At 56.4% G+C, this 57,671-nt stretch carries 48 protein-coding genes and 7 pseudogenes (1 of these 55 only partly in view); 34 read left to right on the forward strand and 21 right to left on the reverse strand.

All coding sequences use genetic code 11. The features are described from left to right. Positions 1–206: 206 nt before the first annotated feature. Positions 207–511 (reverse strand): annotated as a pseudogene (locus NVB75_RS02735) (conjugal transfer nickase/helicase domain-containing protein); the annotation flags it as partial. Between the two features lie 610 nt (positions 512–1,121). Here NVB75_RS02735 and NVB75_RS02740 point away from each other — a divergent pair. From NVB75_RS02740 to NVB75_RS02790, 11 genes and pseudogenes are all read left to right on the forward strand, one after another. Further along, entirely contained in the window at positions 1,122–1,967 is an 846-nt protein-coding gene (locus tag NVB75_RS02740; protein WP_258345848.1) for an ABC transporter substrate-binding protein, read from the forward strand. Positions 1,968–2,023: 56 nt separating this feature from the next. Beyond that, a complete protein-coding gene (locus tag NVB75_RS02745; protein ID WP_275707957.1) occupies positions 2,024–2,845 on the forward strand; it encodes an amino acid ABC transporter ATP-binding protein in 822 nt (273 codons plus the stop codon). 11 nt (positions 2,846–2,856) lie between these two features. Further along, positions 2,857–3,528 (forward strand): amino acid ABC transporter permease, encoded by a 672-nt coding sequence (locus tag NVB75_RS02750; RefSeq protein ID WP_258345849.1) that lies wholly within the window; start codon positions 2,857–2,859, stop codon positions 3,526–3,528. Between the two features lie 10 nt (positions 3,529–3,538). Then, on the forward strand, positions 3,539–4,204 hold the full coding sequence (locus tag NVB75_RS02755) for an amino acid ABC transporter permease (protein WP_258345850.1): 666 nt from the start codon (positions 3,539–3,541) through the stop codon (positions 4,202–4,204). A 22-nt stretch (positions 4,205–4,226) separates the two neighbouring features. Beyond that, entirely contained in the window at positions 4,227–5,108 is an 882-nt protein-coding gene (gene dapA / locus NVB75_RS02760) for a 4-hydroxy-tetrahydrodipicolinate synthase (protein ID WP_258345851.1), read from the forward strand. Positions 5,109–5,180: 72 nt separating this feature from the next. Continuing rightward, positions 5,181–6,455: an FAD-binding oxidoreductase gene (locus NVB75_RS02765; protein WP_258345852.1), complete on the forward strand. Its 1,275-nt coding sequence runs from the start codon at positions 5,181–5,183 to the stop codon at positions 6,453–6,455. 8 nt (positions 6,456–6,463) lie between these two features. Further along, positions 6,464–7,945 carry an aldehyde dehydrogenase family protein gene (locus NVB75_RS02770; RefSeq protein WP_258345853.1) on the forward strand — a complete coding sequence of 494 codons (1,482 nt, stop codon included), beginning with the start codon at positions 6,464–6,466 and terminating at the stop codon, positions 7,943–7,945. A gap of 11 nt (positions 7,946–7,956) precedes the next feature. Next, on the forward strand, positions 7,957–8,979 hold the full coding sequence (locus tag NVB75_RS02775) for a proline racemase family protein (RefSeq protein WP_258345854.1): 1,023 nt from the start codon (positions 7,957–7,959) through the stop codon (positions 8,977–8,979). A gap of 67 nt (positions 8,980–9,046) precedes the next feature. Beyond that, positions 9,047–9,751 carry a GntR family transcriptional regulator gene (locus tag NVB75_RS02780; RefSeq protein WP_258345855.1) on the forward strand — a complete coding sequence of 235 codons (705 nt, stop codon included), beginning with the start codon at positions 9,047–9,049 and terminating at the stop codon, positions 9,749–9,751. Between the two features lie 546 nt (positions 9,752–10,297). Further along, positions 10,298–10,486: pseudogene (locus NVB75_RS02785) on the forward strand (helix-turn-helix domain-containing protein); the annotation flags it as partial. A gap of 49 nt (positions 10,487–10,535) precedes the next feature. Beyond that, positions 10,536–10,763, forward strand: a pseudogene (locus tag NVB75_RS02790) (hypothetical protein); the annotation flags it as partial. Between the two features lie 444 nt (positions 10,764–11,207). Here the strand turns inward: NVB75_RS02790 and NVB75_RS02795 are convergent. Next, positions 11,208–11,807, reverse strand: coding sequence for a TetR/AcrR family transcriptional regulator (locus tag NVB75_RS02795; protein WP_258345856.1), 600 nt, complete (start codon positions 11,805–11,807; stop codon positions 11,208–11,210). A gap of 135 nt (positions 11,808–11,942) precedes the next feature. On the opposite strand from NVB75_RS02795, the gene NVB75_RS02800 reads away from it, so the two are divergent. Continuing rightward, complete coding sequence (locus NVB75_RS02800) at positions 11,943–12,782, forward strand: alpha/beta hydrolase (RefSeq protein WP_258348501.1); 840 nt, start codon at positions 11,943–11,945, stop codon at positions 12,780–12,782. A 596-nt stretch (positions 12,783–13,378) separates the two neighbouring features. Beyond that, positions 13,379–13,593: pseudogene (locus NVB75_RS02810) on the forward strand (transposase); the annotation flags it as partial. Between the two features lie 417 nt (positions 13,594–14,010). On the opposite strand, the pseudogene NVB75_RS02815 reads toward NVB75_RS02810, so the two are convergent. The 3 genes and pseudogenes from NVB75_RS02815 to NVB75_RS02825 form a co-directional block, all read right to left on the reverse strand. After that, positions 14,011–14,469 (reverse strand): annotated as a pseudogene (locus tag NVB75_RS02815) (conjugal transfer nickase/helicase domain-containing protein); the annotation flags it as partial. A gap of 277 nt (positions 14,470–14,746) precedes the next feature. Then, on the reverse strand, positions 14,747–15,052 hold the full coding sequence (locus tag NVB75_RS02820) for a Dabb family protein (protein ID WP_258345860.1): 306 nt from the start codon (positions 15,050–15,052) through the stop codon (positions 14,747–14,749). 68 nt (positions 15,053–15,120) lie between these two features. After that, positions 15,121–15,993: an intradiol ring-cleavage dioxygenase gene (locus NVB75_RS02825; RefSeq protein WP_258345862.1), complete on the reverse strand. Its 873-nt coding sequence runs from the start codon at positions 15,991–15,993 to the stop codon at positions 15,121–15,123. A gap of 177 nt (positions 15,994–16,170) precedes the next feature. On the opposite strand from NVB75_RS02825, the gene NVB75_RS02830 reads away from it, so the two are divergent. Next, positions 16,171–17,085, forward strand: a complete 915-nt coding sequence (locus NVB75_RS02830; protein ID WP_258345863.1) for a LysR family transcriptional regulator — start codon at positions 16,171–16,173, stop codon at positions 17,083–17,085. Between the two features lie 77 nt (positions 17,086–17,162). Here NVB75_RS02830 and NVB75_RS02835 read toward each other — a convergent pair whose 3' ends face one another. The 3 genes from NVB75_RS02835 to NVB75_RS02845 all read right to left on the reverse strand — a co-directional run bounded on the left by NVB75_RS02835 (position 17,163) and on the right by NVB75_RS02845 (position 19,728). Further along, positions 17,163–18,227, reverse strand: a complete 1,065-nt coding sequence (locus NVB75_RS02835; RefSeq protein ID WP_375378930.1) for a maleylacetate reductase — start codon at positions 18,225–18,227, stop codon at positions 17,163–17,165. Positions 18,228–18,303: 76 nt separating this feature from the next. Further along, entirely contained in the window at positions 18,304–18,684 is a 381-nt protein-coding gene (locus NVB75_RS02840; RefSeq protein ID WP_258345865.1) for a nuclear transport factor 2 family protein, read from the reverse strand. 123 nt (positions 18,685–18,807) lie between these two features. After that, positions 18,808–19,728, reverse strand: coding sequence for a LysR family transcriptional regulator (locus NVB75_RS02845; RefSeq protein WP_258345866.1), 921 nt, complete (start codon positions 19,726–19,728; stop codon positions 18,808–18,810). A gap of 335 nt (positions 19,729–20,063) precedes the next feature. On the opposite strand from NVB75_RS02845, the gene NVB75_RS02850 reads away from it, so the two are divergent. The 8 genes from NVB75_RS02850 to NVB75_RS02885 all read left to right on the forward strand — a co-directional run bounded on the left by NVB75_RS02850 (position 20,064) and on the right by NVB75_RS02885 (position 29,988). Further along, the gene (locus NVB75_RS02850) at positions 20,064–20,930 is read left to right on the forward strand and encodes a sugar phosphate isomerase/epimerase (protein WP_258345867.1); all 867 of its coding nucleotides are present in this window, start codon (positions 20,064–20,066) and stop codon (positions 20,928–20,930) included. Positions 20,931–20,979: 49 nt separating this feature from the next. Continuing rightward, positions 20,980–21,975: an inositol 2-dehydrogenase gene (gene iolG / locus NVB75_RS02855; RefSeq protein WP_258345868.1), complete on the forward strand. Its 996-nt coding sequence runs from the start codon at positions 20,980–20,982 to the stop codon at positions 21,973–21,975. Positions 21,976–22,017: 42 nt separating this feature from the next. After that, positions 22,018–23,106 (forward strand): Gfo/Idh/MocA family protein, encoded by a 1,089-nt coding sequence (locus tag NVB75_RS02860; RefSeq protein ID WP_258345869.1) that lies wholly within the window; start codon positions 22,018–22,020, stop codon positions 23,104–23,106. A gap of 99 nt (positions 23,107–23,205) precedes the next feature. Further along, on the forward strand, positions 23,206–24,273 hold the full coding sequence (gene chvE / locus NVB75_RS02865; RefSeq protein ID WP_258345870.1) for a multiple monosaccharide ABC transporter substrate-binding protein: 1,068 nt from the start codon (positions 23,206–23,208) through the stop codon (positions 24,271–24,273). A 61-nt stretch (positions 24,274–24,334) separates the two neighbouring features. Beyond that, a complete protein-coding gene (gene mmsA / locus NVB75_RS02870; protein ID WP_258345871.1) occupies positions 24,335–25,870 on the forward strand; it encodes a multiple monosaccharide ABC transporter ATP-binding protein in 1,536 nt (511 codons plus the stop codon). An 8-nt stretch (positions 25,871–25,878) separates the two neighbouring features. Then, the gene (gene mmsB / locus NVB75_RS02875) at positions 25,879–27,057 is read left to right on the forward strand and encodes a multiple monosaccharide ABC transporter permease (RefSeq protein ID WP_258348502.1); all 1,179 of its coding nucleotides are present in this window, start codon (positions 25,879–25,881) and stop codon (positions 27,055–27,057) included. Between the two features lie 239 nt (positions 27,058–27,296). After that, positions 27,297–28,547, forward strand: coding sequence for a sugar MFS transporter (locus NVB75_RS02880; RefSeq protein WP_258345872.1), 1,251 nt, complete (start codon positions 27,297–27,299; stop codon positions 28,545–28,547). Positions 28,548–28,761: 214 nt separating this feature from the next. After that, positions 28,762–29,988: a carbohydrate porin gene (locus NVB75_RS02885; RefSeq protein WP_258345873.1), complete on the forward strand. Its 1,227-nt coding sequence runs from the start codon at positions 28,762–28,764 to the stop codon at positions 29,986–29,988. 467 nt (positions 29,989–30,455) lie between these two features. Here the strand turns inward: NVB75_RS02885 and mobH are convergent, their stop codons facing one another. Beyond that, complete coding sequence (mobH, locus tag NVB75_RS02890; RefSeq protein ID WP_258345874.1) at positions 30,456–32,315, reverse strand: MobH family relaxase; 1,860 nt, start codon at positions 32,313–32,315, stop codon at positions 30,456–30,458. A gap of 308 nt (positions 32,316–32,623) precedes the next feature. On the opposite strand from mobH, the gene NVB75_RS02895 reads away from it, so the two are divergent. Then, positions 32,624–32,929 (forward strand): hypothetical protein, encoded by a 306-nt coding sequence (locus NVB75_RS02895; RefSeq protein WP_258345875.1) that lies wholly within the window; start codon positions 32,624–32,626, stop codon positions 32,927–32,929. Between the two features lie 304 nt (positions 32,930–33,233). Here the strand turns inward: NVB75_RS02895 and NVB75_RS02900 are convergent, their stop codons facing one another. The 6 genes from NVB75_RS02900 to hemA form a co-directional block, all read right to left on the reverse strand. Next, entirely contained in the window at positions 33,234–34,124 is an 891-nt protein-coding gene (locus tag NVB75_RS02900) for a LysR family transcriptional regulator (RefSeq protein ID WP_258348503.1), read from the reverse strand. A 766-nt stretch (positions 34,125–34,890) separates the two neighbouring features. After that, positions 34,891–36,081, reverse strand: coding sequence for an MFS transporter (locus NVB75_RS02905; RefSeq protein ID WP_258345876.1), 1,191 nt, complete (start codon positions 36,079–36,081; stop codon positions 34,891–34,893). Positions 36,082–36,130: 49 nt separating this feature from the next. Further along, positions 36,131–37,984 (reverse strand): asparagine synthase (glutamine-hydrolyzing), encoded by a 1,854-nt coding sequence (gene asnB / locus NVB75_RS02910; RefSeq protein ID WP_258345877.1) that lies wholly within the window; start codon positions 37,982–37,984, stop codon positions 36,131–36,133. A 28-nt stretch (positions 37,985–38,012) separates the two neighbouring features. Then, complete coding sequence (locus NVB75_RS02915; RefSeq protein ID WP_258345878.1) at positions 38,013–39,086, reverse strand: Gfo/Idh/MocA family oxidoreductase; 1,074 nt, start codon at positions 39,084–39,086, stop codon at positions 38,013–38,015. Further along, on the reverse strand, positions 39,083–39,583 hold the full coding sequence (locus tag NVB75_RS02920; RefSeq protein WP_258345879.1) for a GNAT family N-acetyltransferase: 501 nt from the start codon (positions 39,581–39,583) through the stop codon (positions 39,083–39,085). Before NVB75_RS02920 ends, NVB75_RS02915 begins: the two co-directional genes overlap by 4 nt. A 1-nt stretch (position 39,584) precedes the next feature. Next, positions 39,585–40,826: a 5-aminolevulinate synthase gene (gene hemA, locus NVB75_RS02925; RefSeq protein WP_258345880.1), complete on the reverse strand. Its 1,242-nt coding sequence runs from the start codon at positions 40,824–40,826 to the stop codon at positions 39,585–39,587. 150 nt (positions 40,827–40,976) lie between these two features. Here hemA and NVB75_RS02930 point away from each other — a divergent pair, with 150 nt between their 5' ends. Beyond that, positions 40,977–41,843, forward strand: coding sequence for a helix-turn-helix transcriptional regulator (locus tag NVB75_RS02930; RefSeq protein ID WP_258345881.1), 867 nt, complete (start codon positions 40,977–40,979; stop codon positions 41,841–41,843). A 637-nt stretch (positions 41,844–42,480) separates the two neighbouring features. After that, positions 42,481–42,849 (forward strand): DUF3742 family protein, encoded by a 369-nt coding sequence (locus tag NVB75_RS02935; RefSeq protein ID WP_258345882.1) that lies wholly within the window; start codon positions 42,481–42,483, stop codon positions 42,847–42,849. Between the two features lie 14 nt (positions 42,850–42,863). On the opposite strand, the gene NVB75_RS02940 is transcribed toward NVB75_RS02935, so the two are convergent. The 5 genes from NVB75_RS02940 to NVB75_RS02960 are packed head-to-tail and all read right to left on the reverse strand — an operon-like array spanning position 42,864 to position 47,536. After that, positions 42,864–44,381 carry a conjugal transfer protein TraG N-terminal domain-containing protein gene (locus tag NVB75_RS02940; RefSeq protein WP_258345883.1) on the reverse strand — a complete coding sequence of 506 codons (1,518 nt, stop codon included), beginning with the start codon at positions 44,379–44,381 and terminating at the stop codon, positions 42,864–42,866. Positions 44,382–44,396: 15 nt separating this feature from the next. Then, complete coding sequence (locus NVB75_RS02945) at positions 44,397–44,744, reverse strand: hypothetical protein (protein WP_258345884.1); 348 nt, start codon at positions 44,742–44,744, stop codon at positions 44,397–44,399. Next, positions 44,741–46,135: an integrating conjugative element protein gene (locus NVB75_RS02950; RefSeq protein WP_258345885.1), complete on the reverse strand. Its 1,395-nt coding sequence runs from the start codon at positions 46,133–46,135 to the stop codon at positions 44,741–44,743. Before NVB75_RS02950 ends, NVB75_RS02945 begins: the two co-directional genes overlap by 4 nt. A 10-nt stretch (positions 46,136–46,145) precedes the next feature. After that, entirely contained in the window at positions 46,146–47,090 is a 945-nt protein-coding gene (locus NVB75_RS02955; protein WP_258348505.1) for a TIGR03756 family integrating conjugative element protein, read from the reverse strand. Then, on the reverse strand, positions 47,090–47,536 hold the full coding sequence (locus NVB75_RS02960; RefSeq protein WP_258345887.1) for a TIGR03757 family integrating conjugative element protein: 447 nt from the start codon (positions 47,534–47,536) through the stop codon (positions 47,090–47,092). Before NVB75_RS02960 ends, NVB75_RS02955 begins: the two co-directional genes overlap by 1 nt. A 1,463-nt stretch (positions 47,537–48,999) precedes the next feature. On the opposite strand from NVB75_RS02960, the pseudogene NVB75_RS33255 reads away from it, so the two are divergent. The 3 genes and pseudogenes from NVB75_RS33255 to NVB75_RS02970 all read left to right on the forward strand — a co-directional run. Beyond that, positions 49,000–49,557 (forward strand): annotated as a pseudogene (locus tag NVB75_RS33255) (MCP four helix bundle domain-containing protein); the annotation flags it as partial. A gap of 477 nt (positions 49,558–50,034) precedes the next feature. After that, complete coding sequence (locus NVB75_RS33260) at positions 50,035–50,655, forward strand: methyl-accepting chemotaxis protein (RefSeq protein ID WP_375378931.1); 621 nt, start codon at positions 50,035–50,037, stop codon at positions 50,653–50,655. Positions 50,656–50,779: 124 nt separating this feature from the next. After that, on the forward strand, positions 50,780–50,932 hold the full coding sequence (locus NVB75_RS02970; protein WP_258345888.1) for a tyrosine-type recombinase/integrase: 153 nt from the start codon (positions 50,780–50,782) through the stop codon (positions 50,930–50,932). A gap of 470 nt (positions 50,933–51,402) precedes the next feature. Here NVB75_RS02970 and NVB75_RS02975 read toward each other — a convergent pair whose 3' ends face one another. Beyond that, entirely contained in the window at positions 51,403–51,726 is a 324-nt protein-coding gene (locus NVB75_RS02975; RefSeq protein WP_258345889.1) for an addiction module antidote protein, read from the reverse strand. Positions 51,727–52,640: 914 nt separating this feature from the next. Between NVB75_RS02975 and NVB75_RS33265 the strand changes: the two are divergent. The 6 genes and pseudogenes from NVB75_RS33265 to NVB75_RS03000 all read left to right on the forward strand — a co-directional run. After that, positions 52,641–53,060: pseudogene (locus NVB75_RS33265) on the forward strand (HAMP domain-containing protein); the annotation flags it as partial. Between the two features lie 54 nt (positions 53,061–53,114). After that, complete coding sequence (locus tag NVB75_RS33270; protein WP_375378932.1) at positions 53,115–53,918, forward strand: methyl-accepting chemotaxis protein; 804 nt, start codon at positions 53,115–53,117, stop codon at positions 53,916–53,918. Between the two features lie 17 nt (positions 53,919–53,935). Continuing rightward, positions 53,936–54,850, forward strand: a complete 915-nt coding sequence (locus NVB75_RS02985) for a substrate-binding domain-containing protein (RefSeq protein ID WP_258345891.1) — start codon at positions 53,936–53,938, stop codon at positions 54,848–54,850. A 954-nt stretch (positions 54,851–55,804) separates the two neighbouring features. Next, the gene (locus tag NVB75_RS02990) at positions 55,805–56,944 is read left to right on the forward strand and encodes a transporter substrate-binding protein (RefSeq protein WP_258345892.1); all 1,140 of its coding nucleotides are present in this window, start codon (positions 55,805–55,807) and stop codon (positions 56,942–56,944) included. Further along, on the forward strand, positions 56,941–57,534 hold the full coding sequence (locus NVB75_RS02995; protein ID WP_258345893.1) for an ANTAR domain-containing response regulator: 594 nt from the start codon (positions 56,941–56,943) through the stop codon (positions 57,532–57,534). Before NVB75_RS02990 ends, NVB75_RS02995 begins: the two co-directional genes overlap by 4 nt. Next, positions 57,531–57,671, forward strand: partial view of an ABC transporter permease gene (locus NVB75_RS03000; RefSeq protein WP_258345894.1) — the beginning only. It continues 708 nt past the right edge of the window; the window shows 141 of its 849 coding nt (coding positions 1–141); the start codon lies at positions 57,531–57,533; its stop codon lies off the right edge, out of view. Before NVB75_RS02995 ends, NVB75_RS03000 begins: the two co-directional genes overlap by 4 nt.

Here is a 57,671-nt window from a genome sequence, read left to right on the forward strand (position 1 = left end):
CGATTTGGTTTCGCTTGAGCACGTTGAATGTCGCAAGGGGAGCAAAGATCTCCCAATGGCTTCGATACGAAGGGCTGGCCTGTGGGCAGAGCCACTTTCGCGCGCTCAATGATCTCGTTCGGCTGCTCTAGCGATGCTTAGTCTCTTCAGTGGCCTACTGACGATCAATCTGAGCTCGCGTCGTGTTGACCTTGGAATATGCGCAACTACGAGTTGTTGGGCGGCACCTCGTTAAACAGATCACTGGGATCTCGCAACAGATAGCCACGCAAGCGCCTTGATTTGCGTGGCCCGCTGACCAAGCAGGTCCAGATGTTGAGCCCACTGTCATCAGCTTCTCGAAATGCTTCTGTACCCACTGCCATTCCTGCATTTTTTCCCGCTTGGCCGGAGCCGTTATCTGCGGGTGTTCCTGAGCGTATCGCTGGAAGACGCCGGGGCTGACCAGGTAAACAGTATCGGCGACCGTATGCACCAGTGCCCTCGCGTCGTTGATGATCAGCTTGCGTGATTCCCTGCTTCCGCGATGACATGAAGTGCTGGCCGCAAGACAGTGTCTATGCGGGCGGATCCCACTGGGTTGAGTGTTTGTCTCGGCGTGGCGGTGTGCGCTGTCTCGCTTGGTAGCAGGTCAGCAAGCGTATCCTCGAAGGGAGGCGCGTTCTGAATGGATGAGTCGCTGATCTACGGTAGCGAGTCGTCCACCGCATCGACTTCCAAATTACACATAGATCGACCACCGCTCGAAGTTTGAGCAGCAATTTTGCAAGCTTCAAGTCGCCAATTGCGCAGACGCACGCCGGTGGTGTGGAGACTCACCATTTCCGTTGGAGTTCCCACCGTGGTCGAGTGCCTGCAGCAGCATCTCGTCCCTGAGGTAATGGGCGGCTTGGTCCAACCCCCTGTGGCATTCAGCTTCCAACTCGGCTAATTCGAGGGCATTCGCTGCGACGATATGCCAATGCCCACCAATCACCAAATGACAAAAAAATTACGAGCCCTGTTGACACATCAACTCGTCCAAAACTAATCTGCATACAGCGCTGCATACATGACGGCGCGCATAGCTTGAACGTTTGTACCTTTCTGCCCAAGAAAAATTAAATATCGGTGAGGTCAACATGACACAGCTCCTTTCTTCTCCCCTGCGCAAACTGTTCGTAGGTGTCACGTTTCTTGGCGTGTTGTTAGCGCAGGCGACTGCGAACGCAGCAGATACAACGCTTTGGCAAGGCATTCAAAAGGCCGGTGTGCTGCGCTGTGGTGCGGCAGTGGCTGCACCCTACGTCATGCGTGATGCCCGCTCCGGGCAATACAGTGGGTACTTCGTGGACCTGTGCCGGGACTTCGGCGAGAAGGTGCTGAAGGTCAAGGTCGAGTTTGTCGACACCAACTGGGACAACCTGGTGGCTGGCCTGCAAGGTGGCAAGTGGGACTTGGCGATGGCCCTCAACCAGACACCCGAACGCGCCATGGCGGTGACGTTCTCGGTGCCGGCTACCGACTACCAGATCTCGTTGCTGACTAACAAAGACAATCCCAAATTTGCCAGCGCCGGCAACGCCATCGGCGACTACGACAAACCCGGCGTTTCAATCGCCGTGATGTCGGGCACCGCGGCAGACAAAGCCATTTCCGGTGTGGTCAAAAACGCCACGATCATGCGCCTGCCCGGTATGGATGAGACCCGCCTGGCGGTGATGTCCAAACGTGCGGATATTCTGGTCGATGCCAGTGACACCAATCACCTGTTCGCCATCGCCAACCCGGACTGGACTAAAGAAGTACTGCCCGTGCCGGCGCTGGCCAAACAAGGCGTCGCTTTTGGTCTGCCGCGCAACGCTGCGCCTTCGGACCTTCAGGTCCTGAACATCTACCTCACGCAACGTCGAGAGTCCGGGGAGATCACCGCGCTGGTGGACAAGGCCTCTGCGCTCGCCAACGCCGGCGACAAAACCCCTCAGTAATTTTCCGACGATCCCGAGAACGGCTTTCGATTCAGCGTTCTCCTGGAGACAGTGCTATGACCGCTCCTTATCTGGTGGCTACCCAGCCGCAGGATTCGCTCACCCTTGATTCGGCCAAGGGCGACTTTATCCAGTTGCGTGACGTGTACAAATCCTACGGCGAAGGCCTGGTGGTAATGGACCGTTTGAACCTCGACATGCGTTCGGATGATCGCCTGGTGATCATCGGTCCGAGCGGCAGCGGCAAAAGCTCGCTGCTGCGGGTGATGATGGGGCTGGAGAGCATCCAAGGCGGCACAATCGCCTTTCAGGGCAGGCCCTACATCGACGGTTCTGGCAGGGGCGCCGGCAAGCCTTTGGATGTGAAGTTGCAGGCCCAGGTGGGCATGGTGTTCCAGCACTACACCTTGTTCCCGCACTTGTCGGTACTGGGCAACCTGATTCTTGCGCCGATGAAAGTGCACGGACTGACCAAGGTTCAGGCCACGGAAAAGGGGCGCCTGTTCCTGGCGCGACTGGGGCTTGAAAGCAAGCTCAACGTGTATCCGAGCCAGCTTTCCGGTGGGCAAAAGCAACGTGTGGCCATCGCCCGCGCCTTGATGCTCGAACCCAAGTTGATGCTGTTCGATGAAGTCACGTCGGCGCTCGACCCGGAAATGGTCACCGAAGTGCAGGGCGTGATGATGCAACTGGCCGAAGAAAAAATGGCCATGATCATCGTCACCCACGACATGCATTTCGCCCGCAGCATCGCTTCGCGAGTGGTTTTCTGCGCCAACGGCAAGGTGGTCGAGCAAGGCCCGCCGGAGCAGATCTTCACCAAACCGAAAGAGCTGCGCACCCGCGAGTTCCTGGAAAAAGTCCTGCACCTGGATTGAGGCTCGCCGACATGAATTATGAGTTTGATTTTCACTTTCTGACCGGCAATTGGGGCGCGCTTTGGGATGGCCTGAAAGTCACCTTGCAGCTCGCTTTGATCTCCAATGTGGTCGGCCTCGTGTTGGGCTTCGGCCTGTGCCTGTTGACGCTCAGCCGCTGGTTTTTCATCCGCTGGCCGGCGCAGTTGTTCATCGAGTTCTTCCGTTGCACCCCGGCGCTGTTACAGATCGTGTGGTTTTTCTACTGCCTGCCGATGCTGTTCAACGTGTTTATCGACCCCATCACCATGGGCGTGCTTGCCCTGGGCCTGAACCTCACCGCGTTTAATGCCGAAGCCTATCGGGCGGGTGTGCAGGCGGTGCCCAGGGAACACCTGGATGCCTGCGTCGCACTGGGCCTGCGCCCGTGGCAACGCACGCTCTACGTGATTCTGCCCCAGGCGCTGCGCACGGCTTTGCCGGTGTTGATGACCAATGGCATCTCGATCCTGCAGCAGAGTGCACTGGTCGCCATCGTGGCCGTCGCCGACTTGATGTATGTGGGCAAGAGCATCGCCACAGAAGCCTATCGGCCGCTGGAAACCTACTCGCTGATTGCCTTGATCTACTTCGCATTGTCGTTGCCCATCGCGCAATGCGTGCAGTGGCTCGAACGCCGTCAGGACGCTGCGCTCGCGCGCTGAGGAGATCGTCATGCAACTGGATTTTATGGTGGTGTTTTCTTACTGGCAGGTCCTGGCCAAAGGGCTTGCGCTGACCCTAGCGTTCACCGTGAGTTGTGCGCTGCTGGGCAGTGTCTTCGGGTTTCTGTTGAGCCTGTTGCGCCTGTCGAAAAGCCGTTGGATCAGCATCCCCACCGGGCTCTACGTCGAGCTGTTTCGTGGCACGCCGTTGCTGATCCAACTGTTCTGGATTTTCTTCTGCCTGCCGGTGGTGTTTGGCCTGTCGGTGCCGCCTTACGTGTCGGTGCTGCTGGCGCTGACCCTGTACATGACCGCCATTACCAGCGAGACCTTTCGTGGCGCGCTCAAATCCATTCCCAGCGAGCAGCACGACGCGTGCACGGCCCTGGGTGTGGCCAAGTGGAACAAGGTGTTTTACGTGATCTTCCCGCAAGCGCTGCTGCGGGCCGTGCCGCCGCTGCTTTCCAACGTCGTCAGTTTGTTCAAGGAGAGCGCGCTGATTTCATCCGTGGGCATCGCTGACCTGATGTTCGTGGGGCAAAACATTTCCAACAGTACCGCTCGCCCGGTGGAGTTTTTATCGGCGGTGGCGGTGATCTATTTCCTGGTGGCGTTCCCCCTGACCCGACTGGTCGGAGTGGTCGAGACCCGGATGCTCAAACGCTACGCCTACTGATCCACACATTGGAGACACGCTCATGCAACAACTCAATGGCATCATGCCGGCCCTGGTTACTCCCTTCGATAAAAACGGTGCAGTCGATTACGACGTATTGGCCTCCCTGGTCGAGTACCAGATCAAGCAGGGCGTCGGCGGCCTCGTACCTCTTGGCTCAACCGGCGAATACTATGCGCTGACCAATGAAGAACGTCGTCAGGTCATGGCCACTGTGCGGGAAGTCGCCGATGGTCGCGTCATGTTGATCGCAGGCGCCAATGGTTCATGTACCCGCGAAGTCATCGAGCAGGTCAAGCAGGCTCGGGATACCGGCTACAGCAATCTACTGATCGCGCCGCCGTACTACGCCATCCCAACGCAGGACGAACTGATCGGTCACTACAACGCCATCCTCGATGCGGTGCCCGATGTGAATATTGTGCTGTACAACTACCCCATCCGCACTAACGTGGAGGTGGGCTATAGCGTCATGGATGCGTTGATGGACCACGAGCGCGTCATTGCCATCAAGGAAAGCGCGGGCAACTTGCTGCGGGCCATCGAGATTGATGAGCGCTACAAGGGCAAGATCCAGCTGTCGTGCGGTTCGGATGACCAGGCCCTGGACTTTTTCCTGTGGGGCGCCACCAGCTGGATCTGCGCGCCGGCCAATTTCCTGGCGCCGCAGATCGTGGCGTTCTATGAAAACTACGTCAGTGGTCAACTTGCGGGGGCCCAGCAGATCGTGCGCTCGCTGTTCCCGCTGATGAATAACCTGGAAAGCGGCAAGTTTATCCAGAAGGTCAAGTACGGGTGTGAGCTCGCCGGCTTCAATGTGGGTGTGGCGCGCATGCCGCTGCTGCCATTGACCCGTGAGGAAAAGTCCGAATTCCGCCGCGAATTCGAAAAGCTCCAGGGCTAATATCGACCCGCATCGGCGCTCACAGCTGATGCGGATTTAGACATGTGAGTTCTGCGCTAATTAAGGTGCCTTATGATCAACACGCAATCGTACGCCAGGGGCCAAGCGGCGGTCGTCATTGGCGGTGGCATTGTCGGGGTATGCTGCGCCTTGTACCTGCAACGCGATGGCTATCGGGTCACGCTGATTGACCCACAAGCGCCGGGTGACAGCACCGCCAAGTGGAGCTGCGGGCAAATGGCCGTGAGCGAGGTCATCCCGCTGTCCAAGCCGGGCATCCTGAAAAAGATACCTGGTTGGTTGCTGGACCAGAAGGGCCCACTGGCACTGCGGCCCAGCGCGTTGCCGGGGATCCTGCCGTGGTTTCTGCGCTTCGTGGCCTGCGCCCGGCATTCGCGTATCGTCGATATTGCCAATGAAATGGCTACCCTGACTCACCGCGTCTACGAAGACTACGCGCCACTGCTGGCGCGCTGCGCTGATAAATCCCTAATGGGCGAGCGGCCGATCATTGAGGTGTTTGATACACCTGAAGGCCTGGCCCAGGAAGGCCCGCATATAGACTTGCGGCGTTCCCTGGGCTTCAAGTCCGAAGTGCTGGACCGTGCGGCGATCGCGGACCTAGAACCGGCCCTGGCTGGAAAATTCAGCTACGGCCTGCTGTTCCCGGACTGGCGCGCGGTCAGTGACACCAAGGGGTTCATTGCCGCCCTGACCCAAAGCTTTATTGAACAAGGCGGTGTTCGTATACGCGGGCAGGTTCAACGTATCGATGAAATCGCTGATTGTGCCAGTGGCGTCACCTTGGCCAACGGAGAGCGCTACCCGGCTGACCATGTGGTGATCGCGGCAGGTATGGGCTCACGGCAGTTTTTCTCCCAGATTGGTGATTCGGTCCCCCTGGCTGGCATCGCCGGCTACCAGGTGCTGCTACCTCATTCGGGGGTCGAAGTGCGTCATTCGGTGATCTATGCCGATGGCGGGTTCTGTTTCGCGCCGATGACCCGTGGGCTGCAGATCGGCGGCACCATCGAGTTCTCCGGGCCGGATGCCGAGCCTAACTTCAAGCGCGCCGACATCATTCTGGAAAAGGCACGCATGATTCTTCCGCAATTGAAACTCGACGATGTCGAGTACGGCATCGGTTATCGGCCGTTCCTGCCGGATACCAAGCCGGTGATCGACCGCAGCGCTCGCTTGAAAAATGTCTTCCTGGCCTTCGGCCACGGCCAGCTTGGGCTGACACTGGGCGCCACCACCGGGCGCCTGATTGCCGATTTGGTCAGCGGCCGCCCACCGGCCCAAGACCTGACCCCCTTCAGCGCCCGGCGCTTTGCGTTCAACTGAGGTTTTCCATGAAGTCTTACGAGCATCTGTACATCGACGGCCAATGGGTCAAACCTGCTCTGGGTGGCACGTTCCCGACCCTCGACCCGAGCAATGAAGCCGTGTTGGCGCAGGTTGCCGCTGGTACCGCCGCCGATATCGACCTGGCGGTAAAGGCTGCGCGTAAGGCCTTCGACGAGGGGCCATGGCCGCAGACCAGCGGTGCACAACGCGCGGTTGTCCTGCGTCGCATCGCCAGCGGTATCCGTGAGCGCCTGGACACATTGGCGACGCTTGAAGTACACGATAACGGCAAACCGTTCCCCGAGGCCCAATGGGATATCGGCGACACGGCGGGCTGTTTCGATTTTTACGCCGAACTCGCCGAACAACTGGATACCCGGCAAGAGCAGAACGTGCAGTTGGCCGATGAGCGCTTTACCTGCGTCACCCGCAAAGAACCGATGGGTGTGGCCGGGGCGATCATCCCCTGGAATTTCCCGATGCTGATGGCTGCATGGAAGGTGGCTCCGGCGTTGGCCGCAGGTTGTTGCATGGTGCTCAAACCGTCGGAGCTGACGCCGTTGACCGCCCTGGAGCTGGCGCATATCGCCCATGAGGCCTGCCTGCCGGCCGGTGTGTTGAACGTGGTCACGGGGCTCGGGCCGGATGCAGGGGCGCCGTTGAGCGAGCACCCAGGCATCGATAAGCTGGCATTCACCGGCAGCGTGCCAACCGGCGCCAAAATCATGCAAGCGGCCGCCCGCGACATCAAGAACATCAGCCTGGAACTGGGCGGTAAATCCCCCTTCATTATTTTCGACGACAGCGACCTTGAAGCAGCCGTCGAGTGGATCATGTTCGGCATCTTCTGGAACCAAGGGGAAGTGTGCTCGGCCACCTCGCGCGTACTGGTGCAGCGCGGCTTGTATGAGCCGTTGTTGAAACGCCTGGTGGAGGAGGCCGGTAAGCTCAGCATCGGCCCCGGCATGCAGGACGGCGTGCTGCTCGGGCCCTTGGTCAACAGCACCCAGTACCAGAAGATCCTGCAAGCCGTCGCCCGTGGCCAGGAGGAGGGCGCCACGCTGCTGTACGGTGGCACCCGGCCGCTCGGCTGTGAAGCCGGCTACTTCCTGACCCCAGCGATCTTCGCGGATGTCCCGGTCGACAGCTGGATCTGGAATGAAGAGATCTTTGGCCCGGTGGTTTGCGTGCGCCCCTTCGACGATGAAGCCGAAGCCTTGCGCAGCGCCAACGACTCGCGCTTCGGCCTAGCGGCGGCCGTCATGTCCAGAGACCTGGAGCGGGCAGAGCGCGTGGCACGCCGTCTGCGCGCCGGGATTGTGTGGGTCAACTGCTCGCAACCGACCTTCACCGAAGCGCCCTGGGGCGGCTACAAGCAAAGCGGGATCGGCCGTGAGTTGGGCGAGTGGGGCTTGAACAATTACCTGGAAACCAAACAGATTACTCGCTACGACAGCGACCAGCCGTGGGGCTGGTACATCAAGTAAAGGAGGGCGCCATGCGCTGGAAAAAAACGCTGCAACTGGTCGATGTGCATTGCGAAGGCGAGATCGGCAAAGTCATCACCGGTGGCGTCCTCGACATCCCTGGCAAGACCATGCTCGACAAGATGAACCATATCAATGAAGTCGACGACAGCCTGCGTCGCCTGGTGATGCTGGAGCCTCGTGGGTGTCTGCAGATGTCGGTCAACCTTCTGCTGGCGCCCACGCGTCCGGAGGCCCAGGCGGGCTTTATTGTGCTGCAGGCCGACAAAGCGCATCCAATGTCGGGCAGCAACTGCATCTGCGTGGTCACGGCACTGCTTGAGTTGGGGATGCTGCCGATGGAGGAGCCGCTCACCACCGTGGTACTGGACACACCGGCGGGTCTGGTCACTGCCAGGGCGCAATGTGTAGATGGGCGCTGTGTGAGTGTGTCACTGGATATGGTGCCGGCGTTTGTCGAGCATCTGGATGCGCACATCCACACCGACGAGTTCGGCCCGATCAACGTGGACATTGCCTTTGGCGGTGTCTACTACGCCCTCGTCGATGTTGAACAGGTCGGCTTGAGCATCGCGCCTGGCCACGCTCGCGCCCTGGCGGAGGCGGGTGTGCGCTTGCGAACGATCATCAACGGCCAGGTCGCGGTGCAGCACCCGTTGATAGAGAGTTTGAACGAGGTGGCTTACGTGATGTTTCGTAACCGCATCGACGGTTCAACCTGGCAGACCTGCACCACACTGCCCCCCGGGCGCGTCGATCGCTCGCCCTGCGGCACTGGTAGTTCGGCCAACCTGGCGACCTTGAGTGCTCGTGGCCAGGTGGCGCCGGGCGACCAACTGGTTTCGCGCTCAACCATTGGTGGCGAATTCAAGGTCGAGCTGCTGGGGTTGACTGAAGTGGGCGGCCGCGCGGCGGTGTTGCCGCGCATCACGGGGCGGGCCTGGGTGTACGGTATGCACCAGATTGGCGTCGATCCGGATGACCCACTGGCCGCGGGCTTTATGCTGAGTGACACCTGGGGCGAAGGTTTTTAACTGAACGAGCGCCAGTGTTAATCTGGCGTCCGGTCAAACGACCCGTCAGTACCCTGAGAGTGAGCCAATGAGCAACGACACCCCCGAGACCAGCACCAAACGCCATGGTGGCCGATACATCTACGAGGAACTTCGCAAACAAATCCTCACGCTTAAGCTCAAGCCAGGGTCACCACTGGACGAAGTGTCGCTCGCGGCGCAGTTCGGTCTTTCCCGTTCACCGGTCAGGGACGCCCTGGCGCGGCTAATCAGTGAAGGCCTGGTCACCATCCTGCCCAACCGCACCACGCTGGTCACACCGTTTGAGATCGAGGATTTCCCCAACTACGTTTCTGCCCTTGATCTGATCCAGCGCGCAGTGACTCGTCTGGCCGCGACCCAGCACGATGAGGAGGACCTGAAACGCATACGCGCAGCGGACGCCGCCTATCTCGACGCTGTGACGTCGGGTGACTTTCAGGCCATGTCGGAAACGAACAAGGCGTTTCACATCGCGATTGCCGAGGCGGGTAAAAACCCCTATTTCATCAATTACTACGAGAAACTCTTGGGTGAGGGCCAGCGACTTCTGCACCTGCATTTTGATTACATCATCAGTACCGCCAGCACCAGCACGCGCCTGGGGCGTGACCATGATGTTATGGTCGAGGCTATCGCGGCGCGTAACGCCGACGAGGCTGAGCAGGCAGCCCATGAACACACAATGCTTTTCCAAAGGCGATTCCTAGCCTATATGCAGCAAAATCTGACCAAAGCTGTTTCGGTGAAGTAGAGAGGTTTTTCATGTATTCCAAACCAAGACTAAGGGCATGTATCCATGGTGTCTAAGGTGCGCGCTTGTAAGCGTTCGGGTAATGCACATTACCCGTGAAGACTCTCACTAAGCGCACATCAAGCTCTGGCGAGATCGGCAACAAAGTGCCGTTCGGCAATAGGATTCTCTTTTTATAATCGTCCTTCCTCAAAAGCCAAGCTTTCCATTGGGGCTCAGTGATGGGCTCGGTGGCGAGCTAGACGGGATCGATGCGGATGATCGCAAGAGTTCTCTAATGCTGAGGACGTTCGAGATATTGGATGCCCTGACGCCGTAATCCCATTTCTGGCGTTGGTGTGCTCTTAATGTGCCTGGGGGCCGGCATTTACTCGATTATGCCAGCAGCAACAAGTCAAGGTTGATCGGCTCGTTCAAGATGGCGAGTCGTGGAGCCGACTGCTATTGTGTTCTTTATCGGAGCCCGAGGTGGCTCGCAGCGATCCCGGTCAGTTCATTCTTGCTCGCGCGCTGACCTACATCGAGCAGCACCTGGGCACTGCCCTGATGGTGCATGATATTGTGCGTTATGCAGGCACCAGTGAGCGTCGCTTGTATCTGCTGTTTGGGCAGCACCGGAGCACAACACCGTTCTCGCATATCGCGAACTTGCGCCTGAATCTGGCCATTGACCTGCTGCGCCAAACGTCTTTGTCGATCATTGATATTGCGCATCGCGCCGGGTACGCCGGTCAGAGTGCGTTAACCCATGCCCTGAAGGAAGCCCGCCATCTGACGCCGGCCGCTCTGCGGCGCCTTGTCTTACCTGGCACCGCTGTTCTCCACGCTGCTGCTGATTGCCGTGGGGCAAAGCGATGTCAAGCCGATCCTGATGAGTCCCGCAGTGTTGATCATTGAGTGGGCGGTCATCGCCACCTCACGCACGACCTCACGGGGATCTTGTCGGGAAAGGGGACTGGGAAATGAACTTGATACCCTCAGGGCAGGGCCCATCTCAGCGGATGGAGCATGAAACATGATTCCAAGAGCCGCTTTTACAACTACATACCCACCGCCGCAGCGATGTTCCGTCATTCCACCTCAGCGTTAGCGTATTTTCCCTGATGTCTGCCACAGTATGTATTACGTGGTTGCAATGGATTTCGGGGATTATCGGTCTAGTCGTGCTAATTCCTTACAGCGCGCTTCCTTCCGCATCCAAAAACGTGGATCACCCCTCAAGGTATTGGCGGCTTTTCTTCCGCGTCATGGCGGTCTTGGCGTGTAACTCAAGGAAGGGTTAGCCGCAGGCCGCTGAACTAATCCGCACGATGTGCGCATGCTGATGAGCAACCCATGATCACTAAGGGATGCTGCGGATTACTTGGGTTCGCCTGCAAGAGTTGGAAGACGACCGGGATCGCGAAGTCGCCTCGATGAGACAGGACACCGGCTTGTAGTGCTGAGAACGTAAAAGTCACGGTATAAGCAGAAACCTTGCCAGCGGCTTAAACACTGCTTCGGGTGGGGTCGCATCCATCTCATTCGGTCTTCTGTCTATTGCCAGCAAGGCGTAACCATGGGCCGCGCTCCAGCCAAGGAGGGTGCGCAGCTCAAGCAGTGCCGGGTCAGGTTCGACACCATTTTGCTCTACCCAGCCGGTGCGAATTGTCTGGCGAAGCAGTTGAAGAGCGGCTTCGCTGGATTTAAGAAGCCTGGGCAATGTGCGGTTTGCACCCTCGCTGCCAAGCATGAGCCGAAAATGATGGGGATAGGTTTTCGCGAATTTTACGTATCCCAGCCCACATCCCATCATCGGGTCTGCCAGTTCTGACTGAACAACACTTACAATTTCAATCATGCGTTCATAGCCGTCGGCAGCAACCTCGGAAAGCAGATTATCCATAGAGCCAAAATGATGGGCGGGTGCCGAGTGAGATACGTTGGCCCGCCGCGCGCATTCTCGCAGGGAAAGGCCTCGCACCCCTGACTCTCCGACAATGTCCCAGGCCGCTTGGCGTATGACGGCGGCCAGATTCCCGTGGTGGTAGGAACGGGTGGCATCTGATTTCGGCATAAAAACTCTTTTTAATGAAAATTATAAATTGCTTCCAGGCTATCTTGTCGCTGACAAGATAGCCTGCTTTAATGCTGGCGGCTCTTCTGATCTACATGAGGAATATCCGTGAAAAAGCTTAACAGCAATTTTCGTATGTTGACTCAGCGGTGCCTCTTGAGGCTAGCCTGTCAAGTTTCACCAGTTATCGCTGGAAGATACCTTGCGCGACGGTTCATCACACCTCAGGCCGCCGGACGTGCAAAGGCAGCATCAGCACTCAGCACATCATCGGGTGTACAAACAAGCACTTTGACGTTTGACGGGATCAAGGTATCCACCTATCAGTGGGGCAACCCCTCGCGTGAGCCCTATGTGCTGCTTTCTCATGGATGGTCAAGTTACGCGTTGCGTTTCGATGGTTGGGTCCCGGCACTGAGAGCTATGGGCTACGCAGTGGTTGGTTTTGATCAGCCCGCTCATGGATCAAGCAGCGGAGAAACCAGCCACATGCAGCAGTTTGTCGAGATACTTCGATGCGTTGGACGCCATTTCGGAAAGCCAGCTGCCTTTATCGGGCACTCTCTGGGAGCCTCGGCTATTGTCTTTGCTCAAGATAAAGAATGGCGGCCAGAGCGTTTTGTGCTTATAGCGCCGTTCGTGGCGCCGGTAGAGAGTGTATTTCAGCAGTTTGACGCCGCTGGAATACCGCACGAGGTGTTCGCTCCGTTCGAGGACTACCTCTATGCGCTGATAGGTCGGCGCTTTGCTGATTACGACGCTGCTCTACAACTGCCGTTGCTTGATAGCCCAGCTCTGATTATTCATGACCTGCATGACCGTGAAACGCCATGGGAGAAGGGCGCCAGATTTGCAAAGCTGTGGCCAGGGGCACGCCTCTTTACTACAGAAGGGTTGGGGCACAATCGCTTGATCGACCATCCTACTGTCATTGATGAGGCGATGACTTTTCTTCAGCCAGCAAAGCCGCTATAGGCCTAGTATCCCCTAAATCAGCTGCTGCTGCTTAATCCTCTACGAGGATCCAGCTATGAAGATTTTGCCTGGAAGACACGCTGTGTTTTATCTGTTTCGACTGATCGACAGTGGACTAACCTGACTCGACTCTAAGGATTTAGTGTGCACCATGTTCCGCGACCGTATTGTCATCGGTAGTGATTTATCTGATACGGTTGCCCTACTCAATTGTACAAACCTGACATTGGCGACCGTCAGCTGCGTATAGGCTACACGGAAGGAAGCGTAGCCATAGGTGCCAAGACTGTGTTTCAAGATTGCGCTTGGGTCGTTGAGAAGGCGGTTGTGAGCCGTAGCGCTCGTCGACTGATGGAAGGGTGGGTGAGTATTCCCAAAGCGATCTCATGTTTACATGGCTATGCGGTGGCCAAACTGCATAGGCAATTCTGATCTACATAATAAAAACAAAAGAGAATCTAATAATTACCTCGTCCGAGGTCCCACGTCATCTGATGCTATGGCGCCAATCCATGCAGCTTTCCGCTCTCGAGCAGGAGGCTGCCAGCATTGTGGCTTATCGCTCAATTCTCCGTACCTCCCGGGCATCACACTTTCCTGATTTAAGACGCCAAATACGGCAAGAAAAATCCGCCCTGGTTATGGAAATGCTACATGCCTGGATGAGCGCCCAGCGCGGTCTTGTGCCCATCGGCAACGCACGCGATCACAGCCTTAGGCGCTGTCGCGATACCGTGATGACGGGGCCGTCGATATTGATAATAGTTCGTGTGAGAACCAGATACGTCCATTGAGGATTGGACGCAAGAACTGACTCCGTGGCGTGAAACATTACGCAGGCCCAATTCGTTGACTTGACGATTTTCCTGCAGGACTGAACGATGATGACGTCAGTGCTTTCGCCACGGGCATTCGCGGATTGGGGGGGCAAACCAAGACAGCGGGTTCTTTCTTGGTGATGGCAATGGTTGGCGGTGCATTCCTGCCTCTTGCAATGGGGGCGTTGGCTGACCACTTCGCCAGTGCGTGGGCCTTCTCCGTACCGCTGATCTACTCCGTCGTCATTGCATGGTAAGGCCTTAGCCAGCCACCGGTTGCCCGTGCTTAGGAGCAACTGAAACCCATAAGCCTATCGCCCCCCCTCTAATCAGAGGGGCTGAGGTCGCTATCTCAAGAGCGAAGAGAGGTACGTATTCGAGGTCAGCCTGTTACCCAGACCCGGTATGACTCAGTAAAGTGGACTGTTTTCACAATCCGAGCTCGTGTCGTATTGACCTTGGAATATCCGCAAATACGGGTTGTTGGGCGCAACCTCGCTAAACAAATCACTGGGATCTCGCAACAGATAGCCATGCAACCGCCTTGATTTGCGTGGCCCGCTGACAAGGCAGGTCCAGATTTTGAGCCCACTGCCCTGTTTGCGGTGCAGCATCAGCTTCTCGAAATGCTTCTGTACCTACTGCCATTCCTGCATTTTTTCCCGCTTGGCCAGAGCCGTCATCTGCGGGTGTTCCTGAGCGTACCGCTGGAAGACGCCCGGCCTGACCAGGTAAACAGTATCGGCGACCGTATGTACCAGTGCCCTGGCGTCGTTGATGATCAGCTTGCGTGATTCGATGCCCTGTATCAGCCATGCCATGAAGTGTTGACCACAGGGCAGTGTCCGCGCCGCAGGGTCTTCCACTGGGTGGGGTGTTTGTCACGGCGTAGTGGTATGCACCGTCTCGCTTGGTGGCAGGCCAGCAAGCGTATCGTCGACGGGAGGCGCGTTCTGAATGGATGAGTCGCTGATCAACGATAGCGAGTCGTCCACCGTGCCGACTTCCCTATTGAAAATCAGCAGAACGCTTGGGCGCCCTAGTTGAAGTAAAGGCGCTGCATCGATGTTTTTTATGTACCGCCCTACCAGTGCGTTCCCTAAAAATAACCCAAGCCCAAGAACTCGCCATCAATCCGACCAGTGTTTAGCTCAGATAGTCGACCTGATAGCGGTCTGTACGAAGATTGCCAAGTGCTTCACGAACTCGCAGATGAGCAGGGTGATTAGCATATTCCTTAAGGGCCTGGATTGACTCAAATTCAGAATAGAGAACGACGTCGCAGGCGTAATCGATTTGACTGATGTCGACGCCGATTTCCAGAATCTTCAGACCTGGGATTTCATGGCGAATAGCCTCGAACTCACTTTTGAGTTTCTGAATATTGGTACTGCGCTCATGTTCGGTTTCGCCACGCAGGTTCCACATGACAATATGTTTGACGGATTGCATTTAGAGCTCCAGAAGTAGCCCGCTATCCTGATGGACAGCGGGCGGGGTAGCTAATGCCGCTTTAGCGATTAGCGAACACGTGGGTTGAGGACGAAGTCGAAGTCCAACGTGTAGTAGGGCTGATCAATCGGTTGGCCATATGGGTCAATGCCCGGTTTATGTTCCACCCAATCGGCAATTAATGATGAGCGAACGCCGAATACTGCGTCCGACTCGAGGTACTCGCCATGTTCGCGGAACACGTGAGTAACCAAGCGTTCATGATCATCTGAAAGGATCATGAAGTGCAGATGAGCTGGGCGCCAAGGGTGGCGGGTGAGTGCTTCCAGCATCTTGCCCACCGGGCCATCGTGGGGAATGGGATAGCACTCGGGTACAATCGTACGGAAATGGTAATAGCCCTTGCTGTCCGCCTGAATCACCGCGCGGCCTTGGTATTCACCAGCCTCAAGCTCAGACTTCTGTACATCATAAAACCCCCCATCGTCGGCTTGCCAGACTTCCAAAACCGCGTGCGGCACAGGATTGCCATTGATATCTCGTACCTGGCCTCGAACAAACCATGGCACGCCTGGCAATCCATCGCTTATGTCAGCGCCGAGATCGAATCGGGGAGCACCCTGCACATGGAAGGGCCCGAATACGGTTGCTTCGGTGCAGCCTTCGGGTTTTTTATGATTTTGGGCTGTCACCAGAGTAGAAAGCCCGAGGGTATCCGAGAGCAAAATGAATTCCTGGCGGGTAGGGGTGCAGATCTGGCCAACCGCTGTCAGGAATTCGATGCCTTTCTCCCATTCTTCTTCCGTAAGGCGGGTTTCTCTGGCAAACGCGTGTAGATGCTGTACCAAGCTCGTCATGATCTCCCGCAACCGGCTGTCGTTGGCACTGGCATTGCGGGTCAATACCGCTTGGGTAATGGTGTGTTCATCTAAATTCTTCATTTGGCGGGCCTTTTGCGTCGTTTTTTGTTGTGCAATCGGACACACGGGCGATGGGGCGTGCAGATCACTTGTCAGTTTCTCGAACTGGTCTGACTACGCTAAAGTGCCAAGAGGTGAAATAAAATACTCAAGGTGAAATTGTTCATTTCACCCATGAAAAAATAAGAAGGTAAACGAGTGGATCGCTTCACAGAAATAGAGCTTTTTGTGCAGACTGCGGAGCTGGGTAGGCTGAGCAAGGCTGCCGAAAAATTGGATATTTCCAATGCGGCAGCGAGTCGACACCTCGCGGCGCTTGAAGACCGTTTAAAGGTTCGACTGATCGAACGCAATACGCGACGGCTTGCGTTGACCAATGCCGGTCATGAATTTTATGGGAGGTGTAAGAGTCTGCTGGCGGAATTAGGTGAGGCGGAAGCATCTGTTAACGCCGCGCTGGTTGAGCCCACCGGTACGCTAACCATCACCGCAACGGTCTCATTTTCTTTGCTTCACCTTGCACCACTGGTTCCGGAGTTCCAGCGTCTCTACCCAAGGATCAAGATCAAGATTCTAGGAGCAAACCGCTATTATGACATCATGGATAGCGAGATCGACCTTGCCATTCGGACGAGAGAGTTCGAGGCAGATTCCAATATTACGATTCGGAGACTGGCGCAAACCCGCAGGGTACTTGCCGCTTCACCGAGCTATCTCGCGACTCACGGTGCGCCCAAAACGGTTACAGATCTTCACGACCATGACCTGCTGATTTATAGCCATGCTAACCATCCACATTTGATGGAATTCAGCAAAGGAGAGGAAAAAGTCACGGTTAAAGTGCAGCCCTCGATGGAATCTAATGATGGACAGATTGTACGGGCTGCCGCGTTGGCTGGAGCGGGAATACTGGTACAGCCGAAGTACATCATTTACGACGACTTGGTGGCTGGGCGGTTGCTACCTGTTCTCGATGATTGGGATCTGCCGCGTTTGACTATCAATTTGGCGTTCCAGGAGCGACGTTACATGCCGGCAAAAACGCGGCTTTTCATCGATTTCCTTCTGGAACATTTCAAGCTGAAAGAATACGAGCGGTATTGGACTAGATAAAAAGCCCCGGCTTGAACGAACCTGCATTACTGCATTGTTGTCGAGTCGGGGAGAGGAAAGGAGTCAGCAGTCAGCACTTACGCAGGGCGATTACCTTCATAAGCGTTTTGGAGCAAATGGCGGATGGCGTCACGTTCGATCGGGCGAGGATTCCAGTATGGATTGGCGAGTGCGATGTCAGTCGCCCGATCCAGATCTGCTTCGGTGAGCCCTAGCGATTTGAGCGTCATAGGTGCCCCCAAGGACTTTGCCAAGTCATACAGCGCACCACCTGCAGACTCAGACTTACCACCAAGGGCTCGGATAATTCGCTTGGCTGCGTCAGGCGCAGCTTCGGCGTTATAGGCGATGGCGTGAGGCAGTACAATCGTATGCGTAGCAGCATGGGGAAGATTGAAGCTGCCCCCCAAGGTATGACAAAGCTTATGATGTAGAGCCATACCCACGTTCCCTAAGACGGTGCTACAGAGCCAGGCACCGTATAGGCAGTCTGCCCTTGCATCCAAATCTTCGGGTGTTTGGATAATTCGGCCCAGTCCTTCGGACATCGCACGAATACCTTCTTCAGCAACCAATGACATCACGGGGTTGCCGTCCTGCGCATACAAGCCTTCTGCGGCATGGGCGATCGCATTCATGCCACTGGTGACAGACATGTCTATTGGTAATGTGGCGGAGAGTTCAGGATCGTATATGACCGTTTTAGGCAGCACGCGGATGTCCCTACCGGTCTTTTTTATGCCGTTTTCGGTCAGACCGTAAACGGGGGTCATCTCTGAGCCCGCATAGGTAGTGGGAATCGCAAGAATCGGCAAGCCTGAGTCAAGGGCGATAGCCTTACCTAATCCGGTCGTAGAACCTCCGCCGATCGCGATGGCGCAGTCAGCCCCGAGCTTCTCAGCGACTGCTCGGGCTTCACGGGCCGTTTCGATGGGAACATGCATGACCGCCTTGTCGAAGATCCCCGCCGCCCGTGAACCAAGAATATCGGCGATACGCTCTGCTTGGCTACGTTGCTCGGGGGTAGAAAGTATCAGTGCTCGACGAGACCCCAGTCGATCGATTTCAGCTTCGAGTTGTTGCAGAGAGCCTTTACCGAAGATGACTCGGGCAGGGAGTCCAGTGTAAGTAAAATTTGCAATGGCCACGGTACGATTCCTGTTGTTGTTAAGGGCAGGCCTCCCTCACGGGTGAGGGAGATAACGGAGGAAATTGGCGTTATTTGATCGGGGTGGGCTGATAGGCGATGAATGTCCAGTCGCGATCTGCGCGCACCCAGACGGCCAGAGCGCGGTTGTGCAGCGGCTTCTGTACGCCGTTGGAAATGAGCTCGCCAGACATCGAACCGTGAATCAGGGCTACTTCACCGATGATCTGAATGCTATCGATGGGGTGTTCGAGGTGCAGATAGCAGTAATAGCCATCCCTGCACTTACCTAGATAGCTCTGCAGTGAGTCGACGACACCGTTTGAGTGCGTGTATCGCAGGTTTGGATGCGCCAATGCTGCGAAGGTGTCGAAATCCCCGTCGAGCATTGCCTGATAACGGCGGTCTTCGAGGTCGCGTAGGTGTTGCCGAGTAGCTTGCGTGTCGTGCATAAACAGTCTCATCAGCAAGGCGAGGGGAGGACTTGCACCTCCCAACCGATGAAATCAGCCTATATTTACCATCGCTGGTAAAAAATGCCTGTTCTGAAAATCTTTATTTCATATGCGTAATAATCAGCTTTGGCGAGTCCACAGGTGCTCGTAGTCGTTCTCTCTGAAGCGCTGCACCAGGGCTTCAATAAAGAGGCGTACCTTGGCTGGCATATGACGACGTGTCTGGAATGCAATGTTCATGGTCAGCCTCGGCAGATCCCAGTCATCGAGCACAGCGATTAACTCTCCACGTTGTAGGTGTTCATAGAGGATGTATTTTGGCTGCACCAGGATGCCCATGTCGTGAAGGGCGGCCCGTAGGACTACTTGTCCATCGTTGGCCGAGATGAACGAGCGGACATTTACCGTCACCGTTTCACCACGGCGCTGGAAGGGCAATTCAGTGGGATTTATCGCGTAGTCATAGATCAGCATCTTATGGCGCAGGAGATCCATTGGGTTATTCGGCATCCCGTAAGCCTCCAGGTACGCCGGCGAGGCGGCCAGGATCCTGCGGGTTTGCGCCAGGCGGCGAATGGTGAGGTTGTTGTCAGCCTCGAACTGCCGTGTTCGGATCGCTACATCGACGTTGTTTTCCATCACGTCCAGGTAGCGGTTGGCCGCCACCACATCAACGCTAATTTCCGGATAGCGACGAGTGAATTCGGGAAGCAACGGTTCGATATGCATCAGGCAAAAGGACAGCGAGGCGGTGACCCGCAGAACGCCACTTGGCTTAACGACTGCATCCCTGGCGACACTTTCCGCCTCCCGCAGGTCTGCCAGAACCGACCGACTGCGCCGAAGAAATTCGGCGCCTACTTCGGTTAGCGAAAGCTGACGGGTCGTACGCTGCACCAGTCGCACTCCCAATCGGGTTTCAAGCGCAATCAGGTGCCGGCTCGCCGCTGATACGGAAAGCCCCATGCGATCGGCGGCTTTGCTGATGCTGCCGGCCTCCGCGACCTGAACGAACAATTCGATCTCTTTGAACGGATCCATCGGGTATTTTCCCGGATTGTGGGAAGGAGTATCCCGATCATACGTCTTTTTTAGTCAGTTGAGAGAAACTAGACTGGGCTCATATCACATAAAAACAAGAAGTGACGTTCACCATGAAATCCATCTCATGCCCCACGTTCTCAAAACCATCACCTTTCGCCGATTTGCGTGCGCTTGGTGATCGTCATGCACACTTCTCAACCCCTTCCCAGTTCAAACGCACCGGCCGCCGCCCCGTCTCTACACGTGTCGGGTGCGAGTTAACGCTTGCCCGTCTTTCCATGTCCCACGCGGCCACCGGTCGCCTGTTTCTTACTGCTTGAGAGTTCATTGTCATGCATATCAACCAGATCGAGCTTATTGCGTCTTACTGGACTATCGCCGGCGATACCTATCCAGGTGCCCCGAGTGAAATTAGTCCTTTCTCCCTGCAGGCCCGCGCAGAAGCCGCTTCCAAAGCTGGCTGGCGTGGCATGGGGCTTGTTCATGCCGACATCATCGATGCGATTGCCCGCCACGGCCTGTCTACCGTTCGCTCCATCTTTAATGACAACGGCATGAAGCACCTTGAAGTCGAGTTTTTGGTCGATTGGCACCTGGAAGGCGAGCGTCGGCAAGCCTCAGACCGGATGTGCAAGGAGTTGCTAGAAATCGCCGCTGAAGTAGGAGCGCGTAAGCTCAAAGGTGCGGCAGGGCTCTTCGAGGAGGGTGAGCCGGATGTTGCCCGCATGCGCGATAGTTTTGCGATTCTCTGCGATAAGGCCAAGCAGTACGACGTCGAAGTCGCCATTGAATTCTTGCCATTTGCGAGTGTGAACTCGATCGACAAGGGGATTGCCATCACCAAAGACGTTCGCGCCAATGGCGGGCTAATGATCGACACCTGGCACGTTGCACGTGGCGGGATGAGCTTTGATGAAATCAGCAAGATCCCGCTGGAATTGATCAAGGGTGTTGAGTTGGATGATGCCGACCACATACTCATTGGCGATGTATTCAACGACTCAACTCACCATCGTAAGTGCTGTGGTGAGGGTGAACTAGATGTTCCAGCCTTTGTTCAGGCTGTACTCGATACTGGCTATCGAGGCCCATGGGGCGTTGAGGTCATTTCCGCAGAGTTGCGCAAGCTGCCGTTGGACGTCGCAGTCAAGCGTGCTTTCGACAGCACCATGGCGCAATTCCAGAACGCGCGCTTCTAAGGCCCGTTAAATATTCGATCAGACATTTAATAAAAACGAGGAGATCAACATGGTCGGTATTGCAGTCCTTGGTGCTGGACGCATCGGTAAGATTCACGCAGCGAACGTCGCGGCTAACCCCTCAGCGCGCCTAATTGCTGTCGCGGATCCCTACGCCTCTGCGGCGCAGTCGTTGGCGGGTTCCCTTGGCGCAGACGCGATGACAGATTGCGAAGCGGCGATCGATCGCAATGATGTGGATGCGATAATTATCGGCACCCCGACTGACACACACATTCAGCTAATGATGCGCGCCGTTCGCCAAGGCAAGGCAGTGCTGTGCGAAAAGCCGATTGACCTGGATATTCTTAAAAGTCAGGCCGCGGTCGATGAAATTGAAGGTTTGAAAGGGCGCGTAATGCTTGCTTTCAATCGCCGTTTCGATACGACGTTTGCGGCGATGAAACTGGCCATCGACGCGGGGGCAATCGGCGACGTTCGTCAGGTCATCATCACCAGCCGTGATCCGGGCCTGGCACCCGAAGAATATATTCGTCACAGCGGCGGGATATTTCGCGACATGACCATCCATGATCTCGATCTCGGGCGCTGGTTGTTAGGTGAGGAACCGGTGGAACTAATCGCGATGGGAAGTCGCCTGGTCGATGCGGCGATGTTGTCTAAATACGACGACTACGACACCGCAATGGTGCAGATGAAAACTGCCTCCGGTACGCAGTGTCATGTCAATAACTGCCGACATGCAGTCTACGGTTATGACCAGCGCGTTGAGGTGTTCGGCTCCAAGGGCATGCTTGCACAAGACAATCAACGCGCCAGCTCTCTGCGGATTTCGAATCATGAATTCACAGACGCACATGGGCCTCTGCTGAACTTCTTCCTTGAGCGTTATCAGCAGGCCTATAAGTCCGAGCTTGATGCATTCATTGATGCATTGGTGAAAGAAAAAGCAATGCCTGTCACTCCCCGTGATGGGTTGCGGGCTTTGCAGCTTGCTGAAGGCGCGGTTGAGTCCGTCCGCAGCGGCCGCGCAGTACCGGTTTGAAGAGGTGGCGCCCAGCGCCACACCGAAGCAAAGGAGACCAAAATGTCGCAGAAAATCACTGAAGCCAAACCACTGGGTGTTGCCTGTCTTGGTATTACTCACCCCCATACCTCGGGCCGGGTCAAGGCATTCCAGCGTATGGCCAATGTTCGCTTTCTCGGAGCGTATGATGACAGTCCGTTGCTTGAGCCATTTGTCGATGCGCTCGGTCTGCATGCCCGCACAAAAGAGGAAATTCTGGCCGACCCGGATGTTCATATTGTGCTTGTGCATCCCAAGAGCTATCTAATGGCGGATTGGGCACTAGAGGCGCTCGAAGCAGGCAAGGCTGTACTCTGCGAAAAGCCGGCGGGTCGAGGTTCGAAGGATACTCAGAGAATCGTTGATGCGGTGGAGCGTACCGGCAACCTATTCCAGGTTGGTTACTGCTGGCGCTTCGCGCCGTCGGTAGAAAAGATGCAGCAGGTGCTTCAAAGTGGCGAGCTTGGCAAGGTGCTGCAAGTGCGCGCCCACGCCGGTTGCTCACATGATGAGGCCGACACCAACCATATGAAGCAACCGGGTGATCTGGGCGGCGCTTTCTATGTTATTGGCTGCCACACGATAGACCGCATCCTTCTCCACTTTGGTATGCCACGCTCTGTGAACGCCCGAATCACCAAGTTTGCGGGCCAAATGAGCGAAAGCGCTCGCGAAGATGCTGCCGCCGCTGTCCTCAACTATGACGACAAGATGGTGACAATCGATTTCACGTCGTGGGATCCGATGCCTTGGACGGAAGCTTGGGACATCACAGCCTACGGTACTCATGGCGTTATGCACTCAACTCCGATGCCAGCGTCATACAAGCTTTATCACGACGGCAAAAATGGTCATCCGCAAGGTTGGACACACTGGAACGAGACCAGCTTTCCAGAGATTTGGGCTGTCCGTAAAACAGTCTATTCCCCAGAGATTGCTGAGATCGGTAATCCGGTCTACTTCGACCGTGAGGCAACGGCATTCGTCCAGGCGCTGCTTAACGGAACACCCTCTCAAGTTCCGGCCAGCCAGGCTCATAACATCAACCTCATCCTCGAAGCCTTGTTCGAGTCAGCATCACTGTCCGGTCAGGAAGTGAAACTGGGCTGATCGCCCATCAAGCAATACTTGTGGTGATCTACCCCTGCAACGGGGGCAGATCACTGATGGATTGGAAAGAACAAAAACAACAACCTAACAGGTGACAACATGCGCACGTGGAAAAAGATGGCGGCGACCTTGCTGGTCGCGGTGGCGGTAGTTGGCTGCTCGAAAAAAGATGAAAACAGCAAGGGCATCATTGGTATTGCGCTGCCTTCAAAGACCGAAGCGCGGTGGGTGTCTGATGGCAACAGCATGGCTGAGACTTTGCAAAAGCTCGGCTATCAGACCGATGTTCAATACGCTCAGTATGAGGTGCCCACCCAGCTTTCCCAGCTTGAAAACCTGCTGGTTAAGGGCGTCAAAGGTTTGATCATCGCACCGGTTGACGGCACAACGATGGCTGACGTGCTCAAACAAGCCAAGGAAAAAGGTATCACGGTCATTTCCTACGACCGCTTGATCCGCAACTCCACCAACTTCGACTATTACGCCACCTTCGATAATTACAAAGTCGGGGTGCTTCAGGCTCAATCGATCGTCGATGCACTAGGGCTAAAAGATGGCAAGGGGCCGTTCAATATCGAACTGTTTGCCGGCTCCACTGACGACAACAATGCCCACGTGGTTTATGACGGCGTCATGTCTGTTCTCAAACCGTACATCGATAGCGGCAAATTAGTTGTTCGCAGTGGTCAGGTTCGTTTGGAACAGGCTGCGACACCCAACTGGGATGGCTCACAAGCACAGGCAAGGATGGATAACCTGCTAAGCGCGTTCTACGGAAAAGCACACTTGGACGCGGTGTTGGCGATGAATGATCAGATTGCCATGGGTGTTGTTTCGTCATTACGAGGCGTTGGGTATGGCAACGGTGGGCCCTCTATGCCCGTCGTGACCGGCCAGGACGGCGAGATACCTAGCGTGAAGGCCATCATTCGAGGTGACCAGTACTCGACAGTATTCAAAGACACACGTGCTTTGGCAAAGGCCGCATCTGAAATGATGGATGGTGCTCTTCAAAAGCGGCAGGTCGAAGTTAATGATACCAAATCTTATGACAACGGTGCCAAGGTGGTGCCGACACAGTTGCTCACCCCCGTACTGGTGGATGCTAAGAACTGGAAACAGATCTTAATCGACACCGGCTATTACAGCGAAGACCGCCTGCGCTGAAAGCCGCCGCTTTAAGCCGCTGCGAGATTTATCGCAGCGGCGACCGGAACGGAGAGGGACCATGTCAACCAAACTTCTCGATATGCGCGGTATCAAGAAAAGCTTTGGTGCCGTCAAGGCACTGAGCAATGTCAATTTGCAGGTTCGTAGCGGTGATATTCACGCCATCTGCGGTGAAAACGGTGCCGGAAAGTCCACGCTGATGAAGATCCTCAGTGGCGTGTATCCGCATGGTAGTTATGAGGGCGTCATTCATTTTGATGGTGCAGAGCGCAAATTCAGCGGCCTGCGTGATAGTGAAGCTTCAGGTATCTGCATCATCCATCAGGAACTGGCCTTGGTTCCAACGCTATCGGTTACTGAGAATCTCTTTCTGGGTCATGAAGTCGCCCGTTATGGTGTGATTGATTGGACGATGGCACACCAGCGCGCCCAAGCCCTGCTGGACAAAGTGGGACTTTCCGTTTTGCCGCAAATGCTGGTCAGTGAACTGGGCATTGGTCAACAGCAACTTGTCGAGATTGCCAAGGCGCTCGCCAAAGACGTGCGACTACTGATACTCGACGAACCTACAGCAAGCCTCCATGAGAGGGACAGCGACCGCTTGCTCGAACTGATGCTCGAGCTTAAAAGTCGCGGAATTACCTCGATCATCATTTCCCACAAACTTAATGAGATTGCCCGAGTTGCGGATCAGGTAACGGTGATCCGCGACGGAAGTACCGTTGATGTTATCGACTGTCGCGATCAAGCCTTGTCGGAGAACCGCGTAGTTCAGGCCATGGTTGGCCGTGAACTGGCAGACCGTTACCCAAGCCGAACGCCTGACGTGGGTGAAGTACTTCTGGACGTGCGCAATTGGTCGGTTGAACACCCAGAGCGCCCTGGCCATGACCTCATACGCAATATCAGTTTCCATGTGCGTCGCGGCGAGGTGGTAGGCATCGCAGGTCTCATGGGATCCGGACGTACCGAGTTGGCGATGAGTTTATTCGGGCGAGCATTTGGGCGAAACATTCGCGGCAGTGTCAGCCTGGCTGGCAGTGAAGTGGACGTCAGCTCGGTGCGCAAAGCCATCGACGTTGGTTTGGCCTATGCGACCGAGGATCGCAAGGGCGCGGGATTGGTATTGGGAGATGGCATCGGCCGCAACATTAGTCTGGCGAGCCTCAAGTCCCTTGCTCGACGTTGGGTTATCAATGACACAGAAGAGGTTGAGGTAGGGGAGGGTTACCGACACTCTTTACGCATTCGCAGTCCCGATTTACGCCAACCAGTGGAGCACCTTTCAGGCGGCAACCAACAGAAAGTGGTTCTCGCGAAATGGCTGTTCTCCAACCCCGAGGTGCTCATCCTTGATGAGCCTACTCGCGGTATTGATGTAGGGGCTAAGTACGAGATCTATGGTGTGGTGAACGAAGTTGCGTCTCAGGGGAAATGCGTTGTGATGATTTCCTCGGAAATGCCTGAACTGTTGGGCACCTGCGACCGGATTTACGTGATGAACGAAGGGCGGTTTGTGGGTGAGTTCCCCGTCGCTGAGGCCTCTCAAGAACGCATCATGCACGCAATAATGAAGAATGAGGTGATCCAGTGAGCGATGTCATGGCCCCAGCGGCCTCCAAAAACAGCATGTTGCCCGCAATCAAGCGAGGTGCGCGCGAGTACGGTCTGCTCAGCTCTCTGCTGGTGATCGTAGTGTTCTTTCAGATTGCTACAGGAGGCGCGTTGCTGCAGCCTCTGAACCTCACCAACCTGGTGCTCCAGAACAGCTACATTGTCGTGATGGCACTGGGCATGCTGATGGTTATCGTGTGTGGTCATATCGATCTATCGGTGGGTTCAATCGTAGGCGTAATTGGTTCCATCGCTGCTGTTCTAATGGTCCAGTATCGACTCGACTTCGTCACTGTATCCTTAGTGTGTTTGTTGGCCGGGGGGCTGATCGGTGCTGCTCAAGGGTATTGGGTGGCCTTCTGGGGAATGCCATCCTTCATTGTCACGCTCGCAGGCATGCTGATTTTCCGAGGCGCAACCATTGCCATTTCGGATGGCCAATCAATCGGCCCATTCCCGGCCGAATTTGTATCGCTCAGCGCTGGCTTTTTGCCTGATCCCTTCCAGGGTCAGACACTTCGAGTGACCTCCATTCTCCTTGGCTCAATAGTCGTAGCTTGTTTTCTAATAGTGGAGTGGAGAGCTCGGCGCAGAATCATCAAAGCGGGTACAGCACCCACGCCACTCGCTCTCTTCGTCCTCAAAAATGGGCTTATAGGCGCATTGATCATCGCCTTCTGCTACATGCTGGCCACCTATCGCGGATTACCCTCTGTACTGATCATCATGAGCGTGTTGATTGGCCTCTACACCTTCCTCATGAACCGTACTGTCATTGGAAGGTGGGTTTATGCAGCGGGGGGCAACCTCAAGGCTGCCAAGCTATCGGGTATCAACACCGCACGTGTCACCTTTTTTACCTTTGTGAACATGGGGGTTCTCGCAGCGGTAGCGGGGCTGATCTTCGCAGCACGACTCAACAGCGCGACGCCCAGGGCTGGCAGCGGATTCGAACTCGATGTCATTGCAGCAGTATTCATTGGCGGAGCATCGGCATCTGGTGGTGTTGGCAAGGTAGTCGGTGTAGTGATAGGTGCGTTCATCATGGGCGTGCTCAACAATGGCATGTCCATTCTAGGTATTGGTGTCGACTACCAGCAGATGATCAAGGGGGCGGTGCTGCTGGCAGCTGTTTTTGTGGATGTTTACCAGAAGAACAAGTCCTAGGAAGCCTCTTCCGTTGAGCACGGAGGCCATGTTCAGCATAACGAGTGGTGCGTGATAGCCAGTTTTTCACTAGATGGAAAAGAGATTTCTATATTCGGTCTTTTTTGCCTTAAAACGCATGGTTAAGATGCTTGCATGATTCTAGAGTCGAATCATGCAGCGCTCCCTGGACGGTCAATACGACCGTCGTAGGTGATCGCACACTGAACGGAAAACAAAACATATAAAAGGTACCGCTCATGTCAACTCGAACAGAAGCGCTGGAGCGCTCTCCAGTGATCCGCAAATCGCGTGTGGTTACTGCAAATCAATTCGCCTTCATCCTCGTGACCAGCCTATTTTTCATGTGGGGGCTCTCCCACGGATTATTAGATGTTCTCAACAAACACTTCCAAGACACGCTGCACATATCTCAGGCCCAATCCGGCCTGGTACAAACAGCCTATTTCGGCGCGTACTTCTTCGTCGCACTGCCCGTCGGACTGTTCATGGAGCGGTTTGGTTACCGCGCCGGAATCCTTGTGGGCCTGGCATTGTTCGCCACCGGGGCTTTGCTGTTTCTTCCAGCCTCATGGGCGGGCACCTTTGCGCCTTTCCTGATAGCGCTATTTGTCTTGGCCTGTGGATTGGCTTGCCTGGAAACCGCCGCAAACCTTTACGCGGCAGCCCTTGGGGATCCGGCGAAATCCGAGCAGCGACTTACCTTGGCTCAATCATTTAATGGTCTCGGCGCTTTTATGGGCCCTTTGATTGGTGGATCGGTATTTTTCCTGCCTGACTTCAATATTGCGGGTGTGGATATTCAGCCAGTGTCCGTAACCTACATTGCCTTGGCAGCAGTGGTCGTGCTGATGTTCCTGGTTTTTGCCCGAGCCCATTTGCCGGAAATTCGTGAGCAAATACCCGTAGAACAGTCGGTAAATACGGTCAGCAGTCTGTGGCGTAAGCGCAACTTTACCGGTGCACTCATTGCCCAGTTCTGCTACGTCGGCAGCTATGTCGGAATCGGCGCTTTTTTCATCAACTTCACGATTGATCACTGGCCGGGCATGACCGCCCAGAATGCTGCCTATCTTCTGTCGTTGGGCATGTTGGCTTATATGGTTGGTCGGTTCGCCGGTACCTGGATCATGCGCTACATTCCAGCGCGCACGCTGTTGATCCTCAATAGTCTGGTCAGCATCGTATTGTGTGCGGTGGCGGTGATGGGGATCACAAAAGTCTCTCCCCTAGCCATCGCGGCGATTTACCTCTTCATGTCGACGTTATACCCAACGATCTTCGCCATGGGCATTCGCGGATTGGGCACGCAAACCAAGAAAGCGGGTTCTTTCTTGGTGATGGCACTGGTTGGCGGTGCATTCCTGCCTCTTGCAATGGGGGCGTTGGCTGACCACTTCGGCAGTGCATGGGCCTTCTCCGTACCGCTGATCTGCTTCGTCGTCATCGCCTGGTACGGCCTTAGCCAGCCACCGGTTGCCCGTGCTTAGGAGCAACTGAAACCCATAAGCTATCGCCCCCCCTCTAACCAGAGGGGCTGAGGTCGCTACCTCAAGAGCGAACAGCGGTACGTGTCCCAGGTTAGCCGGTTACCCAAACCCGGTATCACTCAGTAAAGCGGACTGTTTTCACATGGGGGCTACTGCCCTCATGGGAAGTCGGCTGGCTGCAAGAAAGCTCAATAACAATAAAAGTGGAGTCACCATGCAGGTGTTCAATCATCGTGGGAAAGTGTTGCCGATATTCGCGATTGCAGTACTTCCGTTTTCGGCCAGCGCATTGGATTTTACGGGATATGTGCGTAGCGGTATTGGTGGAGCAGTGGAGGGCGGTAAACAATCGTGCTTCCAGTTACCCGGGGCTCCGTCCAAGTATCGGTTGGGCAACGAGTGTGAGCAGTACATCGAACTGGATCTGCGTGAGGATCTCCTACGGTTGGACGATGGCTCCGCTATCAGTGTGGAGGGTATGGCGCAGCTTTATAATCAATATGGCCATACGCCGAGGTTCTCTGATGATTACGGTTTTGCCCGCATGAGCCAGCTTTATGCGGAGTGGAGCAAGATGCCCGCCCTGAACGGAGGTTCGTTTTGGGCAGGGCGGCGTTACTACAAACGAAATGATATCCATATATCTGATTACTATTACTGGAATCAGAGCGGAACTGGATTTGGCGTTGATAGCGTGCCCATCGGCGATTTGCAGTACAGCTATGTCTTCTCCCGAAAAGACAATCAAGACCAGAAAGACTATGTAACCCGACAGGACTTCAACGTTGCAGGCTTTCAGCCAAACACCAATGGTTCGCTTGAATTCGGCCTTAGCGTTACCGATAAGCCTGGTGGTGAAGACATGCATGGTGGCTGGGCAATCAGTGCGCAACACAAACAGAAAGGGTTTCTCGGGGGGCTCAACACGTTTGCTCTGCAGTATGGTCGCGGCCCCGGAAGCGCGCTTGGATATACAGGCAACACCGCGTTGGATCAGGACAACAAAAGCTGGAGAGCCGTCGAGTACTTCGATTGGCAAGTGACACCTCGCTTCGGCGGACAGATCCAGGCCATTTACCAGAAAGACATTCGCGCAAATGGTAGTGATCAGAACTGGATATCCTTGGGCGTCCGACCAACGTATGCATTGACCGACCAGTTCAAGCTTGTCACGGAAATCGGGCATGATCAGATTGATGCTGTCGGGGGCACACGCAAGCTCACGAAATTCACGATTGCACCAACGTGGTCACCTGCAGGCCCTGGGTTTTGGCAGCGACCAGAGTTCCGCCTCTACTACACCTATGCTAGTTGGAACGAAGCCGCCCAGCGTGCGGCCAGTTTGATGGCTGCGGGGTCAGCTCTTTCTGACAGCGGAGCGTTTGGAGATGCGCTGCACGGATCCAACGTTGGTGTTCAGGTTGAGTATTGGTGGAAGTAAAGTTGGCCTGCCAGCCTTAACGCTCAGAGGTTGAAGCTCTGTCCGGTGACCGCATCGTTGCGTCAAACATTACGCAGGCCCAATTCGCCGACTTGACGAGTTTCCTGCAGGACGTAACGATGATGACGACAGCGCTTTCGCCATGGGCATTCGCGGATTGGGGGCGCAAACCAAGAAAGCGGGTTCTTTCTTGGTGATGGCACTAGTTGGCGGTCCATTCCTGCCTCTTGCAATGGGGGGTTGGATGACCAATTCGGCAGTGCGTGGGCCTTCTCCGTAACGCTGATCTGCTTCGTCGTCATCGCCTGGTACGGCCTTAGCCAGCCACCGTTTGCACGTGGCTAGGAGCAGATGAAACCCGCAAGCCTCTCGCCCCTCTCTAACGAGAGGGGTTGATGAGGTCGCTATCTCAAGAGCGAAGAGAGGTACGTATTCGAGGTCAGCCGGTTACCCAAGCCCGGCATAACTCAGTAATGTGGACTGTTTTCACAATCCGAGCTTGTGTCGTATTGACCTTGGAATATTCTCAAATATGGGTTGTTGGGCGGCACCTCGCTAAACAGATCATGGGGATCTCGCAACAGATAGCCGTGCAACCGCCTTGATTTGCGTGGCCCGCTGACCAGGCAGGTCCAGATGTTGATCCCACTGTCCTGTTTGCGGTGCAGCATCAGCTTCTCGAAATGCTTCTGTACCCACTGCCATTCCTGCATTTTTTCCCGCTTGGCCAGAGCCGTGATCTGCGGGTGTTCCTGAGCGTACCGCTGGAACACACCGGGACTGACTAGGTAAACAGTATCGGCGACCGTATGCACCAGTGCCCTGGCGTCGTTGATGATCAGCTTGCGTGATTCGATTCCCTGTTTCAGCCATGCCATGAAGTGTTGACCACAGGGCAGTGTCCGCGCCGCAGGGTCTTCCACTGGGTGGGGTGTTTGTCTCGGCGTGGTGGCATGGACCGTCTCGCTTGATGGCCGGTTAGTAGGCGTAACCTCGACAGAAGGTTCGTTCTGAGTAGGTGAGTCGCCGAGCAGCGACAGCAGGTCTTCCATCGCATCGACTTGAACTGGCGCGGCGGCATTCCCCGCCGAGACCGGACTCACAAAAGAAGGGGGGGCCAGGGACTCGGGCGAAGCGGCGGGGGAGCCGCCGTTGTCCTCGACTGGCTCGCTGCCCGATGCGTCTTCGACCACGGTGCCGCGGAAGGGGGGTGGTCGTTCTGCGGCTTCCCAGATCAGTGCGGGGGCTAGTCGCAGCAGCGTGAAACTGTGCGACCAGCCGGTCTCGCTGGTGACCGTGGCTTTCCAGATGGCCTTGCCTTCCGGCGTCGCCTGGAGAATACCGTGATCTTGCAATACATTGAATACGTCAGTGTTGTTCGAAGGAATGCCATCGATGCCCTGCGCCAGCAAGTGCGCACGCAGCTTGTCGGAGATAGTTTTGCTGACGAGCCACAACGCGTCGTCCGTCAGCCAGCCATCGGATGCTTGAGGCTGATTGAGCTTCAACTCCTCTTTAAGCAGATAGCGCAGGCCGTCCAGCAGTTTGCGCTGCAAAGCGTGTTTCGGTGCCGCCATGGCCTTGGCCGGATCACCTCCCAGTTCCTGGGCCACGGAGGCACGGTCGGCCTTGACCACGAGTTCTCCAAGAACCCCGGCATGCTCGTACTGTCCGGCCAAGAGATACAACAGCGCAGCCCACAGCGATGGGAACCCGCTGAGCCAATCAAGGATGAAGCGATCAAGCACTTGGTGGTACAGCAGGCCTGTAGCTGCACCGTGCAGACGGTACTCGCGATCGCCGCGGTAGCGAAATCGGTAGGGCTGCTTCAGCGGACCATGCCAGGGATGCCAGACACTCCCGTCTACATGTTCGACATGCAGGTCAACCGCGATCTTGCCGATGTCGTGAAGCAGCGCCGCGTACGCGGTGGCGGCTGTCCAGGCTTCGGCTTGAGCTGCCTGGTCTTCGGGGGTTGTGCCAGCGGGAAGCAGATAGGACTGCCGCAGTTTGAGCGCGTAGGCAACGATCTCAAGCCCGTGGTCGAGCATGCCGCCGTGGTAGGCATGGTGATGGCTCTCGGAGGCGGGGAATTGCTGCACAAGCGCGGCGTAGCGCTCCAAGGGCATGCGGTACAGCGTGTCGAACTGCTGGCGAGACAGCGACGTGCGCTGCCAGATGTGTTCCAACAACTTCTGTCGGCGCGGGGCGGCGAGCAGGGACGCTGCCGTCTCCGGCCGCGTCAGCCCTTTCGCAAGGCCGGTGGCGGGTGCTTGAGAAGCAGCGGTGGTAATCGGAGCTTGTTTTCGCTGAAACGGGAAGCGCATATAGATGCCCTGATTGTGGGCTGACAGGGACCCTTTTGCCTTTTGGGGTAGGGCCTTTCCCCTTGCACCCCATTCCCTTGCCATTTCTGCCCTTTGGCCTTTAACCTTTTGGTATAGCGGGGCTTCAAATGCGGCTCCAGTGACAATGTGGAATCCGTTTATCTGGATTGATCGGCGGAAGGCTCACCTCGGCAAGCATCGCTAGGATTTCTTTGCTCAGGGAAATCCTCTAAAGCGGCTAAGCGGTCAAAATTGATAAAAGATGTATAGGTCGCCAAGGTGAATTTGGCCTGACATCTAGCTTGGAGATGACCACCTCCCATTCCGCCGAGCTGATCGCTTATCCCCGTCTACAAGTCACCGCAGAAGATGTCCGCCGATTCACTGCCAACGTCTACATCAGCGACCCTTTTACTTTTGCGGCCGAACTGAAAGCGTTCGTCCGCCAGCACGTTGAGACCGTGGAGCGTCCCGTCCGACTGGAGATGGAGGCGATGGGACGGATATTGGAGCGCAAAGCGGCCGCGCTGCACGCTGGGGCAACGACGAAACTGAGTCCAGCGCTGCGCACCGCGTTGCTGAAAAACGTTTCACCTACCGATCTGCGAATTTGACGAGTTGGCGGACAAGTCGCGTCAGCAGATTTGCAGGGACATCGTCGCCCGTCGGTAGCTGGCATAGAACGTGGGGCCACGCGGCCAGAAGCTGCCCGACGGGGAGCTCGACCCGGCGAAACAGCAGTCGACCCAAACCATTCTCCATGAGCTCGTCCAATCGACAACTAGAGGATTTGCGGTGCGCTTTGCGAACCGCTCGAAGGATTGCGCGGGCGTTCACCGTAGATGCCGTGACGCCATAGGCGGTCGACTAGGAGAGCGAGCACTTTTTCTTAAGGCTGGAACACCGGTGAGCGGTCCGTCAATCGCACAAATGGGCGCGGAGGCGAATGATAAATCGCTCCAGTAGAGGCGATAAATTACCTTCGCCGCGCCGGAGTAGGTAGGTGGTGATCACGGCTGAATCCGACGCCAGCGGGCGGATGACGACATCTGGCCGCTGGTAAAAGGCGGACTTGGTCTGCGTGGTGAAACCGAGGCCGAAACCTGCGCCCACCAGGGTCAGCATCATGTCCATAGAAGACACATGCTCAACGACATTGGGTTCGCGCTCCAATGGTCGAAGAATTCTCGCCAGTTCACGGCAGTAGCCCTCGCACACTTGAGGGTCACACAATACAAGCGGGTGGTTCCCGAGCTCATGAAGCGGAACCTCTCTGTGAACGAGCAGTTCATGCCGCGCCGGTACCGCAATCACCAACGAGTCATGCCAAAGCGGCTCAGCAACAATATCAGCATCGATTTCGGCCGTGTATGCGAACCCAGCCGTGAACACGCCGGACCGAAGTCCGCGCAACTGCTCCGCCAAAGGGACCTCCGCTAACCTTATTTCTATCTCCGGCTCCTTTTCACGGCAATGCGCCAGGAAAGCGGAAAGTCGCTGGTCGAACGCCCCGTCGGATATAGCAATGCGCAGGCTACCTTGTAAGCCCGCTGCCACAGCTTTGGCATTCTCTCGGGCCTGTTCCAAGACGGTGAATAGTCTGCGAGTGTCTTGCAAAAACGCCACCCCGGCTGCGGTCATTCGGGTGCCTCTACGATCGCGATCGAAGAGTATCAGTCCCAATTCGTCCTCAAGTTCCTTGATAGTCCGGGACAGAGGTGGCTGTTCGATATGAAGCCGTTCTGCGGCTCGTGTGAAATGTAGTTCCTCGGCCAAGACACCGAAGCAGCGAAGGTGTCGCAATTCAATCAATGACCTGCTCCTTACCAAATATCTAATAATCCAAAAATCACCGTCTCGGCCAAAAGGTTATGAATCTGATTTGTTTTAAGAGGTTGCAATCCTCTGCTCTCAGCAGCGCTCCTTGCTTCAGGAGCTTTAATGACTCGCGGGGCAAGACGTGAATAACAAGCTTGATACCGTCAGGCATGCCGATGACGTTGCAAGCGCAAAGCCGCTGGCCTTGTCCGATCTGTACGGGTCGACGATCACTGGATGGTTCGTCGTAAACGTATGGTCCACGCTCGTGCCTGTAGCCAAATCAGCCGCACTACTCAAGCCGGTAACTTCCATTTCACGGCTGGTTTGTTGACTCTACAAACGGTTATGTAGCTACCCAACACCCGATGACTACAGTCCGTAGATGATCAGGTGCTTGGACATGAACCTGTTTCAGAGGGCAGGCTTTTGTGGGAGAGGCTTCATCCCCGACGGATTTTTTCAGGCCTACTGACAGGGCCGAAGCTCTCCCACAAAGGATTGCTGAGGGTTCACGCTAAACAGCGTCCTGGAAATTGGCATACCCCAAGCCATTCCGGTCTGCCGCAAGGTGTGAAACGTCTCTGGTGCAATGCCGACATGGTTCGTAGCTACACTTTCCATGACCTTGCTTCCAATCGCTGGCATTGGCAATTGTGTTCCAGGACTCAATACGGAAGAGGTCATGCCGACGCGACATGTGGTACCCATGGGTTGAAAATGATCATGGTGCATTACGTCACGGTGCATCCAACCTTCAATGAGAGTTAACCCGGTTGTGCGCCGCCTCCGGGAGCCTACGCAGGTTTAGCCATTGCACCAGAACACCGAGCACGGCCACTGCGCCCGCACCGCTAGCCAACGCACCCGCAGGCCACTGCTGGAGCAGCAACACCCCGCCTAAGGCGGCCCCGATAGCGCTGCCCAAGTACAAGGCCGATTCGTTGAGTGCCACGGCCAGATTACCGTCGCCTTGGCGCTCACGCGCGTTAATCAGCTCGTTGTTTTGCGGTACCTGCAGTGCCCAACCTACCGCGCCCCAGGCCGCAATCGGCAGCATCACCAACCAAGCACCCATCGATGCCGTAACTGGAAGCAGAAACAGCGCCCCAGCCAGGATTATCATGATCCACAGCGTCAATACCGGACCCCTGACGCGATCCACCAACGGGCCGACCAGAAAGCTGCCAATCACGCCACCCACACCCCATACCCACAGATAAGGTGTCACTGATCGAGCTGCACTCTGGCTCTCGGATAGCAACGGCGAGATGAAGGTGTACATACCCAAGCTCGCGATTGCCGCCAGCAGCGATACCAACAGAAGCAGGGCTACGTGACCATCTGTCAATAGAGCCAATTTGGCCCTGAGTGGCGTGGCTGCTGGGGCTGGAAACACGGGTAGTCGCAGCGCCAGCCCGACCAGGGAGATAGCACCCAAGGCTGTTACCAGCCACAGAGCCGAGGCCCAGCCGAGACGTTCGGCCAACAGCAGGCTCATCGGCACACCCAGCACGGCGCCACTGGCCATCCCCCCCATGATCACTGCGATCGCTTTGCCCCGCTGGTCTGACGGCGATAGCGCCGCGGAGGCGGCAATACCCATCGCAAGATAGACGCCGGCGCCGATACCGGCCAGAGCGCGGAAAACCAGCAGTGCATTGAAATCCGTCGCCAAGGCGCTGGCTGCGTTGGCGAGCACGAACAATCCGAGCGCGAACAGTAAGCCCCCTCGTTGCCGATGAGCAGGCAGTAGCGCGACGAACAGTGGCGAGCCCAGACCGTAGGCCAAGGTGAACGCGGTCACCAGTTGCGCCGCAAGGGCGACGGGCACCGCAAAGGCCGTTTCGATCAGGGGGATCAGGCCAGCGGTAACGTACGACGCCATGCCCAAAGCAAACGCGCCGAGAGCGACGAAGTAGACTGGAGATTGTGCAGAACGTGACATTGCGATGCTCCTAAGAGAAAAGAGCGTGGAGGCGCTTCACAGCGATGGATCAAAGAGCAAGTTCGACGCGGTATTCGGCGAGCCAAGCATTCAGACCAATGGCCAGTTCCATCCCCATGCGGTCGTACATGGGCGACCGATTCCCAAGGGGCTTGGAAAGGGTGTTTGCGATACGTTGTCGATCGAGCAGCGGCATGACTGGCGATGCTGGATCGGCCAGGATCGCGGCCAGCGACTCGCGCAGTCCCCGTTCATAGGCCGGGTCCTGCGTCGAGGGGTACGGACTCTTGACCCGCTCGGCGATACTTTCCGGCAACAGGTCACGCGTAGCGGCGCGCAGGATGCTTTTCTCTCTGCCGTCGAAGGATTTCATCTCCCAAGGGATGTTGAAGGCGTACTCAACCAAGCGGTGGTCGCAGAATGGCACGCGCACCTCCAGGCCTACCGCCATGCTCATGCGATCTTTGCGGTCGAGCAGCGTCTGTACAAAGCGAGTCAGATTCACGTAGCTCATTTGTCGCATGCGCCGGTTGGTCGCATCTTCTCCGGACAGCACTGGGGTCTCGGCTAGCGCCTGGCTGTAGCTGTCGCGCAGGAATGTGTCCATCTGCAAGGTGTCCAGCAGGTCTTGCGCAAACAGCGTCTTGCCGTCGAAATACTTGCCAGTCGCAGAGGTCAGCCACGGAAAAGTCTGAGCAGCGATCGCCTCTGGATCATGGAACCAGCGGTACCCGCCGAACACTTCATCGGCCGACTCGCCGGACAAGGCCACGATCGAATGTCGACGGATCTCCTGGAACAGGCGGTACAGCGAGGGCCACATGTCGCCCCAGAATGCAGGTGGCTGGTCCAGCGCCTGAACGATCTTGGCCCGCAGCGCTGGATCGGCCAGCTCGCGACTGTCCAGCACGATTTCACCATGGGTAGAACCGATGCGCCGCACCAGGTCACGCACGAAGGGAGCGTCGGGGGTGCCTCGCACAGCATCGCCGGTGAAGCCTTCGCCGTGGTCGGCAAAGTCCACTGAGAACGAGCGGATGTTGTCCTTGCCTGCGGCTAGCAGCTTCTTGGACGCCAGGGCGGTGATGATCGAGGAATCCAGCCCTCCGGACAGCAGGCTGCACAACGGGACGTCGGCGACGATCTGCCGTTCGACGATGTCTTCCAGTAGCTCGCGGGTGTGGCTTACGGTCTGCTCTAGTGTGTGTTCGTGCTCATGGGCTTGCAGCGCCCAATAGCGATGGCGTGACAGGCCCGCGCGGCTGATCTTGACCAGTTCGCCCGGCAATACCTCGCGCATGCCGGCGAAAATTGCGTGGCCCGGGGTCTTGACCATCTCCAGCACTTCGCGCAGACCATCTGCAGTTACCTTGCGAGGCACTCTCGGGTTGGCGAGCAAGGCCTTGGGTTCGGAGCCGAAGACGACACCGTCGTCGGTTTGAAAGTAGTACAGCGGCTTCACGCCCATCCGGTCGCGCACCAGCAGCAGTTGCTGCGTCAGTCGATCCCAGAGGGCGAAGGCGTACATGCCGTTGAGCCGTTCAACGAAGGCCGGACCCCATTCCAGGTAAGCGCGCAGCACTACCTCGGTGTCGCTGCGGGTCTCGAAGTGGTGGCGGCGATCCAACAATTCGCGGCGCAACTCCTGGAAGTTATAGACCTCTCCCGTATAGCTGATGACCGCGGCGGCACGCTGACCACCATGCTCGGCGACCATCGGTTGGCGGCCGCCCTCTAAATCGATGATCGACAGACGCCGGTGCCCCAGCCCGATCGGGCCGTCGATCCACATGCCCTGCGCATCGGGGCCGCGTGGCGCCAAGGTGTCGGTCATTCGTTGCAAAGTGTCGCGGTGCGCCGTCAGGTCATGGCTGAACGCAAGCCAGCCGGTCATTCCACACATAAATTGCTCCTGAAATAGTTGTTAGGCCTTAGCCCAAGCTCTCAAGGTCTGCGCTTCGGGGGATGAGCAACCGCGCCGCGCCGCGTACATAGCGTGCGATCGGCGGCGTGCCGACCTGCTGGCCGATGTCGTCGAGCAGAGACTGAAGGCAGATCGCTTCATCAAGGCTGACAAAGGGTTGCCGAGGTGACGCACCCAGTGCAGTGACACGCGTAACGTCCTCGCACAGGCGCGACAGCTTGAGCAGTGTTTCGAGTCCGACTTCGCTCGGGGTGGTCCGCAAGGCATCCACCAGCACCTCGCACCCCTCGCTGTCGCGAGTCCAGATGCGCAATTCGTCGTGGTCCCAGGCCGGTGTGTCGTAGACGATGCGTGCATGGAAGATCCGGCCGGCTGGATCGGCGAACGAGAAGTCCACGGTGCGCTGTCGCTGGATATTGACGAAGCTGCTGTAGCCGGCCACCACCGACTCGCCCAGGGTAGCTGTGAGCATGACGGTGTCCGGAACATCGGGGCCGGACAGAGAAAAGTCCGAGCTGATGCCGATCGCCTGCCGTAGGCGCAACGTTTCGCCAGGCGCGCCAATCCACTGCACCAAGTCCAGGGCATGGATGACCTCGCTGCTAACGCCGCATGTGGGTCGATAGTCGTTCAGCCGGTCTTTGCCCCAATGGAAGCTGGCGCGGATTAGCGACCACGACTGCTCGGCCACCCGGTCCCTCAGCCGATGGCTGGCCTCTGAGTAGCGCTCCACCAGATCCAACGCGAAGCCTTGGACACTCGCCAGACCGGCACAAGCGTTGGGCCAGCCGTCGCCAGGCACTGCCAGCGGCTTCTCGCAAAGTACGAAGCCCGTGAAGCCGGCCAGGTCGCGCAGGATGCCAACGTGCGCATGATCGTTGACGCTGACCACCACCACGTCGGGGTGGAATTCGGCCAGCGCGCGAGGGACGTCCGGGTAGTAGGGCAGGGCTTCGCTGATGCGCTGCTGGCGTGCCACGTAAGCTACGTCGAGCGGCAGGTCCAGCTTGGCAGCAAGATGGCGGAAGGCTCGTTGGTAACGCTTGCCGGCATAGCCCAGTCCGACGATCAGCAGCTTCATGGCCTACCTCCCGACAGATTCAGCAGTCCTTCCATGCTGCGCACGAAACCCAGCTTGCGGTACAAAGCTTCGGCGGCTGGGGTGGTCTCCAGCAGCACCTTAGTCACGCCGTGCGCGGCGAACCACTGCAACAGTTCTCGCATCAACCGCTCAGCCATACCCTGGCGTCGGCACGGCGGCGACACCACCACCGACTGGATCCAGCCGCACCAGCCGTTCAGGCAGTCCGGTGCGGGCGGGCGTGAATCGATGAGGCCGGTGGCGCAGGCCACGGCTTCGCCGTCCCGGTCAGCGACGACGATTCTCGCGCGCTCGCCGCTTGCTAACACTGGCTCCAGCCAGTCGCGATAGGCGGCCTTCCAGCGCAAGCGTTCCTCGGACGTGCGGCTCGCATAGCTTGCCTCTGACGCGCCATCGAGCAGATGCGTGCGCAGCGCTACCAGCACCTCGATATCGGATGACGTGGCCGGGCGAATCTTCCAGGATGCGTTCGACATTTCACGACGCCTCCTGCAGGGCGTCAGCGACGCCGTGCGCTAGCAGCGGAATGTTGAAATGCGCGAAGACCTCTTCAAGCGCCTCGGCGAGTTGGTCGATCTGCTCATCGCTGTGGTTCGGAGTGGCGTTGACGCGAAAGCGCTCGGTGCCCACTGCCACCGAGGGGAAGTTGATCGGTTGCAGGTAGATGCCGTGCACGCGCAGCAGCCGCTCCGCCGCGGCCTTGCACTTGCTGGCGTCGCCGACCAGCACCGGCAGCACGTGTGTGGTGGAGCATGCCATCACGGGAATCCGCCGCTCGGCCAGTGCTTGGCGCAAGCGCCGGGTTTGTGCATGCAGCCGGTCACGTTGGGCGGCTTGATCTTTCAGGTGTTCGACGCTGGCCAGGCAAGCTGCCGCTACGGCCGGCGGCAGCGATGTGGTGAACATGAAGCCGGCGGCAAACGAGCGGATGGCATCGACCAGCCATTGAGCGCCGACGATGTAACCACCAATCACGCCGATCGCTTTGGCCATCGTGCCCTGGATCAAGTCCACCTGATCGGCGACTCCCAAGTGCGCCGCCATCCCGGTGCCGCGCGGACCGTACATGCCCACTGCATGCACCTCATCCAGGTACGTCAGCGCGTTGTAGCGGCGGGCCAGCGCCACGATCTCTGCTATGGGGGCCACATCGCCGTCCATCGAATAAATCGACTCGAACACTACGATCTTCGGTCGCTCGTGCGGGTAGCGCGCCAGCAGCTCTTCCAAGTGGGCCACATCGTTGTGACGGAACACTTGGCGCTCGGCACGGGTCGCGCAGATGCCGTTTATTATGGATGCATGGTTCTTTTCATCGCTGAACACCACACATTCGGGAATCTGTCGCAGCAGGCATTGCAACGTTGCATCGTTGGAGCTGAAGCCGGTCGGAAATACCAGCGCTGACTCCTTGTCATGCCAGTCGGCCAGGCTGCACTCCAACTGGCAGTAGAGCCCGTGAGTTCCGCCGATATTGCGCGAACCGCCCGAGCCGGCTCCATAAGCCTCGATCGCCTCATGCATCGCTTTGCACACGCTCGGGTGTTGTGACATGCCGAGGTAGTCATTGCTGCACCAAATGATGACGGGGCGGTTGTCTTCGCCTGCGAGCCGCGCCAGCGGATATTTTCCACGGATCCGATTCAAGGTCACGAAAGTCCGGTACTGTCCGGAAGCCTTCAATTCACTCAGTTTTTCACTCAGCAAACTTTGGTACATGCCCATTCTCCCTATTTTTTCTCCTCACAAGCGCTTTGGCAGCTGTCTACTGCCGGCCAGGAACGGCCGAGATGGCGAGCCGAGTTGATTGTGTGCAGCCTTTTTGGCTATTACAATTTAACTCTTTATGCTGTTACTAAAAGTGATTGGATGAGTACTATTCGCTGTATGGAACGTGTCAGAAAAGAATTGGCCGAGTTCCTGCGCAGTCGCCGCGAGCGTCTAGTGCCCTCGGAAGTCGGGCTCCCGTCCGGGACGCGCCGGCGCACGCCGAAGCTGCGCCGCGAGGAGGTGGCAGCATTGGCCGGCGTTGGACTGACTTGGTATACGTGGCTGGAGCAGGGGCGAGACATCAGTGTGTCAGCGACTTTTTTGGACAACCTTGCTCGGGTCCTGAAGCTGGATGCGGCGGAGCGACGCTATCTCTACCTTCTTACTCAACAGCGTCCACCGGCTGAGCCCGGTAAGACGTGGTGTGTCGTCCCGCAAGTGGTCCATCGGCTCATGGGCGATCTGGCGTTACGCCCCGCCTATGTAATCAACCTGCGATGGGACGTGCTGGCTTGGAACCAGGCTGCCGACAAGGTATTCCGCTTTTCATCACATGCGCCAGAGCGGCGTAATTTGTTGTGGATGCTGTTTGCCGATCCCTTCACCCAAGAGCTATTCGATCCCTGGGAGGATCAAGCACTCCAGATGCTTTCTCACTTCAGGAGAGATTTCGTCAAGGCGACACAGGAACCTGATATCTGCGCCCTGATAAAAGATCTGGAAAAAGTTTCTCCAGACTTCAAGAAAGGGTGGCAGCAGCAAGACATTCATGGTCCGGATCACGGATGGCGGCGTTTAAGGATTGAGGGACTGGGGCATGTTGCATTCGAGTATTCAAAGTTGACTATTGATGAAGATCATCATCTGCGTCTTTTCTATTACGCCGCAATGGAAGAGGGTGATAACAACAAGGGCTTTTCCGGGTGGCTAAGATCGACTGGATTTCAAAACACCACGTCCGCCTGAAGTGACGGTAATACCAAACCCAATAGAGCCGACGTACTGAGACCAGTCTTCCAACAGACTCCCCGAGCGCGTATGCACCGAGGCTGGAGAAGCAGAGCCCCGACAGATCGTGTCCCGCAATGAGTAGGTCCCGTGGTTGCCAAAAACAACAACACAACTCAGTGGAAAATGATTCACGCAGACCCGAACCGCCACATCGCCCCAGCACCTAGCACCTAGCACCTAGCACCTAGCACCGACTGAAACGCCTACCGTAGATTCGCCTGACGAACAGGCGCATTCCCCAGATGAGGCGAGGTCTTGGCCGGATTTATGGTCGGCTTACTGCTTTCAATCTGGGCGATGGCACAAGCCTGCTGTCCGAGAGATGGACACCGTATCGGGAGCACTGCAATGGGTCAAATCATGACACCTGCGATCAATTTTACGGTCGATCCTTTATGGGGGCTATGCGCTTCGGCGCAATGGCGTAGAGTATTTGCAGGTCAACGATGCCAAGGCCGTGCAGCCCGATCCTGGCCCGGTGGAATGGGATGGTGAAGTATCCACCTAAAGCAGTAAGAGAACACACTGACGCCCCAAGCTGAATGAGTTGGATGAAGCTAAAATAGGCATTCTCGTGTAGCAGGAGACGACCATGAGCACGACAACTCGCATCAGCAGAGCAGATCGCCTCGGCCGCAGTATTGGTCGTGGTTGGTGCGCTTTTCGGCGCGGCGAACTAAGGCTGTCGAACTGCCTAGCCTCCAAGGGTGTGCCGGTCGCGGGTGTCACTTTGGTGTTTTGGGTCGTCAAGTTATCTTTGCTAGGACTGCTGCTTTACTTCGCCTTCTGTTTGGCGGCGTTGCTCTTGCTGGCAGTTTTATGGCTGGCTGGCACTTCGCCCGTAGACGACCGCTTCACGCAACAGGATGAACTTCGCAATGGCGAGGCAGGCTTTGGCCTGTATTCGTCAAATGGTCAGCGAATCGACCCACATGATCCGAATGATCCCTTTAATAACTGAGATTTGGCCCGTTATCACAGCGTTTTTGCTGCTGCCTTGCTTACGCCTGCCCCTGCGCTATCACGAGCATCCTTGGAGCCGAAAGTAAGGGTCTGAGCAACCACCCCGGCTTTGACGCCGGCCCATCCCAAAGCCGCAACCCAGAAAGCCGGCAAAACCACGAACATCGTCCCAGTGACGAAGTTCAGCAGCACATCGCCAAAGGCATTATTCAAGCCCATTAGCGGGTCGAAGTTATTATGCGGCCGGTTCCAGCCCCAGCCCCATCCATAGAGTGCATCGAGGATGGTGCTGTCGATCCAGCGGGCCAGTTGGAACCAGAAGTCGACGAAGAACAGCGCGAACTGCACGACGCTGATCATGACGACCGTCTTGAGGTCGTAGGTACCTATGACCAATACCAGGGGAATGCATATCACCAACGCCATCTTGAGAAGCGCTAGTACCATGGGCAGGGCCTGGCGCACAACGTCCATGGAAGGGAACGCCGCGATTCCTCCGACGGCCATTCCCACATCGCCCGCCGCGCGCGTCACGATATTCGGCAAGCTCTTTTCGATCTGTCCGCCGTAGTCCGAATAGACCGAGCCCTGATTGAGTTTCTGTTGTTGCGGCGAGGCGATCGCTCTAATTACCGAATCATCCACGTCTTCACGGCTGAGGAACCCTGCCCAGCCCGACAGGCGCGTGAGCAGGCTAGGGTTCACCTGCCCCAACAGCCTTGTCCGCAGGCCGTTGCTATCATCAGTCCACCATTGCCGGCAGTTGGGATAACCACCGCCGCTGGACACCTGCGCAAGCCCGGCATCGCGGTTGCTGTCGTAGGGCCAGTTCTCGCGTGGGGTGCTGGAACGATAGCTGTCATAGTAGCCAGCCGTGTCCGTGAAGAAGCGTGAGCCAATCCAGGTGACATCATGCATGTGCGCCTCGTCGAGCTGCGGCCGTTGCATGAATAACTTGGCACGGGCCGGCCCATAGCAGTCGTGCGTAAAGTCCGCGACTTCCTTGGCCAGCACTGGATCGTCGATGCGGGTGGCGTCGATCTCCATTCGCATCTGCCGCAGATCGGTGCCGCAGGGTATTGCAGCAACAGAAGCGCCTGTGACTGCGCGCGCGAGCGCGTGCATGAATGCCCACCACACCGGTAACTTGGCGCTTTGGTTGTTGAGGGTCGAGAAGGACTGCGACCAGCCGGTGTCGGCGGGCAGCGGCACGGTCACCTGGCACTGTGTGGAGCGTGAGCTGTCGTACTGGATGCTGTTCAGATCGACGTCCATAAATGGAATGCCGGCGAACATCACCACCACTATCGCGACAAACACCCGGTTCTCGATACGCGCAGCAGAAAGCATGCCCTTGTTGCCTTCGTCAGCTCCTTCCGAGCGGGCCTTGAGCCATTCCTGCAAGATAATGGCTATGAAGGGGAGGGCAAATACCCCGCTGGATACCAGCACGGCCCAGATGCCGTTATTGACGATCCAAGAGACTAGAGTGAGGTAGTACTCCAGGTAGTCGGTCGTGAAAAGCGTCATTGCCTAACTCTCCCCTCAGCCTCGCATCAATAGGCTGATTTCTAGGGCCACGATGGCGAGAGCGCCGGCGATCTCGCTGCGCACCAAGCGTCGACGCGCCAGCGCGTCGGCCTCGCGCGCCAGCAGCCGGTGGCGCATCCATATCCATCCGTAGGCCGTTGCTCCGTACAGGCACAGCCGCCACACCAGAAAGTACCCCGAAGCAGCGGTCAGCCACTTCTCCCAACGAGCAACGCCGCCGACCAGATAGGTGCCGGCGACGTTCGCTCCTACGGCAATCGCGATGATCACCACCGACCACAGCAGCGTCTTCGCGGCACGCCGACTACACAGCCAACAAAAGCGCAGCCACGCCATGCTCATGGCCGCTCTCCAGGCGTGCCCTTCTGCAACTGGTCAAGACGGTCAGGGACCGGGTCGCCCTCATAGATGCCGCGCGAGCCAGCCGCTCGCGTGCTGTGGCGCTGGATAATGGTCATCGGCGAGTTGTTGGCTAACTCTCGGCGCAGTTCCAGTTCGGTCTTGAGGTTGCGGATCTCCTGATCAAGCGCGTCGCTTTCTCGATTTACGGCCTCGATGGCCAATTGATTGGCCGCTACGTTGGGTTCCTTTTTACCCGTCAGCAACGTGCGTTGAAGCAGCAATGCCTTCTCCAGCACCGACGATAGTGCGACCTCTGACGCCAAGCGTCGCGCCAGCAGGTCTTGGTCCGGCTCATCACGTAGCGCCTCGATGACGCCACGAGTAATGGGCAGCGAGGTGCTACCAGCCTCTCGCAGGTTCTCAAACGTCGTGTTGCGCGTCCCCGAGATCAGCTCTTGCAAGGCTTCCAGCTTCGCCTCGTACTCCTCCTGAATCAGCGGCGTCAGTCCTACGCCGGGCACTGTTTCTGTCTTGGTGCAGGCGTCGCAGGTGCGTTGCTCTTTCTCACCTAGGACACGCGTAGCCCATTGAACCGCCTGTTCCGGCGAGGCCCAGGTCTGGCAGGACAGACTCTCGCAACTGGTCGGTACAATGGGGGACATGTCGGCTACGCCGCGACCATTGATCAAGTTGTAGCCCGCGCGCGTGACATCGCCGACCACTCGGATACCCGGCTGGCCCGCACCACCGGCATTGCTGCCACCCAGCCAAGGCACCCCTTCGTTGCCGCGGTTTGTTTCCGCCTGCTCGATAGCCGAGACGGCGTCCTTACTCGACACCGCATCACGCAGCGCCATGCCTTCCGCCATTTGACTCCACCCGAGTTGTCCGCCTGCTGTATCTGCCATCTTCTCGGCCATGGCTCGGCACGTTAGCTTCGAGCGGTCGAAATCCAGCCGCGCCTGCAACACGCCGTTAGTAAGCAGGTTGTACAGGCCCGGGTCGGCGCGCTGGATGATCAACGCAGGCAGGGACGCTACGGCACTCGTAGCGCTCTGGATGACGTTACCCATGATCTGTTGGAAACCGTTGGTCACACCGTTCAGCTGGTTCCTCAGTGTGGTCTGGATACTCATGTCGCCACAGATCAGATTGCTGTTCCAGCCTGCACCGACTCCGATGGACCGCATGCCTGCCGCGCGTCCCATGGACACTGCGCTACCCCCGCCTATGGAGTACATCACTTCGTCGCCGATGACGGGGCCGTCCACCTGAAAACTGGTTTGCGCCCACGCCAGGCCGCAACTAAGCACGAGCGCGCCGGCCAGCGCCGTGAGGGGCAGCCGGCGGCGTGCCTTGATAGGGGGAGTTATTAGTACAGGACGCTTCATCGCCTTATCCTTAATAAAAGTCCACGCTGCCCAGGAATACCTGGCCCCGGCGTTCGCAGCACGCATAGGGCCGCCATAGGGCCCAGGCGTAATCGCCTTGCTGGGCCTGTGTCAGGAAACCGTTGCGTGGGAAAACCGTGCAGGACGCCAACAGTACAGGCGTAAGTTCCTGCCATTTACCGGTCGAGGCATCACCCTCTTTCAGCGCGCCGGCTGGCCAATAACCAGGTCGCGAGTTTGCCAGCAGCGGCTGATAGACGTGGAGCTGACCACGGCGCGTGACGACATCGCCGGCGCGCTGTGCCACCACGGCAGCAGCCTTATGGTCATCCGTCTGATTCAGGAAGCCGCCGCGCGGATAGACATTGCCCCAGTGATTTAATGTCGAACGTGCGCCGATCTCGCGCATGCCCGGGATCAGCGCCTCCGGGTAAGCCATCTCGGGCACGTTGTAACGCCAAGCCAGCGTGTCCAGGGTGCTAAGTAGATATGGCATGAATGCGGTGCCCGCTCCCTCGCAGAAATAGCCTGATGACGAAACGAAGCGATTGAACACCGTGCCGCCGGGATGGCCAATAACATCGGCGTTCTTGAATCGAGCGAGGTTGTTTTCGTGGTCTTCGTTCGTCGTGCCGTCACCGCCCGCCTGGGCCGATGGGTTGGGCATGCTCATCGGCCGAACCTCGACCCAAGGGTTTTCGCCAGTGTTGCTATAGCTGGAGACGACCGCGTCGGGGATGTAGTGGCGCACCTTGACGGACGAGCGCACTGTGCAGCCAGTCACGGTGCAGAAGAGCCAGTAGCAGATCCCCACCACGCGATATTCAAGGCAATCTTGAGACGCCACCGAGCCAAGGATGGCCGCAGTATTTAGGGCGTAGCTTCCCGAGGCGCTGACCAACATCAGCGAGGCGACCGCGACACGCAGGTGGCGCGGCAGTACGAATGTGCGCATCACGGCTGAATACCCCGATGCTGTTCGATGCGCGCGACGGCACGCGCTACGTCCGGCTCGCCGTAAACCACATAGCGTCGGTCCACCACCACGGCAGGAATGCTGGTGATCCCCATGCTCCACGCGTCGGCAACACCCTGATATGCGGAAGCGATGCGGCGCTGAACGTCGGTACCGCCTTGATTCAGCCGACGTTTGGCGAACTCTCTCGCCTGTTCGGGATTGGTGGGCAGCGCCGCAGAGAGCTCCGCTTCAAAATGAGACGCTTCGTCCAGCTCAATCAGCCGCTCACCGCCCATGGGCCTGACCGGATGAAGACTGTCGGTGACAACCACGATATCTGTGGCAAAGGAGGCTGGGCTAAATGCCTGTAGGGAGGCCGCCAGTGCGACGCCCAGGCCGAGGGTTCGCCGGCATGAAATAAGATCGGATGAAAATGCTGGCATCTCGTGTGCCCCGGAAATTTTTCAGGGCCATAGTCAATCGCCAACAGATACGGTCCAACAAACAATGCGCATCGCGGTGTGCCCGTATATTTTCTATTTTCGCTGCAAGGAAGACTTGGAGGCCGAAGCTCGAGCCATGATCTGGGAGCGGGGCGCTACCACAAGCTGTGCTTAACGAATGAATACTGGGGACGCTGGCTCTGCACTTGAACGTCGAGGTATGTGCAAGCGCGGGTCAATGTCGAGGCGTTCCACCTGAGTGCGGTCGGGCGAGAATGTCGGTTTCGCTCACCCAGGAAAGGCAGCCGATGGTCGATTCTGGTTAAAGGTACGCGTCCAGCCGTCTCGTAGCGAGCTGTCAGTTCGAGCAGGTTGGGGTAGAACGTGTGTCATTGAAGGTGCTATGAATCCAATATCATCATGCCTCTGCTACCGAGAGCTGAATCATGAAAGGAAAAAGCATGAGTGATCTAAGGGCATTAGGATGGGGCTGTAAAGGATGAATAGGGTGGCACTTCTGTGTTATGTGTAGTGCACGCTACGTAGAGCAGAGAAGTTGTTCTGTTACGTTAAAATAACTTGAAGGGCTCTCTACTATTTTTTAGCGATGGAAAATCCTCTCGTCGACCCCTCATCAGGTCACTCAATATTATAAATTTCATACCGTGACGGCTTGATGCTATTCGGCATAGATTGGTTTTCACCTGTCTAACCTCTTGTAGAACAAGGCATTACGCTCCTTAAAAGTCGATGCCGCACCGTTTTAACAGGGCGGCCGCTTCTGCGAGGATTACGAGCAGTTGCAGACACTGATTGTTGAATCATCACAGGCTATGCGCTCATTAGATCTCTTAGCTCAGCGACTGCGAGCTTTAATTTCTCTGCTTGGAACAAAACATCATCTCCCAGACTGCCAAACCCGTGTTTTTTTAGTACTAAGCTCTCACGTATCAAACCCTCAGCAGCTTTTTCCATTTTTTTTGCAAACAATTCAACCTGAAAATTAACCGAGTGCCCCATAATTACGCCCCCTAAATCAGACGATTTGGAACCATGTGGTTCCTTTTTAAAATTAATCTAATACGTAATTTTCCATGCAGCAATATCCTTTCGCTTTTGCGATCCGTTGTAAAGGCAGTCTGGGTAATTTATTTTGCACTATTTTAATGCGTGCGCACGGATTTGGTGCGTGCAATTTTATTTCGATATAATTCATATTTAACGCACTTAAAAAATTTCGTTTTTTTCTAAAGTTTTCGTATTTATCTATAGATGCGCACACTACAAAGCGCGCAAGCTGAAAGCTTTTTCCAGCGTTGGCGCATAGTTTTCTCTCATTTGTTTTTCTTTTCGAATTGATTGTTTTTACGCTAAAGATCGCTCATTGTTCGCCGACACAAGAGGTATCACCTCTTTACCTTTAAAAGCTCCAAATCTAATCGATGCTTCGCTAGGAGAAAGTCATGGTGGACAGCAAACATGTGGTTCTTTCTGGGTTGACCGTTAAGTGGCGGTTGATGCTTTCCACGTTCGTTATTATTACCGCGTTCTTTGGGTTGTCGGCCTACCTTATCTATCAGATAAAGGTGGCGGCTGATAATGCGGGTGCACTGTTCAATCAGGACTTTGCTAATATGGAGAAAGTGGATGGTATTGATGGCCTGCTCACGAGGGCGGATATTAATATTTTACGAATGATTGCAATAGGAGATCCTATACAGATTCCTGAATGGAAAAAGCAGAACGAGGCGTCATTTCTTCAAATTGATAATTTGGTTTCTTCTCTGGTAGGGCGAGGAACCGAAAAGTCTTCAAATAATGATGCAGAAAAACTAAAAAATGATTATGAAAAGATGCGTGACGGCATGCGCAATCAAACGGCAGTTATTGAGTCTGGTGATATTGCTGCTGCTGCCAAGGTTAACCGTGAGGAAGTGAAACCGTTTGCAGAGCAAGTTTTCAAGACGCTGCACTCAATGCGCGAACTGGGAAAGAAACAAGCGGGGGAGAGGTATAGGGAGCAATTAGCAAGCGCTGATTTCACTCGCTCGATGGCCCTGGCTACGACACTGTTTATTGTGGTGCTCAGCGTTATTATTACGCTGTTGACCACGCGGAGTATTATCGGGTCAATCGGCGGTGAACCTAGCATGGTTGCGGATTTCACTCGCAACATCGCTCAAGGAGACCTGACCAAGTCAATCACCGTCGCGAAGGGTGATGAAGCCAGTGTCGTGTACGCAGTAGGCGTAATGCAGCAACAGCTCAGACAAACGCTGCAGCAGATCTTTAATTCATCAGCACAGCTTTCTGACGCGGCCGAGAAATTGACCGTTGTTACTGAAGTTAGTGCCAGTAGCATGAAACGGCAAAATGATGAATTAGATATGGCTGCGACAGCTGTGAATGAAATGACCAGTGCCGTGGAAGAGGTTGCGCGTAACGCTGAACATACGGCTCGTTCTTCAGGAAGCGCTACTGGTGCCGCGGAGCAGGGGATGGCATTGGTTAGGCAAACGTCCATAGCGGTTGCTAATGTCGGGGGTGATATCGCGAAGACCTCGAATTTACTCGGTAACTTGGCGGAACAATCTCGCGCTATAGGCAAGGTTCTAGATGTTATTCGGGGTCTTGCAGAACAAACAAATCTGCTGGCATTGAATGCTGCGATTGAAGCGGCGCGGGCGGGAGAGGCCGGTCGAGGCTTCGCAGTGGTAGCAGATGAGGTGCGCGCACTCGCCCACCGCACACAACAATCAACTGCTGAGATTGAGCGCTTGGTAACTAATGTTCAAAGTGGTACCGAGCTTGCTGTCAGTTCTATGTCTAGTAATACCGAGCTTGTAACCAAAACTCTTGGTATTGCAGAAGGCGCGAATGAGGCGCTGGGCCGAATCAATTCGGCTGTAAACGAAATCAACGATCTTAACCTTGTTATCGCCAGTGCGTCGCAAGAGCAGGCGCACGTAGCGCGAGAAGTTGATCGCAATTTGGTAAATATCCGCGATCTGTCCGCTCAGTCAGCTCAAGGCGCTGCCCACACCACTGGAGCCAGCCAGGACCTATCGCGATTGGCTTCAGATCTCAGTGCAATTGTAAGTCGGTTCCAGCTGAGCTAAGCAGTGGGGACGGTATAGGATTTCCCGTTGGATAGTTGAAGCTCATGAGCGACCTCTACATCATGTGGATGCTCGCCCATGAGCCCATTTCCCCGCAAAACTGGAGGCCTACAGCCGCCACACCATGGCCACACTGATGCTGAAGAGCGGCGCTGATGTTCGTTTCATCCACGCCATGCTCGGGCATGTAGGTCTGAACACCACGCAGATTTACACCCGGGTCAGTATCCGGGTGTTGAAGGAAATTCATACCGCGACCCATCCGGCACGTTTGTAACGTCAGAACACTACCAGCCAAACCTTGGCTGAACCCCTTACTGACGACCCGGTTGAGGCTCTATTAACCGCTCTGGACGCCGAAGCGGAAGAAGAGATCAATCAGGCCTGACAAACGCCTGACAAGCATCAAGAAACATGGCAAATGCCTGACAACCTCTCTAAAAATACCTGACAGCCCCGCAGGCCGCTAAGCGGCCTCAATCAACGGCAAAAATTCAGGCACGCTAACGATGTATCCATCCGGTGCCAAAGGGTGGCCCTTGAAACCAAAAGACGGCTCTACGTGTCGATAAACCTAAGTCATCTTTAGGGCAGGAAATGTTTTATGGCCACCGCCTGCACGCAGTCGGTCTCCCCAAAACCCTGATCAGGGCTACGCTCCGATACCCTTTAGATGCAAAGCCTAACGCGCTGCGCTTGTTGGCCCCCAGCCGACACGACGGCTAAGCCACCGCATCGTCAGGGGCATCAACCAGGTGCTTCGCCACTGAGTGCAGGCTCATCAGAATCGACAGGGCAAACGGTCAACTTCACGCTCAGCGCATGCACGATCATCAGCAGCGTGTCCAAGCGCAGGGTGTCACCGGCGCTGAAAGAGCCTTCCAACTGATCGTTTGTAAGCCCTGTTGCATCGGCGATTACAGCGATGCCCTTGGCGTGTGCCGCCATGCCTAATACCTTGCCGACATAACCCGCATCACCCGTCTGAAGCGCATCCGTGAGAAAGATGGCCACCGCTTGCGGGTCGATCATGGCGTGTGCTGGATCGTATGGAGTAAGTAGCTCGGGCATGGGAAATGGCTCGTGTGACAGAGATTTAAAATAGCGTATTGAGTGTGTTCGAGGCATTCTTTTACCCGTATTTGTGCCTACCCACACTCTTCAAGTTCCGCACCACAACGCCGATACAGGCAATAGCGCCACGAAATATCCCAGACTCGTAGGTGCACACCTGGTCATCGCTCAGGTCAACGAATAAAAATTGGAGAGGGGTAGCCATGACCATATTGCAGCGGGTGATCGGGGGCTTTGCAGTGCTGGTGCTGTTGATACTGATCATGGCAGGGATCAGCTATCAAAATACGCAGTCCATCAGCAGTCGCTTAAGTATCATTACGGGCGAGTCCGCTCCATTGAGTAGGGCCGCCAGTGAGTTGTACGTGCACATTTTGCGCGCTAACCAGGCCTTGTTGGCCATACAGATCAGCACGGACCCTAAGCAGATCGAAGATGGTAAACAGCCGTTCACCGACAGCGTCGCCCAATTCAATAAGCTGCTCGATAACACCGCTGCCTATACCGGGGACCATGAGAAGTTGCGGGCCAGCCTCGCACAGCAGCGCCAACAGGTGGCGGTGTACGCCGAGCAGGCTCAAGCGTTGATGGCGTCGCACATGCAACACGTGCAACAACTGGCGTTAACGCGGCAGTTGCAAGGTTATAGCAGCGTGCAGGCGGTGCAGCTGACCAGTTATTTGCGTGACTATATCGCCCGTGAACGCAGCGCCGGAGAGGCGCAACAGGTCGCCGCTGCGGAAAAACTGCTGTTGGAAGTCAACAAGTCTTACGACGGGTTGTCGGCCCACGCCGCCACGCCAGCCATCGACAAGTTACAGCGCCTGCTCAACCTGCAAGACGAAGTGATCAGCACCCGCGCCCAAGCGCTTTCTGCCATCGACCCTAGAGTCGGACGGATTGCTGGAGTGATGGTCAATCGCTTGCTGGCGGATCTCACCGCCCGTGAAGGCCTGTACCAAGCCTATCAGCTAGAGGCGAAATTAGCCGCGCAGGTGTTGCAGCAACGCAGTACCGTGGACGCAGCCCTGAAAGCTACCCTGGACCAAATCGGTGAATTCGGCAGTCAATCCCTTGCGGTCGCCAACCAGGCCAGTGACTCCGCCAATGCCACCATCGGCACCAGCCGCAGCCTGCTGTTGATCGCGTGTGTGCTTGCGGTGCTAGCGGCGGTGTTGATTGGCACCTGGGTTGCCTTCAGCCTGCGGCGCCCACTGGCGGCCTTTCGCGAAGTGCTCAAGAAGCTTACCGCCGGTGACATGCGGGTGAGTTTTGACGTGAGCCGCAAGGATGAATTTGGTGAGTTAGGCGGTCACCTGAACGAGCTGACCAGCGCCCTGCAAAAAACCTTCCGCGAGCTGATCAGCTCTGCTGACGCCCTGGCCGTGACCGCCAGCAACAACGCCCTTAACAGCGAGCAGACCACTCGCGTCGTCGACGAGCAGAAAGGCCGCCTGCAATCGGCAGCCTCGGCCATGACGCAGATGGAAAGCACCGTGGAAGAAGTGGCTCGGCGTGCACAGGACACCCGCAAAGCCGTAGACGATACCAATAGTCTCACGCAAAAGGTGCAGGAGCGCGTAGCCGAGACAATCGTCAATATTCGCCAACAGGCCGAGCAGGTGAACAAAGCCACGCAAGTGACCGATGAGTTGCAGAAGTATGGCCAGAACATCGAGGGCATTGTGGTCGCCATCCGCACTATCGCCGAGCAGACCAACCTGCTGGCCCTTAATGCGGCGATCGAAGCGGCACGTGCGGGCGAGCAGGGCCGGGGCTTCGCCGTGGTGGCCGACGAGGTACGCTCTTTGGCGAGCCGCACCCAGATCTCCACCAGTGAGATCCAGGAGATGATCGGGCGCATGCAAGAAAAAATTCACTCGGTGGTGCAGGTGATGAACGAGAGCCAGGCGCAGTCCAGCCAGTGCGTGTTGCTGGCCTCCGGTGCTGGTGACCTGCTGCTGTCGATGAGTGACGCGGTGGGCAGCATTCGCGACATGAACATCCAAATCGCCGCCGCCACTGAGCAGCAGAGTGCCACCGTGCAGGAAACCAGTCGCATGGTCATCCAGATCAACGACTCGGCCCAGCAGACCGCCGACGGTGCCGAGCAATCGGCCAACAGCAGTCACGACGTGTCCGACATGGCCAAGGTGCAGCGCGAGCTGCTCCATCACTTCAGCGTTTGAGCCTCAGGAGTCAGAAAATGAAAGCATGGTTAATGCTCGCCCTGGGTGCGTTCTTGATACCGGCCCCAGCCTACGCCGCCACGCCCTTGTTGGGCGTGGGGATGGCAAAGTTTGACGATAATTTCCAGACCCTACTGCGCAACGGCGTGCAGCAACAGGCTGGTGTGCGCAATGTCGACATCTTCATGGAGAACGGGCAAGACGACGTCGAATTGCAAATGCGCCAGTTCCGTAATCTGGTTAACTCCAAGGTCGACGCGATTATCATCGCGATGGTCGACGGTAAAAGCGCAGCACAAATGATACAGCTTGCCACGGACGCAAAGATCCCGTTGGTATTCGTCAACCGCCCGAACACAGAAAAAGGGTCGGCGTATACCGCGTTTGTTGGCTCCAACGAGTTGGAGTCTGGCACGTTGCAAATGGAAGAACTGGCGCGGCGTGCTGGTTACAAGGGCAACGTGGCGATTCTGGTCGGCGACCCGGCTAACGCTTCGTCCTTGATGCGAACCGAGGATGTCGAAAAAGTCGTCGCCAAGTACCCGGACATGAAGGTTGTGCAGAAAAAAGTCGGCAACTGGGAGCGCAGCCAGGCGGCTACCATTGTTATCGACTGGGTCAAGCAAGGCGTCGACTTTTCTATTATTGCGGCCAACAACGATGAAATGGCGATTGGCGCGATCATGGGCCTGGAAAAAGCTGGCAAGCAGGCCAAGGACTATTGGGTCGGTGGCATCGACGGCACACCGGACGGCTTGAAGTTGATGGCCGATGGAAAAATGGCCGTCAGCGTATTCCAAGATGCATTGGGCCAAGCCAGCGGCGCCGTGGACACCGCGCTGCGTCTTGCGCGCGGCGAAGTGCTGGAGTCGTCGGTGGTGTGGGTGCCGTTTAAGCTGATTACCCCGGAGAATCGCCACGAGTTTGAATAGCATTGGGGTTGAAGGCCGACGCCGCCCAAGCGGGAGAATCGGTCTTCCAACCGAAGCAGATCCCATGTAGGAGCTCTGAGGAATAAGGGCATGTAGTTCATAGCGTTGCTACCTTATGTCACGCCGCATTTATTGGCGCAGGGCTTCCATGCCCTGTGGTCGCGATAGGGAGGGCAGTTGAAGTTACCTGCCTATCCCCGCACTGATCCGTAGGGGCGAAACTGCCACGCACGGGTTTTGCCTCGAGTACGTGACGCGAAGCGATCCTCTAGGTATGGTTGTGCATTCTAAGGGCTAGGTATGCAGTGACGTGTGACCAGTCCGAAGCGACACTACTGCAGCCGATTGCGCTGGCTAATTCGCTCGAGAGCCTGGCCCCAAAATCGGCCAACAGTTCTGTTAATGGCATTCGGAGCTTAAAGTTTCCTGGTACCGCGTGGTAATTGAGATAGCCATTCACTCCCATCATCTCTGGTGTTGTAATATTTGAAAGCCGTGTAAATCGCACTCTGGAGCTCTTCCCTTTGCGCAGGTTACACCTGCTTGAACTCTTCAATTTGATTATGCAGCTACGCCATGCAAATGGCCTTCGCGTCGTCGTACCACCGCGCTAATAAGCTTTGGTTGTTAGCGGGCGCGTGCGATCAAATCTTAGAACGCCTCTTCGTCGGTTAGGAGCGTCCGCCAGTTCATTCCAAACGCAAAAAAATCGCCCGAATGGGGGGCGGGGCATTTACGCGTTGCCTCATTACGGGGCGTGCTCAATAAAGGCGAAAGCCAAAATCCCCTGCAGGTAACCACTTTAAAACTGGCATGCTTTTTTCATTGCAGTTTCAACTACAAGCTCGGTCGTGACCGATAAGCCTTGTCTACATTCAGCGCATGAGCGCCAGGTGATGAAGCCTGATCTATCCAGTTCACTGGGGGGTCGGGCTTTTTTTTGGAGTCGGGAAAATGCGACGCGCGATTGGGGTGGGTTTACTGTTCTCTACCGATGGGACTTACAAGCGTATGGGCCAACATGGTCTCGCGGGTGCTACTCATGCGCTGGAGGAGATCAATCGGCATTGCGAGTACGACTTTGAGCTCAAGGCGACTCACTGTAATCCCCAAGGGGTTTTGCAGCGGTACAACGAAGGCGCTGTTGCGATGATGAAAAATGGCATTCGGCATTTGTTCGGAGTCACGACGTCTGCCAGTCGCAAGGAAATTATTCCTGACCTTGAGCAGAACGCTGGGCTGCTGTGGTACGCCTGTCCGTACGAGGGCTTCGAAAGCAGCGCTAACGTTCTGTACCTAGGGGGCTGTCCAAATCAAACGCTGATTCCGCTTTTGCGATACGCGTTAAGTGCCTTCGGCACACGGGTGATGTTGTTAGGTTCGAATTACGTCTGGGGCTGGGAGAGTAACCGTATTGCCCGCGAGGTAGTGCAGGCCGCTAACGGTACCGTGATAGGCGAGAAGTACGTTCACATGGGTTCGACAAACTTCAGTGACCTGATTCCGTTTCTACTGACTGAACAACCGGCATTTATCCTTAACAATCTGGTAGGCGAATCATCCTATGCGTTTTTGCATCAACTGAACGCTGCCTGCGTCGTGCGCAATGTGATCCTGCCAGTGCTCAGTTGTAACCTGACCGAGGCCGAACTGGTTGAAGTCGGTGACGTGCGTAATTTGCGACTATTGTCTTGCGGCCCGTTCTTCGAGGCCGTTGACAGTGCCTTCACTCAACGCCAATGGCTGGAGCATGCTCAGCGCCCTTGCTCGCATTATTACACCGGCTCTTATGTCGCTATGCACCTGTTTGCGCAGGCGCTAAATGAAGTGGGTAGCGACCATCCAGACGATATCTGCAACTACCTCTACACCACCGCTGTGGATAGCGTAACTGGACGCTTAAAAATATCCGGGCGCAATAATCACAGTAGCCTGCCGTGCCACATCGCCGAGGTAAGACAGGGTCAATTTGTGATCCTGCACAGTGAAACCCAGCTGTTGCCGGCCGACCCATACCTGACCTCCACCGACCTGAGTGAATTTCATCGCTTGCGCACGCTTGCGCCTGTAACCCACCTGAGGATCGTCAAATGAGTCTGCTCAAACGACCTGACTTCGAACGGGGACGCTTGCTATTGGTGGACTGCGATCCTCGCACCCTTGCGCAGTTGGAAAAAAGCCTACAGCGGTTGGGAATTACCGTGCTCGCACTGTCTGCAGACCGCAATGACGCGATAGATGACGTATTCGCCGCCGTCGTGGAGCTCGAGCATTTTGCGAGTCCGAATCTGTTGCAGCGGGTAACCCAGGCAGGCGTACCTGTCATTGCTCTCACACCCCACGAAACGCTGTCGCAGATTCAGCGCGCCATCGAGCTAGGCGCGACAGCGCTTTTGAACAAGCCCATCACCCAAGGGTCGGTCTTTACCACCTTGATGATGGCGATCGGTTTGCATGAGCGGCTCGACGCTTATGCCCGGACCATCAGTGGCCTTCAACAGCGACTGGACGCGCGACCGTTATTGGCACAGGCGCTGGCGCGACTGATGGTCGAACATCAGATCAACGAACGCGACGCATACGAACGCCTGCGTAGCGTGTCGATGCAACTGAACCGAAGCATCGACCAATTGTGTGCGGATCTTGCGGCCGATCATTCTCAGCAAAGCGGAGTTTACAAATGAGTATCCTGCGGAGTCTGGTCCGCCGTCCTGCGGTTGCGCTGTCGTTGTTTTATATCGCGCTGGTTGTCCTGCTTGCGATTTTCGCCCCATGGGTAAGCCCATACGACCCCTCCGAGCAATTTGTCGAAGGTCTGTCG

This window comes from Pseudomonas sp. CBS (assembly GCF_024734645.1).
Classification (GTDB): domain Bacteria; phylum Pseudomonadota; class Gammaproteobacteria; order Pseudomonadales; family Pseudomonadaceae; genus Aquipseudomonas.

Bases quoted from the DNA above. Each gene is read 5' to 3' on its own strand.
- NVB75_RS02985 (WP_258345891.1), top strand. From the start codon at position 53,936: ATGAAAGCATGGTTAATGCTCGCCCTGGGTGCGTTCTTGATACCGGCC.
- NVB75_RS02765 (WP_258345852.1), top strand. From the start codon at position 5,181: ATGATCAACACGCAATCGTACGCCAGGGGCCAAGCGGCGGTCGTCATT.
- dapA (WP_258345851.1), top strand. From the start codon at position 4,227: ATGCAACAACTCAATGGCATCATGCCGGCCCTGGTTACTCCCTTCGAT.
- NVB75_RS02800 (WP_258348501.1), top strand. From the start codon at position 11,943: ATGTTGACTCAGCGGTGCCTCTTGAGGCTAGCCTGTCAAGTTTCACCA.
- NVB75_RS02825 (WP_258345862.1), bottom strand. From the start codon at position 15,993: ATGAAGAATTTAGATGAACACACCATTACCCAAGCGGTATTGACCCGC.
- NVB75_RS02940 (WP_258345883.1), bottom strand. From the start codon at position 44,381: ATGACGCTTTTCACGACCGACTACCTGGAGTACTACCTCACTCTAGTC.
- NVB75_RS02880 (WP_258345872.1), top strand. From the start codon at position 27,297: ATGTCAACTCGAACAGAAGCGCTGGAGCGCTCTCCAGTGATCCGCAAA.
- mobH (WP_258345874.1), bottom strand. From the start codon at position 32,315: ATGCGCTTCCCGTTTCAGCGAAAACAAGCTCCGATTACCACCGCTGCT.
- NVB75_RS02820 (WP_258345860.1), bottom strand. From the start codon at position 15,052: ATGCAATCCGTCAAACATATTGTCATGTGGAACCTGCGTGGCGAAACC.
- NVB75_RS02935 (WP_258345882.1), top strand. From the start codon at position 42,481: ATGAGCACGACAACTCGCATCAGCAGAGCAGATCGCCTCGGCCGCAGT.
- NVB75_RS02955 (WP_258348505.1), bottom strand. From the start codon at position 47,090: ATGCGCACATTCGTACTGCCGCGCCACCTGCGTGTCGCGGTCGCCTCG.
- NVB75_RS02895 (WP_258345875.1), top strand. From the start codon at position 32,624: ATGACCACCTCCCATTCCGCCGAGCTGATCGCTTATCCCCGTCTACAA.
- NVB75_RS02930 (WP_258345881.1), top strand. From the start codon at position 40,977: ATGAGTACTATTCGCTGTATGGAACGTGTCAGAAAAGAATTGGCCGAG.
- NVB75_RS02950 (WP_258345885.1), bottom strand. From the start codon at position 46,135: ATGAAGCGTCCTGTACTAATAACTCCCCCTATCAAGGCACGCCGCCGG.
- asnB (WP_258345877.1), bottom strand. From the start codon at position 37,984: ATGTGTGGAATGACCGGCTGGCTTGCGTTCAGCCATGACCTGACGGCG.
- NVB75_RS02740 (WP_258345848.1), top strand. From the start codon at position 1,122: ATGACACAGCTCCTTTCTTCTCCCCTGCGCAAACTGTTCGTAGGTGTC.
- NVB75_RS02960 (WP_258345887.1), bottom strand. From the start codon at position 47,536: ATGCCAGCATTTTCATCCGATCTTATTTCATGCCGGCGAACCCTCGGC.
- NVB75_RS02780 (WP_258345855.1), top strand. From the start codon at position 9,047: ATGAGCAACGACACCCCCGAGACCAGCACCAAACGCCATGGTGGCCGA.
- mmsB (WP_258348502.1), top strand. From the start codon at position 25,879: ATGGCCCCAGCGGCCTCCAAAAACAGCATGTTGCCCGCAATCAAGCGA.
- NVB75_RS02840 (WP_258345865.1), bottom strand. From the start codon at position 18,684: ATGCACGACACGCAAGCTACTCGGCAACACCTACGCGACCTCGAAGAC.
- NVB75_RS02915 (WP_258345878.1), bottom strand. From the start codon at position 39,086: ATGAAGCTGCTGATCGTCGGACTGGGCTATGCCGGCAAGCGTTACCAA.
- NVB75_RS02990 (WP_258345892.1), top strand. From the start codon at position 55,805: ATGCGACGCGCGATTGGGGTGGGTTTACTGTTCTCTACCGATGGGACT.
- NVB75_RS02745 (WP_275707957.1), top strand. From the start codon at position 2,024: ATGACCGCTCCTTATCTGGTGGCTACCCAGCCGCAGGATTCGCTCACC.
- NVB75_RS02970 (WP_258345888.1), top strand. From the start codon at position 50,780: ATGGCCACACTGATGCTGAAGAGCGGCGCTGATGTTCGTTTCATCCAC.
- NVB75_RS02795 (WP_258345856.1), bottom strand. From the start codon at position 11,807: ATGCCGAAATCAGATGCCACCCGTTCCTACCACCACGGGAATCTGGCC.
- NVB75_RS02770 (WP_258345853.1), top strand. From the start codon at position 6,464: ATGAAGTCTTACGAGCATCTGTACATCGACGGCCAATGGGTCAAACCT.
- NVB75_RS02850 (WP_258345867.1), top strand. From the start codon at position 20,064: ATGCATATCAACCAGATCGAGCTTATTGCGTCTTACTGGACTATCGCC.
- mmsA (WP_258345871.1), top strand. From the start codon at position 24,335: ATGTCAACCAAACTTCTCGATATGCGCGGTATCAAGAAAAGCTTTGGT.
- hemA (WP_258345880.1), bottom strand. From the start codon at position 40,826: ATGTACCAAAGTTTGCTGAGTGAAAAACTGAGTGAATTGAAGGCTTCC.
- NVB75_RS02975 (WP_258345889.1), bottom strand. From the start codon at position 51,726: ATGCCCGAGCTACTTACTCCATACGATCCAGCACACGCCATGATCGAC.
- NVB75_RS02945 (WP_258345884.1), bottom strand. From the start codon at position 44,744: ATGAGCATGGCGTGGCTGCGCTTTTGTTGGCTGTGTAGTCGGCGTGCC.
- NVB75_RS02995 (WP_258345893.1), top strand. From the start codon at position 56,941: ATGAGTCTGCTCAAACGACCTGACTTCGAACGGGGACGCTTGCTATTG.
- iolG (WP_258345868.1), top strand. From the start codon at position 20,980: ATGGTCGGTATTGCAGTCCTTGGTGCTGGACGCATCGGTAAGATTCAC.
- NVB75_RS02885 (WP_258345873.1), top strand. From the start codon at position 28,762: ATGCAGGTGTTCAATCATCGTGGGAAAGTGTTGCCGATATTCGCGATT.
- NVB75_RS02905 (WP_258345876.1), bottom strand. From the start codon at position 36,081: ATGTCACGTTCTGCACAATCTCCAGTCTACTTCGTCGCTCTCGGCGCG.
- NVB75_RS02775 (WP_258345854.1), top strand. From the start codon at position 7,957: ATGCGCTGGAAAAAAACGCTGCAACTGGTCGATGTGCATTGCGAAGGC.
- NVB75_RS02845 (WP_258345866.1), bottom strand. From the start codon at position 19,728: ATGGATCCGTTCAAAGAGATCGAATTGTTCGTTCAGGTCGCGGAGGCC.
- chvE (WP_258345870.1), top strand. From the start codon at position 23,206: ATGCGCACGTGGAAAAAGATGGCGGCGACCTTGCTGGTCGCGGTGGCG.
- NVB75_RS02755 (WP_258345850.1), top strand. From the start codon at position 3,539: ATGCAACTGGATTTTATGGTGGTGTTTTCTTACTGGCAGGTCCTGGCC.
- NVB75_RS02750 (WP_258345849.1), top strand. From the start codon at position 2,857: ATGAATTATGAGTTTGATTTTCACTTTCTGACCGGCAATTGGGGCGCG.
- NVB75_RS33260 (WP_375378931.1), top strand. From the start codon at position 50,035: ATGGCATTGGTTAGGCAAACGTCCATAGCGGTTGCTAATGTCGGGGGT.
- NVB75_RS02860 (WP_258345869.1), top strand. From the start codon at position 22,018: ATGTCGCAGAAAATCACTGAAGCCAAACCACTGGGTGTTGCCTGTCTT.
- NVB75_RS02920 (WP_258345879.1), bottom strand. From the start codon at position 39,583: ATGTCGAACGCATCCTGGAAGATTCGCCCGGCCACGTCATCCGATATC.